This window comes from Bradyrhizobium iriomotense (assembly GCF_030160715.1).
Taxonomy (GTDB): domain Bacteria; phylum Pseudomonadota; class Alphaproteobacteria; order Rhizobiales; family Xanthobacteraceae; genus Bradyrhizobium; species Bradyrhizobium iriomotense.
The window spans coordinates 281,767-339,437 of the sequence record NZ_BSOW01000005.1; the positions used below are offsets into that span (position 1 = coordinate 281,767).

Below are 57,671 nucleotides of genomic sequence, written 5' to 3' on the forward strand. Positions count from 1 at the left end.
CGGCGAAACGCGCCCGGCGTATTGGTGTCGACCTGATCCAGCTTCACTGCGCCCACGGCTACCTTCTGCATCAATTCCTGTCGCCACTCTCCAATCAGCGTGACGACCGGTATGGCGGATCGTCGGAAAATCGCATGAGGTTTCCGCTTGAAGTATTCGAGGCCGTGCGTCAGGCGGTCCCCGACGGGCCGGTCACCGTACGCGTCTCCGGCACCGACTGGGTCGACGGCGGTTGGGACATCGAGCAGACCTGCGCCTTCGCTGCGATGCTGGAACGTGCCGGCTGCGACGCCCTTCATATTTCAAGCGGCGGTCTCCACCCCGGTCAGAAGATTCCAGTGGGACCAAGCTATCAGGTGCCCCTCGCTCGCGCTGTCAAGACGAACGTGCGGATTCCGGTCGTCGCGGTCGGACTGATCACTGGCTTTGATCAAGCCGAGGCAATTGTGGCCACCCGGGATGCCGATTTGGTCGCGCTGGCACGCACGATCCTTTATGATCCTCGGTGGCCCTGGCACGCTGCGGCCGAACTAGGCGCCCAGGTCCAGGCACCAAACCAGTATCTTCGGTCGCAGCCTCGGCGGTTCAAGGATCTCCTGGTCGCGGGCAGCCCAAAGCGATCCGAGCGCCCTGCTCTTGCCGATCGAAAGCTATCGTGAGCTTGCTCGCGCAAACCGCCAATTCGCAGCATGGAGGCGCCTGGTGTCCGTTCCCTGTTCTCATCAAAACCTCATCCGAACCGTTACGCCAAGCGCACGAGGCTGCGAGGAATGCTTGAAAACCGGAAGCTGGTGGGTGCACCTGCGCATCTGCCGTTCCTGCGGGCACGTCGGTTGTTGCGACCAGTCGCCCGGAAAACACGCCACCAAGCATTTTGAGCTGACCGAGCACCCCATCATCGAAGGTTACGATCCACCGGAGGGTTGGGGCTGGTGCTATCTCGACGCGACATTCATCGAGCTCGACCATCCGACTCCGCAGCTCGGTCCGATTCCGCGCTTCGTATCATGAGTTGAGATCGCCCCTCGCCGCGCCTTGGCGTCGTTTTACCACCTATCGCTACGCGGCCCGGACGCTGCGGCGAACATACGACGCTCGCTGCGTAGGCTCTCGTGGTCTCGAGCAAGCGAAACATCGGCGCTTCGCTTGCCGTTTCGACGGCAAGAAACGACTTGTCCAAGAGGCCGTAGAACACCTCGGACGGGCGCCTGCACGCTCTATCCGAGCAGCTTGCGATGGCGCGCTCGGCCGTGAACGAGCCACGGAGCGCAGCAAGGCGAACCAGCATGAGCTGCTCCTCATCCGAGAGAAGACCATAGCTCCAATCAAACGCGGCAGCCAGAGTGCGATGCCTCGGCAAGGCGGTGCGGCGGCCTCTCGTGAGGATGGAAAAGCAATCGTCGAGACGAGCAGCAATCTCGCGGAGCCCCAGTTCCGCGACTCGAGCGGCAGCAAACTCGAGCGCAAGCGGTATTCCGTCAAGCCTCCGACATATTTCGGCGATTTTCGGCAGATCTCGCCGGCATGGCTCGAAGCGCGTTGATGATCGAACACGATCGATGAATAAGGTCACTGCCGAAAACTTCGTGAGATCCTTCTCCTCGATCTCCTCTCCCGCCGCCGGAAACGTGAGCGATGGCAGGCTGTGGATCCATTCCCCCGTTGCGCGCAACGCTTCTCGACTGGTTACGAGCAGTTTGAGATTTGAGCAATGACTTAACAGCCTCTCCGCAAGCACCGCGACTGGCTCCACGATGTGCTCGCATGTATCCAGTATCAACAGGGTCCCATCGACTCGAAGATGCTCGCACAATGACGCCAAGGCATCGCGTTCCGTCGTAAGGTGCAGGGCTTCCGAGAGGACCTGCGCCGCTCCCGCGCCGTCAGTGACATTCGAGAAATCAACGAACCTCATCTCACCCCGGCACTTCTCGGCGTAGCGCTTCGCCGTTGCGATCGCAACGGTTGTCTTGCCGATACCGCCCGGCCCGGTGATGGTCACTAGGCGATTTTGGTCCAGTGCATCTTCAATGATCTGAATTGCATCGTCTCGTCCCACTATGGTGTTGGCGAGGATGGGAAGTTCCGGATGTCTCTGGGCTCCGGGGCCGGCCGGCACGACCAGATTTGGGTGATAGCGTACAGGCAGAACGAAACAATAGCCGCGGTTCGGTACCGTATTGATAGCGCGGCTCGCCTCTTCCCATTGCGACAGGATCTTTCTGAGGATGTTCATCTGCACGCGGACATTCGCTTCCTCGACCGTAACATTCGGCCACACCAGACGCATCAGATCGCCAAAGCTCACGACGTTCCCGGCCTGAGACACCAGCAAGGACAGCAGGTCGAGTGCCCGCCCGCCAATCGCGACGCGCTCGCTCCCACGCAGCAAAGTCCGCCTTTTGGGGCACAATCGAAGGCCCGCGAATTCGTAGTACTCCTCCGACATCGCCCCGGCCGCGCGTGAGGCAGCGCCTTCAGCCACTAAGGGATCGACGCCGCTCGCCGGCCCGGCTGCTGCTGCGGAGGCCAGAAACTTGCGCCCTTCCCGATCGATTGCGGCTGAATTCGGCTGGTCTGCGGCGAGCACTCCGAGATGCGTGTTCATCGAAGTTTCTCCTTGCTTTGCGAGCAGAGCATCAGAACACCTGGCCGTGGTGGCGGGGAGTATGACGGTGGTCTTGGCGCAGGCCAACATTGCAAGGGTCTCTATGACCCACACCTTGGTATGGTCCTTTGTTGGCGATGCCGTACCTTCGTTTAGTGCGGCCCGGCGCAACTCGTGGTATTGAATTCAATCTGCCACTGCATGGCACGCGCATGGCTCAAGCGTCTGATGGCACACCTACCGTACACGTCATCGATGACGACGATTCCGTGCGGCTGATGCTCGACAGCCTGCTACGGTCGGTCGGGCTCAACGTTCGCAGCTACAGCAATACGCAGGAATTTCTGAAGGCGAGCCGCCTAGACGGGGCTGGCTGCATTGTTCTCGACATTCGCCTTCCGGGAATCAACGGATTGGACTTCCAGGAGCAGCTCCAGGAAATTGGGGTCAGACTACCCGTGGTGCTGATGACTGGACACGGGGATATTCCAATGTCTGTGCGAGGAATGAAAGCCGGCGCGATCGACTTCCTTGCCAAGCCGTTTCGAGATCAGGACATGATCGATGCGGTCACGGCGGCAATCAACCGAGATCGAGCACGTCGAGCCGACGAGGGCTGGGCTATCGCGGCAGCCAATCGGTTCGCCACCCTTTCCACGCGCGAGCGCGAAGTGATGCTGCTGGTCACATCCGGAAAACTGAACAAGCAAATCGCGGGAGAACTCGGTCTAAGCGAAATAACGATAAAGATGCACCGGGGTGCCGTGATGCGCAAAATGGAGGCCCATTCCCTTCCGGATCTAGTTCGTATGGCGGATACGCTCAAGAATCGAGCGCACTGAGATGCGGTTCAAAAGATTCACACGTGCTGGGCAGGCGGCGACAGATGATTTCCATTGTTGATGACGACGACGCCGTGCGAGAAATGCTGGTCTCGTTGACACGATCACTTGGATACGATGCCGTAGGCTTCGCGTCGGCTGAGGAATTTCTTGCATCTGCCAACTTCGAAAACTTTTCCTGCGTGATTACGGATATACATATGCCAGGAATGAGCGGCTTTGAGCTGCAAGATCAGCTTCATCAGCGCAATGACTCAATCCCAGTCATGATGATAACGGCCCGCACCGAACCTGATCTTGAAAGGAAGGCCATCTCCGGTGGGGCGATAGGCTTGCTCCGAAAGCCTCTTGATATCGAAATGCTGGTTGCCTTTATCGAGAGGGCATTGGGAAATTAACGCCAGATCCAAGGACGAGAACTTCAAGGTTCAAGTTACGTTGTCAGCCTGCGGGATGGTGAAGTGAAAAGTGGCGCCGTGCGGAAGGTCCGCCGTTGCCCAGATCCTTCCTCCGTGGCTCTCCACGATCGAACGGCAGATCGATAGTCCCATTCCCATGCCGCCCGGCTTGGTCGAGTAGAAAGGATCAAAAAGCCGCTCAATCTGCTCAGGCATCATGCCTTTCCCCGAATCCCGCACGGATACGAGTACGCCACCAGAGTCATTCATCGAAGTGCTGATGAACAGTTCGCGCTGGACTTCGCTGTCACTTAGGGCATGCACGGCATTGATAATCAAGTTCAGCATCACCTGTTGCAGTTGGGTCCGATCGGCCCCAACCGGCGGCAAGTCTCCTGCAAACTGCGTCTGCACCGAGATGTGGTTCTTCGCCGCTTCACCCCGTGTAAGCTCGATCACTTCATCGATCGCTTCGTTGATCTCCATACGCTCCATCCGTAGTGGCGCCTTTTTGACAAGATCACGGGTCCGGTCGATAACATTGCCCACACGACGGCCATCCTTTGCGATCCTTTCAAGCAGCCGACGAACTTCCTCCAGATCCGGCGGCCGGCGGTCGAGCCATCGCAGCGATGCCTCGGCATTGCCGATCATCGCGGTGATCGGCTGATTGACCTCATGGGCGATCGAGGCGGTAAGCTGGCCCATGGTCGCGACGCGGTTCGCGTGCGCGAGTTCCATCTGCGTCTCGCGGTAGCGTCGCTCGCTGTCACGCGCTTCTGATTCCGCTTGCCTACGTTCGGTCAGGTCGAGGACAAAAGAGACGCCCTGATTCTCAACTTGTTCAAGGCGCGCCGCACCTATCAGGACCGGTACGCGGCTGCCATCCTTGCGAAAATACTCCCTCTCATACGGCTTTATCGTCCCCGTGTTCTTCAGGTCCTCGAGTGCCTCCGCAGATCGGCTGCGCCATTGCGGCGGCGTCAAGTCAATCCAATCCAGGTGGCCAGAGACGAAATCGTCTCGGTCGAAACCCAGCATACGAAGAAACGTATCATTGGCCTCGATAATACGACCTTCGAAATCCCAAATGATGATTCCTATGATGTTGGCGTCGACCAATTGCCGGATCTTCGCTTCCCGTTCCTGAAGATCGCCGTAGAGCCGGGAATTCTCGAGGGATATTGCCGCCTGTGACGCCAGCAGCTTCAATGCCGTCATGCGGGCCGGCGCAAAGGCGTTTGGAGTGAGGTTGTTTTCGAGGTAAAGCGCGCCGACGAGCTTGCCTTGGTTTATCAAGGGCAGGCCAAGAACAGACCGCGCCCGACGATCCCTGATATAGGGGTCCGCGGCAAATGGCGACTGCGTGGCCGCGTCGTCAAGAATGATGCTCTCACGGCTATGCAGGACGTAACGGAGCACCGATTCTGGCAGGACGGACTCGGTCGCAGCTTCGTCGCGCGGATACACAACCACCATATCCTGGTCGGTGATGGCTTCAGCAGCAATCCGTGGCGTGGCACCTCGCGCAAGAATGAGCAAGCCCCGCTCGGCGCCCGCCTGCTCCATCGCGGTATGCATCAGCGTGTCGATCAGCTTTTCGGGAACGATCTCGCTCGAAACGGCCTGAGACACTTTGATGATGGTAGCCAGATCGAGGTGTTCAACCGGGGCACCGATCGTGCCGGTTGCAATGATGACGTCTCTTTCATTCCTCAGATACGGATAAACCTGATCCAGCTGCCGAACCTTTCCATCGGCGCCCCAGCTCTCATAGCATTGCCGGGCCTTTCGCAGGTGCGCATCGGAATTGATGTCGAGACCGCGCGCGGCATAGAACCGCGCCGCGAGTTCGCTGGCGAGCGCTTCGTTATGAACGAAGCTGTTGGTGCGCGCCGAGCGAATGGCCAGCTCGTAGAGGCGCGCGGCATCGAGCTCTCGTCCTTCAAGGCGAGCGATCTCCGCGCTGACCAGGGCGGCGCAATTTTCAAAATTGTCCGGGCAGTTCGTCGCCCAGCTCCTGAGCTGGGCTTCATGCATCGCAAGCGCGGCTTGATGTTCAGTATAGGGATCCGGCCCCGTGGGCTGGCAGCATGCGGCACGAGCGAGCGCGGCATAAAGATGGTATTCCGCCCTTTCCAGCAGCATGATCGACAACGAAGAGGACGTCGAGACCAATCCCTCGGCTCTCTCTGCTGCGTCCATAGCCGACGTGTAGTCGCCGGCGAAGAAGCGCGCTTGCAGCTTGCGGGTCCAATACCGGCTGGCGGCGGTCGCAAGGTGTGGCGCGCCCAGATGCTGCTCGAACCGAATTTCGTCGAACTCCGCGTGGTTGAAGGAGGCTAGCTCCGGGGTCAGGCCGCGGAGACTCCGGATGAATCCTAATTGTGTGGTGATGCGATCAATGAGGAGGCCGAAACGCGCCTGGCGCGCGCCGTCCAGTCCGGCTTCGGCCTCGCGCTGGACTTCAGCGAGCGGTTCTCCGGTGGCAAGGAGATTCGTAATCAGGTTCTCGCGGCTGAATGCTGCAAAAGTGAGGTCACCGAGCTTGTTGGCTGCATCGAAAGCGCGTCGCACCAGCGGCCGGCCGGTTCGGATCGGCTGGGTCCAGGGAATGACGCGGTGCCCGAAAATGACGTAAACGCGAGCCTCGAAGCGTCGCAGCGCACGCTGCTCGACCAAATCCAGTCCGAGCTTGCCGAAGCGATACCCGGCCCGGTAATCGCCGAAATGCGGCCCCAGGATCGTACCGAGCCAGGCATACGCGAAGCACGAGCCGTCACTATTGCCATGCTCCAGGCTGATGTTCGCCATCCGGCAGATGACGAGACAGAGAAGGTTTTTGTCGGTGAACAACGCGGCCGTCACGACCGCTGTCAGGACGTCCATGGTCGCACGCCATTCGGGGTCTTCCATTATCGGCAAATCGATAAGGTCCTCGATTGAGCGAGGTCCGATCCGACGCCAGAGGCGCTCATATTCTTGCTGGATCGCCTCCTCCATCGGGTGCGCCGACCACTCGATGCCGACCCGCCGGAGATAGCCGAGACAGACCTCAATGGCGCGGCCGCTCTTGCCTACCGTCAAGAAGAGCTCCTGCCGTAGCCGGGTCACGGCGGCGAAATCGACGAGCTGACCAGCGCGACTCGATAGCATGGACAGACGCTCTTCGGCAGCCGCTAACGCGCCAGTCAGAAACTCGCACTCGGCACGGTGAAACTCGAGCGCGAAGGTGAGCCTGTTGCACCGGTCCCAGCAGTCCAGCGGCAACAGCGCGCACCCCGCAGCAAGATAGGCCAGCGCCGAGTGGTAGGCCGTCGACTGCTTCGCGCGCTGGCCCGCGATCAGATTTAGTTCAGCGACCTGCTCCCGCTCCTCGGCCGAGTTGATCAGCGCGGTGCCACGGTTCAGATGGTTCGCTATTTCGAATATCGCTTCCTCTCGCTTTTCGGGCGGCGTGTGCGCCACCAGCAACCTTCCGATTGCCAGATGCTGGGCCGCTTGCTCCTCTTTTGGAATGAGTGCGTAGGCCGCCTCCTGAACACGATCGTGCAGGAAGTTGTAATTCTCCCCCTGGCGCAACACCAGCCCGGCCTGTATCGCCGCCCACAGCGCGGCGTGGAGCTTTTCCTCGCTCCCGCCGCCGACCATGACCAGGGCGCTGATGGGCGCGCTGCTGCCCAGGCAAGCCAGATGTTGCATCGTCTCTCGGGTCTCGGCAGGCAAGCTGCGAAGCTTGCCGAGCATGAGGTCCACCACATTGTCGGTGTAACCCTTCGCATGGATTTGCTCGAGGTCCCAAGTCCAGCGCGCCGCGCCGTGGTCGACGGCAAGCAGCCCCTCCTCTGCCAGCGCAGAGAGGAACTGGCTGGTGAAGAACGGATTGCCGCCCGTCTTCTCGTGCACCAGACGAGACAAAGGGCCGGCGCGATCCGGCGTGCACTGCAACGCGTCGGCGATCAACCGGATGACATCCTCGAGCCGAAGGGGCGCCAAAACGATTTCCTGCAATCGTCCGCCGGCATCCCGAATCGCTGCCAGCCGTCGCATGAGCGGATGTGCAGGGGTGACTTCGTTGTCGCGATAGGCGCCAACCAGCAGAAGATGGCGCAGCTCGGACTGGGTCGCCAAATGCTCGACAAGATCGAGCGTTGCCGCGTCGAGCCACTGCAAGTCGTCGAGGAATAGTGCCAGCGGGTGTTCCGGCCGCGCAAACACGCCGAGCAACTGGCGGAACGCCAGCTGAAAACGTCGCTGCGCGTCCTGCGGCGGCAGCTCCGGCACCGGCATCTGCAGGCCGATAAGTGGCTCAAGCTCGGGGATAAGGGTCGCCATGACTTGGGCGTTCGCACCCAGTGCCTCCCGAAGCGCTTCGCGCCAGGGCGCCAGTTCAGTGTCGCTCTTGCCCAGCAGCGGGCGGATCAGACTCTGCAAGGCCTGCGCCAGCGTCGCGTAAGGGATGTCGCGCTTGTATTGGTCGAACTTGCCGGCAGCGAACAGCCCATGGGGCGGCACCAGCGCGCGGTGCAACTCATGCACCACCGATGATTTGCCAATGCCGGAATAGCCGGACACGAGGACCAGTTCCGGCCCCCCATCGCCCACCACTCGGTCGAAGGCGGCGAGCAGGGTTTCAATCTCATACGCCCGGCCGTACAGCCTCTCCGGGATCAGCAAGCGATCGGACACATCGTATTGTCCAAGCGCAAATGGGGCGATGCGCGCGAGCCGACCCCATTCGGCAAGGCAGCGTCGCAAATCGCGCTCTAAGCCGGCAGCCGTCTGGTACCTCTCCTCGGAGGCCTTCGCGAGCAACTTCATGATGATTTCGGAAACCGGAGCGGGAAAATTCTCCAACCGCTCACTTGGCGGCAGCGGCTTTCTGGCAATATGGCAGTGGACCCATTCCACGGGATCAGCTGCGGTGAATGGAAGCGAACCCGTGAGAATTTGATAGAGTGTGACGCCGAGTGCGTAGAGGTCGCTGCGGGAATCGATCGAGCGATTGATCCGTCCGGTCTGTTCGGGCGCCATGTAAGCGAGTGTGCCCGCGACGAGCTCGGGCGGCTCCGGCTTCTGCCGCTCGCGCGGCAGCCGCGAGGCGATGCCGAACCCCGTAAGCCGCACCCGTTGGTCCGTGCAATTCACCAAAATATTGGCCGGCTTGATGTCCTTATGGACAAAGCCTCGCTTGTGGACGTTCCCTACTGCCCCAGCGATGCCTATGGCAAGTTGCAGGAAGCTTTCGACCTCCATTGGTGCGCCGATGAAGTTCGCGAGCGGCTCCCCGCCCGGATCTTCGAGAAGCAATACAGTCTGCCCCCCTTCATGCAGAAGGTCGAACGGACATGCCGCCCACGCACGATCCAGCTCGTCCTTCCATGCATACTCGTGAGTGAAGCGATCGAGAATTCCAGGATGGGGGTGTTCCGAGGACGGCCGCACTGCTAGTACGGCAACAGGGCTGCCGTCAGAGTCCTTATGCCATCCCCGGCAGAAGACGCGCTCACCGTCCTTCCACGCGACATGGAAGCTGCTATCCGTAATTTCGGCGAAGCGAACTGCATCCATGTTAGCGCCGGTTCGGCCCTGCCGAAGACCATCGACGTCGATGATCCTGGAAATCGTTACCCTTCAAGCTGTTAAACTACTACATTGTCCAGCTGGGGGATAGTGAAGTGAAAAGCGGCGCCCTGCGGAGGGTTCGCCGCCGCCCAGATTCTTCCTCCGTGGCTCTCTATGATTGAACGGCAGATCGATAGTCCCATTCCCATGCCGCCCGGTTTGGTCGTGTAGAATGGATCGAAAAGGCGCTCGAGTTGCTCAGGACTTATACCCTTGCCCGAATCTCGCACGGACACGAGTACGCCGCCAGAGCCGTCCGTCGAGGTGCTGATCAACAATTCGCGGCGCGCTTCGTTGTCATTTAGGGCATACACGGCGTTGATAATCAAATTCAGTATCACCTGTTGCAGCTGGGTCCGGTCGGCACCAACCGGCGGCAAGTCCTCTGCAAACTGCGTCCGCACGGAGATGTGGCTCTTCGTTGCTTCAGCACGCGTGAGCTCTATCACCTCATCGATGGCTGCGTTGATCTCCACGCGCTCTGTCCGCAGCGGCGCTCTTTTGACCAGATTACGGGTTCGGTCGACAACATTGCCCACTCGCCGGCCGTCCTTAGCGATCCTTTCAAGCAGCTGACGAACCTCCGCAAGATCCGGCGGCCGGCGGGCGAGCCACCGCAGCGATGCCTCCGCGTTGCCGATCATCGCGGTAATCGGCTGATTGACCTCATGGGCAATCGATGCAGTAAGCTGGCCCATGGTCGCGACGCGATTTGCGTGCGCCAGTTCCGTTTGCGTCTCGCGGTAGCGCCGCTCGCTTTCACGCGCTTCAGATTCCGCCCGTCTGCGTTCGGTCAGGTCGAGCACGAACGCGACACCTTGGCTCCCACTTTCTTCAAAGCTCGCAGCTCCAACCAGTACGGGGACGCGGCTGCCATCCCTCCGCAAATACTCTTTCTCGTATGGCTGAGCGATGCCCGTTGTTTTTACCTCTTCGAGCATCTGTGCGTTGCGGTCACGCCATTCCGGCGCCGTCAGATCCACCCCGCGGATTTGGCCCGATGCGAGAGCAGCACGGTCGTACCCGACGATGCGGAGGAATGCGTCATTGGCCTCGATTATTCGACTTTCAAGGTCAAAGATGACGATCCCGATGATGTTGGCGTCGACCAAGCGCCGAATCTTTGCCTCGCGCTCCTGCAGATCGCTGTAAAGACGTGAATTCTCCAGCGCGATCGCTGCCTGGGACGCTACCAACTTCAGCAATGCGATGCGCGCCGGCGCGAAGACGTGGGGGGTGATATTGTTTTCGAGGTAGAGCACGCCGATCAGCTTCGCTTGAGTGATCAGGGGCAAACAGAGAATGGATCGGGCTTGGCGCTCACGGACATAGGGATCGGCATCAAACGGAGATTGAGTTATGGCATCACCCAGGATGACGCTTTCGCGGCTGCGCAGCACATACTGAAGCATCGACTCAGGCAGCATTGCAGTGGTCACCGACCGGCCGCCACGCTGGAAGATGAGCGTGTCACCGCCGCTCGTGGCTTCCGCTTCGACCTGCAGCTTGTCCCCGCGCACAACAATCAAAAGGCCACGCTCGGCGCCTGCCTGCTCGACGGCCATGCGCATCAGGCTGTCGACCAGCCTTTGCAGCACGATCTCGCCAGAGATGGCTTGCGAGACTTTAATGACGGTTGCAAGATCGAGGTGCTCGATGGGCGCGCTGATTGTGCTGGTCACACCAGGCGCCGGCTCGTTCTCCTTGAGGTGAGGATACAACTCATCCAATTGCCTCACCTTGCCGTCGGCGCCCCACACCAAAAAGCACGCACGCGCGTTGCGCAAGTGCGCGTAGCCGCCCGTTTCAAGACCGACCGCAAGGTAAAACTGCCCGGCTAGCTCGCTGGCCATAGCTTCGTTGTGGATCAAGCCGCCTTCGTGCGCCGAGCGAATCGCCTCTTCGTAGAGGCGCATTGCATCCATATCACGCTGCTCGATACGCGCTATCTCTGCAGAGACGAGCGCATATCGACTATGATAATTTTCTGGGCAATTGTCCGCCCAAAGCCGCAGCTTTTTTAGTTTCTCGTCAAGCAAGCTACGATAGTGCTCCTGTTGCAGCGCCGAGGCCGTTGGGTAGAGCCCCGTCAGGGTAAGCGCATGACAAAAATGATGGGTCGCCTCGATGGGCATCGCCATCGCGGCGCCGAGCACCGACTCTGCCTCTACGGCGGCTTCCATTGCATCCTCGTACTGTCCATAGAGAACGGCGAGGATCTGCTTCATGATATGATAGAAGACGATGCCGCAGCCAAAGGCCGCCCTGGCGATGGTGGCGAAGCAAGTTGCTTCATCGAAGGTGCCGTCCTCGAAGCTCAAGGGAGTTTTCGTCCTACCCTGCAGGCTTGCGATAAACTGCTGCTCTATCCGGATCGTCTCGAAAACGGCATCGTTATGGCTCTGCTTTGCAAACGCCGCGTATCTACCCGCTGATGTCAGCACATCTTCGAGGGCGTCTCCTTTTTCGATCAGCTGCCACACTGTTTCGAAAGCGAGGAAACCGGCATAGACGAGGTCACCCACTTCAAGACAGGCCTCGAAGGCCTGCTCCAGAATCGGCAGGCCCGTGGCGAAGTGTCTCCGCCAGAAATTGACGTGATCACCGTGGAGGTGAAGCAACGTGCCCCGCAGCCGCAGGTTGTTAAACCGCTCGTTCAGTCGTAGCGACATTTCCGAGAATTGATAAGCCGAGCCGATGTCGCCTTTTAGTGACACGAGCCAGAGGGCAAAGACGCCGTAAACATAGCTCGATTGTTCCGTGTTCCCGTCTCTTATGGAACGATTGACCCCCTCTAGAGCGACTAACGGAAACAGCGGTGGCCGAGCGATGTAGGCGCAGGGTGTTGCGTCAACAAGGAGCTCGATGATTGTCCGCCTGACAGGGTCAATCGCAACGGCTGCATCGAGAAGCGCACCAATTGGGCGCCCCGCTAGATTGACGGGAAGGTTGCCGAACTGAGCTTCAATAGCTGCCGTGATGTCCTGATCGGTATCGGGAAAAGTCACGCCAAAGGAGCTCAGTGCGTTTAGCGCAACAGCGAGTCCTTGGTCATATTTACCTGCCACCTGGTAGAGCTTGATGCGCAAGCTGTGAACCTTCGCTCGATCCAGGTTTGATGACGCCCTACCTAGAATTATGTCGAAGAGCGCGTCCGCAGCTTCAAAGTTGCCGGCCAGATATTCACATTCCGAAAGCAGCAGATATAGCTCGAATGTTTGCTCGTAGCGGCTAGTCCACGCGTTCGGAGATGAAAGCTTTGTTGCCTGCATAAGATAATTGCGGGCGGACGCATAAGCGGTCGAACTCTTTGCGCGCTTTCCTGCTAACACGTTCAGCGCGGCGACCTGCTCGCGCTCGTCATGGGCCTTGATGAGGGCGACACCGCGATTGAGATGATTCAGTATGTCGAAAATCGCGTCTTCAAGTTGGTTGGGGGCGGTCCTGGCCGCGAGCACTCGGCCAATCCGAAGATGAGTTGCAGCGCGCTCGGACTCGGGGATAAGCCCATAGGCAGCTTCATGCACGCGGTCGTGGATGAATTTGTAGGCGCCCTCCACTTTGAAGATGAGGCCCGCCAAGACCGCCTCCCGGAGTGTCGCGTGAATATTCTCTTCGGGTTCTCCGTGGACCAGGATTATGGTCGCGATCTCCGCGAGGTTACCGAGACAAGCAAGTTGCCCCAACGCGCTTCGCGTCGTGTCCGGCAAGCGACGGAGCTTGCCTGCCATGAGCTCGAGGACGTTGTCTGAGAAGCCCTTTGCACGAATGCGTGAGACGTCCCAGGCCCATCTCGCGCTAGTGTGGTCAAATTGGAGAAGCCCTTCCTCTCCGAGCACCAAGAAGAATTGGATTGCAAAGAATGGATTGCCTTCTGTCTTCTGGTGGATCAGATTTGCAAGCGGCTGCGCGCTGACCTGGCCGCAATGTAGCGACTCCGCGACCATTTGCTCGATAGCTTCCTGCTTGAGCGGTGCGAGCAACGTCTCCCGCACCCTTCCGCCAGCGGCGCGGATTGTTTCCAAAATTCGTTTGAGCGGATGGGATGCGCCGACCTCGTTGTGACGATAAGCGCCCACCAGCAACAGGTGACCAATCTCGGGATGCGTGGCGAGATGTTCCAGCATCTCCAGTGTTCCCGTGTCCAGCCATTGTAAATCGTCTAGGAACAGCGCCAGGGGATGCTCTGGTCGAGCGAATACGCCGACGAAGCGGCGGAATACGCGTTGAAATCTATTATAATCCTCCTGCGGCGGGAGTTCAGGAACGGCAGGCTGCTCCCCGATAATCAGCGCAAGCTCCGGGATCAGCTTGATCATGAGCTGGCCATTGAAGCCTAGCGCATCGAGTAGTAACGCTCGCCAGAGAGATATTTCCTCGTCATTCTTGCTGAGGAGCTGTCGTACGAGTGACTGGAACGCTTGAGCCAGAGTTGCGTAAGGGATATCGCGTTTATATTGATCGAACTTACCACTGGCGAAAAGGCCGCGCGGTGGCACTAGAGCCTTATGCAATTCGTTTACGACTGAGGATTTGCCGATTCCGGCGCAGCCGGAGATGAGCACGATTTCAGTCATTCCGTCAGTAACGACCCGATCAAAGGCCGCGAAAAGACTATCGACCTCCACTTCTCGACCATAAAGCTTTTCCGGAATCAGCAACCTGTCCGACGTGTCGTGGATGGCAAGCGCAAACGAATGGATTCGGCCATGAGCGTCCCATTCGGAGAGACAACGCAGCAAATCAGCCTCGACGCCTGCTGCAGTCTGGTAGCGACTTTCGGCATTCTTAGCGAGGAGCTTCAAAACGATTGCCGCGACAGGGGCTGGGATCGCGTTGACTCGCTCGTTGGGCGGCATCGGATGCCGGGCGATGTGACAATGAACCCATTCCATCGGATCGATGGCAGAGAATGGAAGCGATCCCGTGAGCATCTGGTAGAAGGTCACACCGAGAGAATAGAGATCGCTGCGGGTATCGATCGATCGATTCATTCGTCCGGTCTGTTCGGGCGACATGTAGGGCAGAGTTCCGGCAATCACCTCGGGCGGACTAGGACTTTGATGCTCGCGCGGCAGGCGTGAAGCAATGCCGAACCCAGTGAGCTTGACCTCTCCGGTCGTGCCATTCACGAAGATGTTGGTCGGCTTCAGGTCCTTGTGGATGAGGCCGCGCCGATGGACGTTGCCTACTGCCACCGCGATACCCATGGCGAGGGGTAGGAAGCTTTCGACCTCCATTGGTACGCCGATCAAGTTCGCGAGCGGCTCTCCCCCCGGGTCCTCGAGAAGCAATACAGTCCGACCGCCTTCATGAAGCAGATCTAACGGACGTACCGCCCACGCAGGATCCAGTTCGTCCTTCCACGCGTATTCGTGAGCAAGGCGATCAATGATGGCAGGACGGGGATGCTCCGAGGACGGCCGCACAGCTAGTGCGGCAACGAGGTTGCCGTCAGACGTCCTATGCCATCCTCGGCAGAAGACGCGCTCGCCATCCTCCCACGCAACGTGGAACCTGCCATTCGAGCGAACTGCATCCATATCAGCGCCGGTTCGGCACAAGCGAGAACCATCGACGTTGATGATCCCGGGAAATGTCGCCCTATTGATGCGGCAAGCGCGATTTCAACGCAAGGCGTTTCTCTTTGCGCACAAGGGCTTTAGTGGCTCGTGGTTTCAACGCCTGTCGACAATTAACGAAGCTTAGCAGCCAATTTTGTCGTCATAATCCGAGGTGCCTCTGATCATGCGCGCGGCCCCCAAGATTTGCCTATAAAACCGACCCGCCGGACTCCCTCTCCTTCATCGTCACGCAATGTCACGTATGGACTTCAGGTGCCATTGAATTATGATTCCGGCGTTAAATTTCGTTAAGAGGCGTTAAGTGCCGCCAGTGCCCGCAACATCTTCTGTTGAAGGCTTCGCTTTCGGCCCTTTCCGGCTGTTTCCCGCGCGTCATTTGCTTCTGAAGGGTTCCAAACCGCTTCGACTTGGCGGTCGCGCGCTGGACACACTAACCGCACTGGTTGAACAGGCCGGCAAGCTCGTCTCCAAGGATGACCTCGAGGCTCGCGTCTGGCCGAACGCACGCGTGTCGGAGAGTGCTCTCCGTGTGCACATCGCTGTGCTCCGTCGAGTTCTCGGCGAAGACGGCGACAACGACCGGTTCATCAAGACCGTGCCTGGTCGCGGCTATTGTTTTGTGGCGTCTACGTCGAAAGTCTCGAACGACCAGATCGCAATTCCAGACGAGCGAAAAGGCAATATGCCCACGACGCGCGTGCGCATGCTTGGCCGTGCCGATACCGTCACGACACTCGCACGTACGTTGCCGAAGGAACGTTTCATAACAATCGTTGGTCCGGGCGGAATTGGCAAGACAACCGTCGCGCTCGCAGTCGCTGAAGCGTTGGATTTCTCCTATGACGATGGGGAATATTTTGTCGATCTAGCGCCGATCTCGGATCATACGCTTGTTCTCAACACCTTGGCGTCGATACTTGGCGTGACACTTCGGTCTGGAGACCCCCTGGAAAGTCTGACGCGCTTTCTGACAAACAAGCGGCTGCTGCTGTTGCTCGATAGTTGCGAGCATGTCGTCACGGCTGTAGCTGAGATCGCCGAGACGATTTGCAACCGAACGTCGGGAGTGCACATTCTCGCTACGAGTCGCGAACGACTCCGCGTTCAGGGCGAGCAAGTTCACCGGTTATCGCCGCTCGATGTACCTCCCGCCGGCAAATCATTGACTGCCGCGGACGCGCTGCTCTTCTCTTCCGTGCAGCTGTTCATCGATTGTGTAACGGCGACCTTGGAAGATTTTCAATTGCGCGACATTGACGCGCCTCGCATTGCGGATATTTGCCGTCATCTTGACGGAATTCCTCTCGCGATTGAGATCGCCGCGGGACGTGTCGACGCATTTGGCGTCGCTGGCCTCGCGACCCAGATTAGCAATCGCTTTCAGCTTCTAACGCAGGGCCGACGCACCGCGCTCGCTCGGCACCAAACGCTTAGTCGGGCGCTCGACTGGAGCTATGAGCTACTGTCTGAGGCCGAGCGAGCGGTCCTGCGCCGTTTGTCGATCTTTGTTGGACGCTTTACATTCGACGCGGCGGCCGCCGTTGGACCACCCGGCGATGGCGAAGCGGATTTTGCCGAGTTGCTTGCAAATCTGGTCTCAAAGTCACTGGTCACCGCCGATATCGGTCGATCGAAGGTTCGCTATCGCCTCTTTGACACGACTCGCGCTTACGCGTTCGAGAAGCTGCTTGAGAGTGGCGAGCATTCCACGCAGGCACGCCGCCATGCGACTCATTTATGTGAGGTCATGAAGCATGCGGAGAACGATTGGAATGCGTTGAGCACCTCGGACTGGCTGGCAGAATATGGTGACCACATTGATGACATCCGATCGGCGCTCGAATGGGCACTCGCCGAGAGCAGCGCTTCCGAATTGGCCGTTGATCTGACAGTCGCTGCCGTGCCGTTGTGGCTTCAGCTGTCGTTGATGGACGAATGCAAACGTCGGGTTGAACAGGCACTCGATACGCTACGGTCGCACAGCGCAGACCAGCTTGAGCGCAAGATGCATCTTTATGCGGCGCTTGGATCAACTCTCATTTACACGGACCTCGGCCCCCGCGCGCGTGACGCTTGGACCAGCACTTACGACATCGCCGAAGGGCTAGCTAATATCGACTATAAGCTTCGTGCATTGTGGGGCCTTTGGGTCGATCGTATCAATAGCGGAGAGTATAACGAGTCCCTGAGCCTCGCGAAACGCTTCAGCAGTGCAGCCGAGCCCTCTATCGACCCCCTCGATGGACTGGTCGGTGACCGAATGTTGGGGACCACCTTGCACCTGATGGGCGAACAAGCGGAAGCTCGCCTCTATACTGAACGCATGCTGAGTGGTTATGGACCGATCACGCGCGCGCCACACATGGTGCGCTTTCAATTCGATCAGCGATCGACTTCAACCTGCTTCCAGGCGCGGATACTCTGGCTTCTGGGCTTCCCCGATCAGGCTACGCGGCTGGCGGATCGAGCAAGTAGCGACTGTCTAGCGACGGGCCATTTGCTATCCATCTGCACCGTGTTGGGGCAAGGGGGATGTCTGGTCGCATTGCTGAACGGAGACCTTGATAAGGCCGACGAATTCTGTTCAGCGTTAATCGACAGATCCAAACACGCTCCCGGCCTTTGGTACGATTGGGCACTTTATTTTCGGGGAGTCATTTTGGCGCGCCGTGGCGACCACGTAGAAGGCCTTCGAAGATTGCGGCCTCTGCTCTCGGTGGCGCCGGAAATCCTATCAATGCCCCGCTATCTGCCGCTGCTTGCGGAGGCCGCCACCTGTCTCGCCGCCTGCGGCGAGTTGCCAGAAGCGCTGGCGACCATCAACCGCGCATTAGAGCGTTCCACACGGCAGCAGGAGCATTGGTACACGCCCGAGCTCTTGAGGATCAAAGCCGAGCTAACACTTAGCGAAGGCTTTGCCGACGCCGCCGCAGAGCTGCTGGACAACTCCTCGGAGTGGGCGCGTCGACAGGGCGCAAACTCTTGGGAGTTGCGGGCGGCAATTAGCTTGCTCCGGCTACGTGGCAACCAAAATGAAGCCGCGCGCAACAACTTGGCTTCGATCCTGGCTCGCTTCACCGAGGGTTTTCTGTCGGGAGATCTAAGGATGGCCAGAAACCTACTCGGCGCATCGGGGTAGTGCCAGCAAGAGCGCAGCGAGACCTTCGCCGAGCACACGCCGATAATCGAACCTTGGTCGCGTGACCCGGTTTGCTAACGGGCTTACTCTGTACGCGCCAAGCCTTGTACCGCGGGCAGCACGTAGCTTCACAACCTCGATTCGGAGGTGGGAATTTGATGTGCTATCGGTCATCGGTCCCCCCTCTTGTTTCACCATCGCTTCTTCTCCAAACGCGGACCCGCCTTCGGCTCGCTGCTTTTTGACGGCGATTTACCAGCTTTTACACCTGGGCTGACGAAATGCTGGCTAGATTGTGCCGGGCGCGGCCTTGGTCGACGTTGGGACGGCTGAAACGCGACGGCCGCTCACCTAGCCAGGCAGATCGGATTGACGGGATGCTCGGTGCCACGACGCAGCAGAGTGCGATTACGCATCAGGTTTCAACTCTGAGCGAGCCGTTCGCAGGCGAGAGTTTGCAGTTGCACGACCTGGCACCAACTTCCGATCACATGAAGGACGAAAGTCAACAACCGCATGACGATCCGCTCGGGTTGCGGCTGAGGGAGGCCCTTGAGCGCGAAGCGGCGACAGCAGAGATATTGAGAGTGATCGCGGGGTCGCCTGCCGGCTTCGGTCCCATCTTTGCTGCGATCGCAGAGAGATCCAATAAGCTCGTCAATGGACTGTCTACGGCGGTCCTTCAAAAGATCGATGACCGGTTGCATCTCGCCGCGTTCACTCGGCGGAGCGAGGTGGCCGATACAGCTTTGATCAATCTGTTTCCCTTGAGGCTTTCGGACGTCAACTGGTATGCGACGACAATCCGGGAGATCCGGCCTGTTCAAATCGAAGATTGCGAGGTGGGGTTCGCCGAGCACCCGGGTCTATTGGATCTTTCGCGAAAGCGAGGTTTCCGAAGCGTCGTTCTGATTCCGCTCTTTGGCCACTCCGGGAGCATCGGCATTATCAGCGTGACCCGTGCAGAGACTGGTACATTCAGGGAAGAACACATTCGATTATTGCGAACGTTTGCCGACCAGGCGGTCATCGCAATCGAGAACGCACGGTTGTTCAACGAAGTACAGGCCAGGACCACCGAACTTGCGCAATCGCTGGAGGAACTGCGCGTGGCCCAGGATCGCCTTGTGCAGACCGAAAAGCTTGCTTCTCTCGGCCAGCTCACTGCAGGCATCGCCCACGAAATCAAGAACCCGCTCAACTTCGTCAACAATTTCTCGGCATTGTCGGTTGAGCTGACCGACGAGCTCAATGACCTCTTGAAGCCGACACCCCTCGCCGAGGAGCTCCGTTCAAAGGTCGACGAGTTGACCGGTCTTCTCAAAGACAACCTCGAGAAGGTCGTCCAGCATGGCAAGCGAGCCGATTGCATCGTCAAGAGCATGCTGCTGCACTCGCGCGAACGCTCCGGCGAGCGCCGCCCGGCTGACATCAATGCGCTGCTCGAGGAAAGCCTCAACCTCGCCTATCACGGCGCGCGCGCGGAGGATTCGGCCTTCGACGTCGCGCTCCGGCGCGAGTTGGACCCGGATGCTGGAACGAAGGATGTCTATCCGCAGGAGATAACGCGCGCGCTGCTCAACCTTATTTTAAACGGCTTCTACGCCGCGACCAAGCGCAAGGAGACGGCCGGCGCGGGGTTCGAGCCGACCCTGTGCGCCAGCACCAGGAGCGTACGCGGTGGGGTCGAAATCAAAATTCGTGACAATGGCGCGGGCATCCCCGAGGAGTTGAAGGAGAAGATCTTCAATCCCTTCTTCACGACCAAACCGGCCGGCGAAGGAACAGGCCTCGGCCTTTCGATCTGCCACGACATCATCGTGAAACAGCACGGCGGCCGCATCGACGTCGTGACCGAACCGGGCGTGTTTACCGAATTCACCATCACGCTGCCACGCATCGGGGCCGCCCAGATCCGTAAGGAAAGCAAAAATTGACCGTCTATATTCTGGTCGTAGACGATGAACCCGACGTCGAAGCCCTGTTCCGCCAACGGTTCCGGCGCGATCTGCGTTCCGAGCGTTTTCTGATGGAGTTCGCGACGTCAGCGGCGGCGGCGCTGAGGCGTGCCGCGGAGATCCGGGACGCCTCGCTTATCCTCATCCTGTCGGACATCAATATGCCCGGGATGAGCGGGCTGGAGCTGCTGCCGGTCATGCGCGCGGCGCACCCCGATGTGCCGGTTATCATGATCACCGCCTATAGCGATGCAGAAACGCACAGAAAAGCGATCGAACGCGGCGCAGAGGGCTTGTTGACGAAGCCGATCGACTTTGCGCTGCTGCGCGAGGCAATCGACATGAGGCTCGAGCACGCGTCAACTCTCCCGACCTTGCACCCGACGGACGGCCCGAGCCGCAGTTGCGGAAACAAGAGTCGTTGCGACAGCTGAAAGGCGAAGATCGCAGCTATCGGGGAGCCTTGATGCCTGATACTCTTGGGATTGTCCGGGGTTCATCTGCAAAACGCCGGCTAATATGAAAATCTGATCCCCCGGGGGTGCGACGCTGCGCGAAATCGCCACGATTTGGCGGTTGCGAGGCGAAAATCCGAAGGGGAACGCCATGAAACGTCGTGAATTTCTGAAAGCGGTAGGCGTCGGCCTTGCTGCCTCGAACGCCGTTGCTGCACCAGCCGTTGCGCAGTCGATGCCCGAGCTGAAATGGCGCTGTACCGCGAGCTGGCCGAAGGCACTCGACATTCTCTTCAGCGCATCGGAGACGATCTCGAAATATGTCGCGGAAGCCACCGACAACAAGTTTCAGATTCAGACTTTTGCCGGCGGCGAGATCGTTCCCGCCCTGCAGGCGCTCGACGCGGTGAGCAGCGCCACGGTCGACATGTGTCACACCGCCGCCGCCTACTACGTCGGCAAGGACCCGACTTACGCGCTTTATTGCACCATTCCGTTCGGTTTGACCTCGCGCCAGCAGAACGCCTGGTTCCAGGATCACGGCGGCCAGGACATGCTCAATGAGTTCGGCAGGAAATCCAACGTTTATGCCATAGCCGGCGGCAATACCGGCACCCAGATGGGTGGCTGGTTTCGCAAGGAGATCAACACCGTCGCCGACCTCAACGGCCTGAAGATGCGGATTGGCGGATGGGCCGGCAAGACACTTGCCAAGCTCGGCGCCATTCCGCAGCAGATCGCGGGTGGCGATATCTATCCAGCGCTGGAAAAAGGCGCGATCGACGCGGCCGAATGGGTCGGTCCCTATGATGACGAGAGGCTCGGCTTCTACAAGATCGCCAAGTACTATTACTATCCCGGCTGGTGGGAGGGCGGCACGGCGCAGCACTTCTTCATCAATTGGGACAAGTGGGATGCCCTGCCGAAGGCTTATCGATCGCTGCTCACGATCGCCTGCGGTTACGCCAATCTCGATGTTCAGGCGCGATATGACGCGCGCAATCCCCACGCGCTCAAGCGCCTGGTGGCGAACGGAACACTCCTGCGCCCCTTCAGCCAGTCGATCATGGAAGCCTGTTTGAAGGCATCGAACGAGATCAATGCCGAGACCACCGCGTCCAACCCCGACTTCAAGAAGATCTACGATTCGCAGATGGACTTCCGAAACGACGAGAATCTCTGGTGGCAGCTCGCCGAATACGCGTATGAAACATTCATGATCCGCACGCGTCCGAAGGGCTGAACGATCTTCAGCATCGTTGGTGGCGTACCCGCTGCAAGCTCAATCCGGGATTTGCAGCACTTTCGCGGCCTTTTGGTAGATGCCGGTAAGATCGTCGAGCATATGAAGCGCCTCGGTGAACTGCCTGAAATTGTAGTCCGGACGTAACCCGATGATGCGTTGACGTGCTGCGCGGGCCTCCTCGATGCGGCCAGCGGCCGCAAGCGTCAGCGCTGCTACGGCATGTGCATGAAAATGATCGCCGGCATGCCGTCCAACAAGCGCCGCACAATCGGCAGCCTCCTCGACCTTGCCAAGCCGCAGCAATGCAAACGTTCGCACCCGGTATGTCCCGAACATCATCGGATCAAGCGGACTGAGTTGCGCCGCGATGTCGGCCGCGTCGATCGCGCACCCGGGATCACCGGTCTGGCATTGCACAAAGGCCAGAGAGTAATGAGCGAACGCGTAATTTGGGCTCAAGCGAATGGATTGATTGAGCTCGCCAATGGCGCCGTCGTGCGCGTACGCAAGCCATAGCGCGCGGCCGATCGCACAATGTGCCGCCGGATCGCTGGGATCCGCCTGCAATGCCTTTTCGGCAGTCTCGATTGCCGCCCCAACCTCGCGTTTGGACTCGCGCACGTGTAGATGGAACGCGTTCTGAAAATGCGTGAACGACATTCCCGCATAGCTTCGCGAGAAGGTCGGGTCGAGAGCGATCGCCCTGGTGAAAAACTGCTGCGCCTCTCGATTGCTCTCGCTCGTAAAGCGATACATGCGGGAGAGCCCCAGATGGTACGCCTGCCACGCGTCGAGCGACGCAGGCGGCATGAGCAGCGCCCGGTTGCGTTCGATGACGTGAATTTCCGCATCAAGACCCGTGACGATCCGCGTCGTCAGCAGCGGGGGCGCCGCGAAGGAATCGACGGCGTTGCAACTGAATTCGTCAGCCCAGAAGATGCGATCGCTCCTGGGGTCGATGAGCTCGACCGAGACAACATATTTCTTGCCGTCGCGCCGCAGATGGCCGGACGCAACATATTGCGCGCTCACGATGCCGGCGGCCGTCGTGGGCGTCTGGCTGCGCAGCGAAAAAGCCGTCCCTCTGGCAATGACGCGGATACTTCGCAGCTTGGCAAAACCAAAGATGATGTCGCTTGTGACGCTGTCGGCGTCCGCAGCGTTTTCCGGCGCCGCTGTGAACGGCATCAACAGCAGCGTCGGCCCATGCGTGGCCACCGCTTGCCGATCCGTCGGCGGCTCGAAACGCGCGACGCCGACCGAACTGACGCTGGCCGGCCTCGAAGCCGAGCGTTGTGCCGCCGCCAGAGCGGCCTTGAGCGATGCCGGATCGATGCCGCCGGTCTGGAAGCGCCTCACCGCTGCGTCGATCTGGTGCTCGGCTTCGGCATAAAGCCCGCGCCGGAGCAGCGTGCGAACGAGCTCGATGTGAACCGCTTCGTCGAACGGCGCGACTTCGATGCACTCGCGCAACGCTAGGATGCGGTCATCGCTCTCCGGCGGCAGGACGGAGCTCAGCCGTTCGAGGAGCTGCTGGCGCAACTGACCGAAGCGGTGCCGTTGGCTTGCGAGCCAATTCTCGAACGAGGGGGCCCTTTCGATCGAGAGACCTTCGAGAAAGTCGCCGCGAAACCAAGCCAGTAGCGAGCGAAGATCGTTCGGCGAGGGACTGCTCAGCGTCTTCTGCGCGCTACGCGCAACGACGAGGGCATCCACGTCGAGCGACGCCGTATCGAGGCTGACTTGCCTGCGGTCGGCGATAAGCCGCTTCATCGCCCGTTCGTCGACCAAAGGCCTCAGCTTGGAAAGGCACCAGCGCAATTCGCCTCTAGGGTCGTCGGCGACGTCCCAAAACAGCTCGCATAGTCTTTCGCGGGTGACCGGCCGCGGCGCCATCGCGAGATAGGCAAGGAGCGCCCGGACCTTACGCGAAGGCGGCTCGGACAACTCCGTCCCATTCCGGACGACCTGCAATGGTCCCAGCAAAAGCACATGGTCCGCCGGGGTGGCCATTTCCATGACTTCTCCAACGGTTGCTCCAACGACGGCCGCCTAAGTTCAGGGTCTTAAGGTTTGCCGGGCCCTTGGGAAAGTAACAGTTGATCGAGTTGCCATGAGTGGAAATTTTGTAAGCAAAATCAATATCTTGATCCATGGCGACTGGATGGGAAGGTTGGGTTGCAGGTGACGCCGAGGGGCGCACGGCCGGGAGAACTCGGATGACAACAAAGGATGTGAGCATTGTGCTGGCTCACGGCGCGTGGGCAGATGGATCGAGCTGGGGGCGCGTCGTCACCGGGCTCGCGGCCCGCGGCGTGAAGGCGTCTGCGGCGCCGCTGCCGCTAACGTCGCTTGCCGGCGACGTTGCCGCGCTCAATCGCAGCATCGAGCGCATGCCCGGACCGGTCATCCTGGTGGGACATGCCTATGCGGGTGCCGTCATTGCCCTGGCGCGGCCCGAGCAAGTGAAGGCGCTGGTCTATGTTGCCGCACTGGCGCCGGACGAGGGCGAGAAGGTGGCGGACGTGTTCTATCGCGCCGAACCGCATCCGCTGGCGCCGAAGCTTGCACCTGACGCCAACAATTTGATTTGGCTGCCCGACGATGCCTTTGCCAAGGCTTTCGCGCCGAATGCTTCGGCGGAAGATCGGTCGGTGCTCGCCGCGGTGCAGCGGCCCATCGCGCTGGCGTGCATCACGGTTCCAGCAGGGCGTCCGTTATGGAAGGACGTTCCGACATGGTTTCTGCTCGCGGAACAGGATCATATGATCATCCCGGCGACGCAGCGTTTCATGGCCGAGCGCATGAAAGCGAAGATCAGGTCGCATGCCGTCGACCACACGCCGATCGTCACCGCCCCCGGACCTGTCATCGATATCATCCATGACGCGGTCCAATCGGTCGCCCGCAACTGATCCGTTGTCGCTCCGCGCGCGACGAAGCATCAGTCGCAGAGGCCGAATTGCAGACAGCCAATTGCAGACAGGAGAATCCGATGGCGCCTATCAGATACCGCAAGGCCAATGTCGACGGGTTCAACGTGTTTTACCGTGAGGCCGGCAGGAGCGACGCGCCGGTGTTACTGCTGCTTCATGGCTTTCCGTCCGCGGGCCACATGTTTCGCGAGCTCATTCCGATGCTTTCGGATCGGTTACGCCTGATCGCGCCGGACCTGCCCGGCTTCGGCCAGTCCGACATGCCGCCACGCGACAAGTTTTCGTACACCTTCGTCAAATTGGCTCACGTAATCGAACGCTTCACGGAAGTGATAGGTCTGTCGAGGTTTGCGATCTACGTCTTCGACTACGGTGCCCCCACCGGCTTTCGCTTGGCCGTTCGCCATCCCGAGCGCATCAGCGCGATCATCTCGCAGAACGGCAATGCCTACGAGGAGGGGTTGAGCGACGGCTGGACCCCGATCCGCGCCTACTGGCAGGACCGATCGGAGAAGAACCGTGCCGCTCTCAGGGCCTTTCTTTCGCCGGAGACCACGGTCTGGCAATACACCCATGGCGTTGCCGACACATCGCGTGTCTCTCCGGATGGCTATTCGCTCGACAATTTCTATCTGGCACGTCCCGGCGCTCATGACGTGCAACTCGATCTCTTTGGCGATTACAAGAGCAATGTCGCCATGTATCCGGAATTCCAGGCCTACTTCCGCCAGCACAAGCCGCCATTTTTGGCAGTCTGGGGCAAGAACGATCCATTCTTCCTGCCGCCGGGCGCAGAGGCATTCAAACGCGACATGCCCCTCGCCGATGTACGCTTCTTAGATACAGGTCACTTCGCCTTGGAGACGCACTGCGAGGACATCGCGAAAGTCATCGGCGATTTCCTGGACGCGACCAGATCGAAGGCGGCGTAGTGACGTCAACGCAAGGCCTGCATCAGCGGAGAAGTACATGGCTCACCTAGAGCAGTTGGATGCCCTCATCCTTGGCAGCGGAACCGGCGGCAAGCTTCTGGCTTGGCACTTGGCCCGATCAGGGTACAAAACCGCCGTGGTCGAGCGGCGATGGATCGGCGGCTCCTGTCCCAACATTGCTTGCATGCCGACCAAGAATGAGATCTCGAGCGCAAAAGTCGCGCATGTTGAGCGTCAGGCAGGCGAATACGGCACCTTGGCCGATTCCGTCAAAGTCGAGATGGCGACGGTTCGTCGGCGCAAGCGCGCGATGGTCGAACGCCAGGTTGCGAAGCATCTGCAGATTTACCAGGCGAGCGGCGCCGAGCTGATCATGGGCAGCGGACGTTTCGTTGCGACGAAAACCCTTGAAGTGAATTTGAACGACGGAGGCACGCGTGAGGTGGCGGCCGACAAGGTTTTCCTTAACGTAGGAACGCATGCGGCAATTCCACACGTTCCTGGCCTGCAAGCGGCCCAGCCACTCACGCATGTGGAAATTCTGGAGCTCGACTATTTGCCGCGACACCTGATCGTGATCGGCGGGGGCTATTCGGGTCTGGAACTAGCACAAGCTTACCGTCGCTTTGGCAGCGATGTAACGATTATCGAATCCGGTCCTCAACTCCTGGCTCGCGAGGATATCGATGTCTCGCAGGAGATATGGCGCATTCTGAGCAGCGAAGGTATTCGAGTTCTTGTCGCAGCCGAGCTGCTTCGGGTAAGCGGGCGATCCGGAGATAAAGCTTCTGTCGTGGTGCGCACCCTCTCGGGAGAGCAGCAAATCGATGGCAGCGATATCCTGGTGGCGGCAGGACGCATTCCCAATACAGCCGGAATTGGCCTGGATAAGGCGGGCGTCGAACTCGACGCGCGCGGTTTCATTCGCGTCAACGATCGGCTGGAAACGAGTGCGCCGGATGTATGGGCGGTGGGGGAATGTGCGGGCAGCCCGCAATTCACTCACATATCCGAAAGCGACTTTCGAATCGTACGCGACAACCTGGCGGGAGCAAATCGCCGCACGCGCGGCCGGCTGGTTCCGTATTGCATGTTCACCGATCCACCTCTTGCCCATATAGGGGTGAGCGAAGGGGAAGCGGAACGCCAGGGCATCATTACACGCGTCGCAAAGCTGCCAATGGACTCTGTACTCGGAGCGCAGGCGACCGATCAGACACAGGGCTTCATGAAGGCACTTGTCGGCGACGGCGACGACCGCATCCTCGGTTTTACGATGATTGGCGCTGCTGCGGGCGAAGTGATGGCGGCGGTGCAAATGGCAATGTTGGCGGACCTTCCGTATTCGAGCCTGGCTGGCGCAGCTCTTGCGCACCCAACAATGGCTGAAGGGCTTGGTGCATTATTTTCGGTCGTCCCCCCTCGCGAGGTGCAACAGGCCAGCTCGAAGGCAGCAGCTTAGTGATGTCCAATCAGCATCATCGCTACGATCCGCGGCGGTTCGATGAGAACGGTGGGCTGATGAGGATCGGGAAAAATCAGGTCCGTAGCCGCTGTTGAGGAACGACATGATGAATCAGGAGCGCCAGCTTGTTCGTTATGCTTCGATGACCATTCCGTTCCGGAGCGATCTGGACCGTCATCTAATTCGTGCTGCGATGGTCTTTACGTTCTTCGCCTTCAGCATCCAGAAATGGACCCAGTACACCTCTGAGATGCTGGTGCCCCTGATCGGCCATAGCCCCGTCGTCTTCTGGCTGCTCCCAGCCTTCGGCGTTCGGGGCGCGGGCTACTTCCTCGGGACGACCGAAATGATCCTCGGCTGTCTCATCTTCCTTGGTTATTGGAGCCCGCGGCTTGGCATCCTGGGCGCGATTGGGTCGATCGTCACCTTCATCGGCACCACGAGCATCATTCCGTTTCTGCCCGGCGGCTGGGCCCAAGAGGCGGGCGGATTTCCGATCATGACCCTGCCGATCGGATTCCTCATGAAGGACGTTCTGTTTCTCGCTGCGTCGTTCTATCTGCTCAAGCAAGATGTGACACGTGCGGCGCAGGAGAATGAGTGGTCATCCGGTCACGCAGAGCCGCACGCCGGCGCGCAAATCCGCATCGACGCCGGTGAGGTAAAGTCGATCTAACCAGGCCACCGCAATATTGGATTCTGACCATGTCCGATCTTCCGCTGATCGTCTTTGACGTCAATGAAACACTACTCGACCTTCGCACCATGGAGCCGACCTTCGAGCGCATCTTCGGCGACGCGCGGGACATGCGGCTTTGGGTTGCCAACTTCATCATGTATTCGGCGGCGCTCACTGTCGCCGGCTGTTATGTACCGTTCACCGTCAGTGGCCATGCTCTCCTCCTGCGTGCCCTAAACTCGCTTGAGAACACCGACTTCGCCGGCCTCGAGCGGCAGCCCTTCCCCATCGTCGCGGCCGCCACCGGGAGGAGGCGCTACCCTACTGGCCGCATCGCCAATCTCCTCTAATCAGCAATGGACGAAGCGCCCGGACATGTCTTCACGTTCCAAAAGAAATATTAGTTGCGCTTTTCGGTCAATATCTTTCTTTTATTCCAAAAACGGGACATATTGTTGCGCCTGGTACAGGCTAGAGCCTGACCGCCGCCGACCATTCGAAGGCAAATCGCCATGACGGGCGAACATGCAAAGGGGCTGAAGCCCGGAGACTACGTCTGTTGGAACGACGATGAAGCTCCTCAACTGGGCGTCATCGCGAGCGTGAGCTAATTTGGGGTCGCCATTCGATGGGCAGACGGAACGGAGTCGACGCCCCTTTTCAATGACATGAAACGAATGAGCCACGTCGACCTGAACCATCGCGCCATGAGTAAGTGCGCGAATGACCATGTGGCCGCTGGCTTTACTGGATTCGACCGTCCTGGCGGGCCCCCTAGAGCACAGAGATCGCGATGAGACGCGCCACGGACAACGTCTAATCTCGCGAAAGCAGGCGGAGACTGGCAAATGGAAATCTGCCGACCACAACCTTCGCCTGTACATCGGCGCCCTATTGATCTAGGATCGAAGATCAAGGTTTTAGCCAAAAACGTTACTGACCAAATCATTAGTCGCTGCCGGCCACTTGGCCCCAGAATTTTGCGAGGGCAAGATGTCCTTAGTTGAAGCCTCAGTCGCGCACGCCTCCCTCATGGAGGACTCACCGATCCGAATATTCCTTAGTTATGCCCACGAGGATGACGAGATCGTAACGGTGTTTCAGCGCGCCTTCGATTTTCTGGAACGCGAGGTTGATGGCAATCTGCGCGTCTTCCGTGACCGTTCATCGATTCCTCCAGGCGGGTATATAAGCGAGCAGATCAAAGAAGACCTCAGGCTTTCTGACTATCTGGTCGTTTTCTTCACGGGCACCACTAGAAAAAACGTATCCTGGAACGGCGTCGAGGTCGGCTTTTTTCAGGCGCTCATGGATGACGAGCGCAAGCGCACAGGAAAGACGGGGCGTCGCATTGTCCCCATTTACTTTGATGAATTGCCCCCGACATTAACAGACGTAAAGGGCATCTCCCTCCGGCTTAGTTCTAACGACCTCAGTCGTCCCAAAGACGAGTACGTCGCGAGCCTTGTCACGAAGCAGGAAGATGAGGATGACCCTCTTTCTGAATTTTTGCGAGACGTGGCCAGGGGCGCCGAAGGCCGCTCAAGACAGCGAGCGATGAATGAGAAGGACGCGGAGAAGAAGCAAAAGCATCGGGACGAGACGATCGATAAGACAATCGTTCCGCTAATCCTATCGGCGATGTACGATAGTCTTGGCGCGCGCATCGCCAAGCGATCAATCGAACAAAAGCTCATCGAATTTCAGATCGAAGGCGGGTCTCTCACTAAGCCGGGCATCCCGCCCGAAGCTCGCCTCGTTGAGCACGGCAAGGCATTCTCGCTCTTCAAACTCCCAAATCGCGAGAACGAGATCGAATGGCAGCAATTTGCGACCGAGTTAACTAACGCTGCCAAGGAAGACGCGCCTGCCATCATGAGGGCGATGGAACGCGTTTTTGATTCTGCAATCGATAATGTCAAGGCGATCGACAACGACCAACTCGTAAGAGCGCCAGGTGACGGCGAACTATACCGAGTTCTGGTAACCACACATTTCGACTACTACAACGGTCGCAAGATCGTGCACATGTACTTCATCGAAAAGCTCAAGCGCAAGGAGTACGGATCTGAGGAGACAACCATCGCACTCGCGTACTTGAACGTGGCGGCCCGGTATCGCTCGATTTTCCTTGAGCCGAAGAGCGAACTTTCCGTGAGGGCGTTTAAGAACGAGAGCGAGAACGATAAATTGCGAGACATGGTCATACAGACCCAGCGCGAAATCGTCTTGATTGAGGATGAGGCCGAGCAGCTAAAGCTAGATAGTTTTGCAGCGAAAAGTGTCCTATGGGGCGCGCAAGCAGATCCCGAGGCCGCAAAGAAGGCAAAGCTGCAATGGCAGCAGGTTCGCTCAGAATTGTTCGCGTCAGCAAACAGGGTGCTTGCCGCCAATCCTGAAGACGCTACGTTTGCTGCGGCGATAGGGGATTGGATGACCGTTCTGGATAGGTTTACGACCGTCGCCGGCAAGATCAACGTAGATGTTGGCAGTCTCGCCTTGGCCAGATTGACAGAGTTCTTTGCCCTCTAGGACGTGTATCCGGGAGTGTCCGTCTTCGATGGGTGAAGTGGACATGCGGCGACGATCCTGGAATGTCACCTCTTGAATCCATAGCGAATGATACTGGCAAGAAACTGGATCGACCGCGGTGGCAGTGACTACTAGATTTTCTCGATCGCTACCTTGGCAGAAGTTAATTTAGGGCAAGGCCGTGACCCGTGACCAGCAGGACCAATATCTTTGGAGGGAGCTATGACTACTGGCGTCATGATAGGGTATGGCCTTGCGGTAGTAGTGTTCATTGCACTTCTGGTCGCTGCCTTCAAGATAGAGGATGGCGAAAAAGGGAAAGCGTGGTTTAACATTGTTTTTGTTCTTGGCGGCGGTCTCTCGGGCTGGACCGCGGGACTTCTTGCTATTCCATTCCCTGATTTACCCCAGAAACTTACGGATTTGGGGGCACTTTCCACAGCGCTGGTGGGAGGAGTTATCGGAACTAAGTTAATCGACGCACTTACAAAGAAAATCGAGAGCGGACTCGATAGGGCGTTCATTGGCACATCCGCTCTGTTTCTAACCGCATTCCTGCTTGGTGGGCTATCGACGGTCATCTGGCGTTTGAGCAAAATTTCATAGTTCGAATGCTAAAGTGTTAGCGGGATTGATTCTGAGAAACAGCCGACCTCCGGTGTTGGTTCATATCGGATTCTACGCCGATGTTCGATTTCGAGGGCAAAGTGACATTGCCTTGCCTTACATGGTTAGGGCCGGTTTATGAGTACACGCCCTTAACACGTGTGGACTGCCTCACATAGCGAATGCCCATCTGAGCATTACCACGCTGGGACTGTTGACTGCCGTTCCCATGTGATATCATGGCATGGCGCGGGTGCTGGCGCATCGAATCCAGGTTCCAACTACGCGAGGCTGGGATGATCACGACGCTTCGCATCCAAGTGTTGTTTCATTGGGAGTCGGAAGAGGCGCGACTGATCGCGGGCCAACTCTATCGGACATTTTCAGCCCGCCCGATGGGCGACGGACCGCGCATTCCCGTGCGATACGGCCCGCGGCAAGTAGACGGAGGTCCGCCTCCGACGATTGACCTCGCTGCAGAGCGTGAGATCATCGTGATACTAGTCGACGAGAGAATGGCCCGTCGCGCACGCGACAGCGATCGGGTTGTCGCCGACAAATGGGCGCAGTTGGTCACCAACCTTCTTGGGCAGCATTCGCCGCCAGGCGCAAGCCCCCACCGAGTTTTGCCGGTAGCACTCGATAGTGGCGCACTGCAGCTCGCGCCGACCTTGGACTACATAAGTTTCGTGCGGCTCGACGTACGTCAGGGGGACGAAAGAGAACGACACCTTGTTCTGCATATCGCAGTTCGTGCCTTGCGGGCTCTGCAGGATCTGCCTCAAGCTGGCGGAAGACCTGCCGATGAGCTACCCGATATACCAATCCGGCTATTCATAAGTCACTCCAAAAGGGATTTGCCAGCGGATCCAGCGGCGATAGCTGAGGGACCCGTCAAGGCGATACTAGCTACGTTGGCCCAATTGCCCGTCCAGGGCTGGTTCGATAGCGCAGACATTCCGCCAGGCGGCCGCTTTCCAGATGAGATCCAGAAGGGCGTTCTTAGTTCGAGTGCGCTGGTCGCTGTCCTGACCGACAATTGGTCAAGTCGAGAATGGTGCCGTCGCGAGTTGCTCGAGGCCAAGCTTGCCGCTCGACCGCTGGTGCTCGTGGATGCGATCGAGGCACGGGTCATTCGGTTGTTTCCCTATCTCGGCAACGCGGTGACTCTGCGGTGGCGTGCCGCGATTGCAGCTGCCGAAAGCATGGATGCAGCTTGGATTGAACGGAAGAAAAAATGGGAGGCGGAAGACGCCGCATTCGTGATCGAAGCGGCGTTGCTGGAAGCGCTCCGCTATCAGCATGAACACCGCCGTCTACTCCGCTCGATTGCCAAAAATGAAGTAGCGCTTGGTACGCCACCTGAAGCGCTTACCTTTGCCCATCTACCCACGAGTACGACACGAGTATGGTATCCCGACCCGCCACTCGGCCGCGAGGAATTGGACCGCTTGCAGCCGACCGGCGCAGCCAAAATAGATCTAACGACACCGCTCAGTGAACTGGCCCGCTGGAAGCGCCCAGCAGGCATTCAAACAGTTGCCGTCTCACTGTCCACCGCGCCGGATACGGACCTCTATGGTGGGAGCCCCGAACACTTGGCGACGTTTGCCGACGACTTGGTGCTGTATTTGCTGATTGCCGGCCTTCGCGTCGCATACGGTGGCGTGCTAGGCCTCGACGCCTTGCAACAGGGAGCGATCGCGGGCGACGATATCAACTATGTGGAACGGCTGCTGGCGATGGTTCGCAGTCATTCGCTTCTGCTCAGCGGCGTCGCTGGCAAGCCGCCCGTTCCAATAGAGAATTGGGTCGCCTGGCCGATCCATTGCAGGTTTGGCGATGCCGAATTGCGTAACTACGGCCAGGAAGCCACGCTCAAGGACCTGCCGGCGCCACCAGGCCTCGACGTCACGGCACAAGAGCTGAACGCGAACTCAAATGGTTTCGTGCCGCCCGACACACCGGCTCGGCGCTACGCTTGGGCACGATCATTGACCTACATGCGAGCCTGCATGCAGGGAGGGACTTCCGCTCGGATTGCAATGGGCGGCCGGCTCAAGGGCTATCAAGGCCTTTGGCCAGGTGTTTTGGAAGAAGGCATCATCGCTCTTCGAGCTGGTGAGCCTCTCTACTTGCTCGGCCTTTTTGGGGGCGCTGCACGGCTGCTGATCGACGCGCTGCGCGGAGAACCGCGCGAAGAGCTCACCAGCGCTTGGCTGTCTGCTCTCCCCGGCTCGGATGAGCTACGCCACGAATACGGACGTCGCGGCCACAAGGTTCAAACGCCCGAGGATCTGGCGATCGAATTGAAGGAAAGGGGGACAGTTGGCCTCTCGGCCGTCCTCAACAATGGTCTTTCCGAGGACGAGAATTCCGAGCTCGTCAGCTCGGACGATCCACAACGGATTGTCGCGCTCATTCTCAGCGGCTTGCGCAACAAGCTTGCCCCGTAAAAGGGGCCCTTAAGCCCATGGGATGTCGAGGCGGACAATTCTGACCAGTATCCATCGGTTGAACCATTGCCCCTTGTCCTCGTTGAACCCGCTTAGGTAGTGTCGCGCCAAAGACACTCGATCAAAGAACGCGGGAATCGGCTATCTTTGGCATTGTGACGGGCCAGCCGTCGAGCCTATTTTCAGCACCAGGGGGATTTTGTGACGCCAGACCAACTCGCCGCACACGATTTGCTTTCTGAATTGCGTACCCGCATTTCCACCCAGCGCCTACCCTACCAGCATGGACTAGAGGCTAGTGCTCTCAAAAGCTTGCGGGATATATTCGACCATGCCCGGAAAGCGATGAAAGATCATCCCGGGTGTTCGAAGTTCGCGCAAGTCGCGACAAGCATGCTGAACGTCGATCTTCGGCCATTCACCGCCAAATGGCATCGCGCACAAGCCGCGGGGCTGTTGGACTCGCGGGATGGAGCCAACGAGTTTAGGTACGAGCTCGATCGGATCCGAGAACGCTTGGTGATTTTCGCGGAAGAATTGCAGGTCATGGCATATGGCGCGATGACGCCCGACGCCGAAACGCCGCCCGCTGTCTCCCGCAAAGAGATCGAACAATGCTTTGAACCTCTGAAATTCGGCGTAGAAGCAAACTCCGCCATCGCACAGTTGATCTTTGACGATGAAGCCAAGGAGATCGCAGCACGCCGGAACGCTCGTGCACTGCCACCGAACACAGGCGTGGATGCCGTCGGCCTCGCTCTTTCCGGCGGCGGCATTCGCTCGGCAACATTCTGCCTGGGTGTGATTCAAGTGCTCGCCCAGCGAGGATTAATGAAGCATGTCGACTATCTTTCGACCGTGTCCGGCGGAGGTTACACCGGCGCGTTTATGAGTTCCTTGATAGGGAGCGGCCAGGACTTCGACCAACTCGCTAATCCGTACGGTCCGGACACCAATCCCGTGCGGCACGTGAGGCAAAACGCGAAGTATCTGAGCATTGTTGACCTGAAGAGCCGATGGACGATGGTCGTCGGTACAATTGCCGGCCTCATCTTAAATTGGTCGGCTCCTCTCGCGTTACTCTCCGGCCTCGCGATATTAGCCTCTCTCCTGTCCCTCCAGTTCGCATTTTGGGCCAACGCAAGCCTGGCGTTCGGTGGCCTCACTATTGTTGCCATCGCAATTTACGGCCTGTCGCTCAAGTTTGGCTTGGCCAAATGGCCGAGGATGGCGATTGCCCTGATCAGCGCAATCGCACTGTGTCTTGTTGCGGTAACGGTTTCCGAACTGGCATTTGCGAAATTCGAATCGATGCCCTACGCAATACCAGTCGCGCTTGCCACCACTTTTTCTATTGTGGCCGCGCCAGTCGCGATCCGCTTTCTGCCTGTCTTCCGCGCTGAAGCCTATCGACGCGGGCTCTTCACGGCCACACTGTATGCTGCGGCTATTATCGTTCCGGTTCTTGCGCTCTTATGTTTTTACGCCCTGCGGCACCTGGCCTGTCAGGATATGGACACGAATGTGCCATGGTGGAATCTGCTGCACTATACTAATGGGTTTCTCGTGCTTTGCGCCGTCACTGCAGCCGCCGGCTTGTTTTCGTTCTTTATCCTCGACGTGAATCTCACGGGGCCGCACAAGCTTTACCGGGACCAGCTCGCGCAGACTTTCATCTGGCCTCCCGGAACGACAGAGCTGGCGCTGTCGGACATCAATCCCAACCAGCGCGCCCCCTACCACTTAATCAATGCAACCGTAAACTTACCCTCAAGCCAAGAACTCGTGCTTCGTGACAGAAAGGGAGACTTCTTCTTGTTTTCGAAGCATTGGGTGGGATCCACGGCGGTCAAATACAAGCGATCGCCGTGTTGGCATGCGACGGGTAGCCCAATGGACCTTGCCACGGCGATGGCCATTTCCGGTGCAGCCGCTTCGCCGCAGATGGGCCTGGGATCCATGCCCTCGCTTTCAGCGCTCATGACCCTTCTGAACATCCGCCTTGGCTTCTGGATCGCAAATCCCCGAAAGCCGTCCCCAGTAACGCCGCCGGGATTTTCCTGCATTCTTAAGGAAATGACCGGGTGGATGATGTCTGAGAAGCAGGCTTGGCTAAATGTTTCCGATGGCGGCCACATCGAAAACATGGGGCTGTACGAGCTTTTGCGTCGCCGCTGCAAGTTCATTGTGTGCGTCGACGGTGAGGCTGATCCCGAGAGCACGTTTCACGGCCAGCTGACCCTCGTAAGGCACGCGCAGATCGACCTGGGCATTCGCATCGAACCTCACCTCGATGAAATGCGGCCTGATCCCAAATCCAGGTACAGCAAGACACACGCACAGCTCTTCCGGATAAGATACCCCGAGCGCAGCAAGGATATGCCTGCTGGCATGGGCTTGTTGCTTTACCTGAAGCTCTCCCTGACGGGAGATGAAGCCGAGCTACTGAAGCGTTATCGTTTGGTTCATCCAGACTTTCCACATCAATCGACAATCGATCAGTTCTACGATGAGGAACAGTTCGAAGCTTACCGACAACTCGGCGTTCATGTGGCAGAAGGCACGTTCGCGCCAGCGCTGGTGCCTCCCAGACCTACACCCCCCGACGTCAGGGAGTGGTTTGAACACCTAGCAGCCAACATGCTGGAACCATCGAGACGCTAATCACGACATCGAGATCGGCAACTTGGCCGATCTTTCAGCCGCGCTTGCTCATCAAAGAGCTTAGTCGCCCTGCAGCACGCGGGACAACCTACGAAATGCGACGTCACACCCTACCTCGTCGGTCGATCGAAATGCACCCCTCTTGGACACTTACGTAATCGCGGCTTATTAGACCTGGTCATCAACATGCCCATTCCCTTGAGAACTCTTCGGCAAGCGGCTCTTGCACCGGCGCCAGTGAGAAAGTCCCTACGCGAAGCCAGAGCGCAGAAAGAGCGCACGGCCTTCTTCTGTCACAGCACTAAGGACAACGATCTTGCGCGGGGTCTTGTGAAGCTCTTGCAAGATTCCGAATGGCAAGTGTACGTCGACTATGAAGATACGGCTCTCCCGGAGAGACCAGACCGCGAGACAGCTCGAAGGCTCCGGGATGCAATTCGTGCTTCAAATTACTTCTTATTCCTTGCGACCCCGAATTCAGTCAGATCGCGATGGTGTCCGTGGGAGATTGGTTCGCAGACGGCTGCAAGAACGAAAGCGAAATCTGGGTCGCGCAAACTATCGAGAACGGAACGGTATACGGCAACGAATATTTGGACCTATATCGAAACTTGGATATTTCCGACGCCGGGCATCTTGCGGTCTGGGAGCCACACAAGAGTGAGGGACGCTTGGTCAAGGGCCTATAGTGCGCTCGACTGACATACATCATCTGGTAAAGAAAGGTGGACCGGCGCTTCTGGTGTTGCTACCTCCCCCAGCCTTGCTTTCCATCGACAGTTGCCTTCGCTCCGTGTAACATCCTTGGCGTTTCGCCAGGAGGAGCGGATGGCGCAGATCTCTTCCCTTCCCGACTGGATGGCCGACGTCGATCTGGACGGGCACGAGATCACTGGCGATATACCAATACTTCGCGACGCCGCGCGATGCCTGAAATATTCTCGGGCTCGCGCGCACGATTATGACAACATTGCGTTTGTTTTCGGATCTGCCCATCGCCAGGGCGGGCCGGTGCCCTTTGCCACCGTCCCCAGCGCGAAAGTAGCGCATGCTATTGCACTAGAACGCAACCAAGATGACGTCTCGGCTACTCCCGACCAGCATCGCCTGCTAGCGCACCGTGCGCTCGATCTTCCTGACGGACGTTTTCGATATGAATTCTTGGCAAGTGACGACCTTCTGCGCGTCTACATTCCCGACGATCCGGCCGGAACAGATTGGATCTACTCGTTGTCCGCCCCACCGGAATCGATAGCGAGAGATTTCACAGCACGCGATGCTGGTCTGAACCTAAGCTCAAGTATCTCCGCCAACCTACCTAAGGTCGCTTGGTTGAGACTGCCTGAAATTCTTGAAGGCGCCGGGTTTGTTCGGGGAGGTCCAACGATCTTTGAGCGCAGCGCGACAGTGCTTAACGACGCATTCTATGTCTTCGTCTCCCACCGCTGGCGAACCACGGATCACCCGGATCCAGACGGTTTGCAGGCGCGCCTCTTATGCTGCCAGCTATTCGCTACTCTCGTCGAGGCGATCCGGATCGCGAAGCTACGCGGGCTCAAAGAGCCTAGACGCTTTTCCACACTCCTCGGGCGTCCGATAGGACCTCACGGATCAGAGTTAGCCGAACGCATGATCGTGAACTTACTTCGACCGAATGCGACGACAGCGCTGCTAGATCAATTGGTAACGGAGTGCGCCGATCTTTCAGATTTCGTACGGCTAGGCGGAACGGCGGCAGCGAAGTCAGAAGCGGCACTCTCCGAAATCACTCATTTGCTATCGACGCGTCCAACGCTGATGAGTTTGGTTGAACGCATCTATGTTTGGTACGACTTTAGCTGCATTCCCCAGGCGGCCTTAGAGCGGCCGGATGTCATCGATTCCGCTCTTGAGAGTCTTGTGGGTCTCCAGCTTCTCGGATGCACCGTCGTGATGCTTGACGATCCTTTCGACTACCTCACCCGCGCATGGTGTACTCTGGAAATAGGGAACGCCGACTTATTTGGCGGTAATTATCATCTGCTGACTGGCTCCCACCGCGCGACCGCCTCAAGGGGCTCGAATGAACATCATTTCATAATGTTGATGGAGGATCGGGTGCATTTGATATGGCGCGGCCTCCTCGACACTATAGTTTTTCGAAGTCAGAGCACGGAGGAGTGCATGCGGCGCCTCGGTCTCGAGGTCACAAAGCCGACTGACCTCGTCAAAATCTTTGATCGGCTTTGCCTTCTTCCTGCCCCTAGCAAGATACACGTGGATCGCTCTGAGCTACTCACCGGGACGATACCGTATCCTGCGCTTATCGGGGTTACATCGCTATTCGAGGTCTGGGGCAGGTCGATTGACATGCAAAACTGGATAGCAGACGCCGAAGCGTACGACCTTGATTTCACCGGAGCGACGACCATTCGATCTTGGGACAACGCTTCGCGACCTTCCTGGCGGGATTATCCATCTTTCGAGTCGTCTGATCGTTCTCCGAACTGCCATTTAGCGATCATCGCGAGCTGCGAAGGTGAGGCAATACTTTGGGCGGCCGAAGTTGCGCGACGAAAGACTGAAATCGAGGCAGCGACCGGGAAGCGTGTTACCTCCGTTTCTTGGGTTGCCACTGATATCGTGCCAGTGGGGACACTCGCAGAAGCGCGTCTTTCGTTCGCACCCATATTCGCTGACGTTTGGATTGTGCTGTCCTTGTCCACTCGATTCGAACAATGCGGCACGACGAATCGTATCGTACGCGCTGCGATCGCTGGTGGTCACGAGATGTACGTACTTATGATCGATCAGCAGAAGGAAAATCTGAAACGAATTCCGGCGAAAGCCGTAAAGCCCCCTAAGGGACAAGCCACCGATTTGCCCATCTTTGCTGGCGGCGTGTTCAGCGCGGATCTACCCGGCGTCATCGAAAGTGTGACGGGCTACGGATCGTGATCAAGCTTTTTCAAATGGCTTACGCACTTATTGGGTAGGAACATGCGCGATCCAACGCAGCTTCGCACCGCACTATTCGGCGCGGTTCTCACCAAAAACATGGATCAACTAGAGCGCCTCTCGGCAGCATACTTTCGGGACATCATAACAAACTTCTCCGCTTGGCAGAACGTGCCCGTAGAGCTGCGCGACAGCGAGATCGCAATGCAGAACTGGGGTCGTTGCCTTCTAACCGTCGCCGAAACTCTCGAGGGGCAGGGCCATCCGGAAGCGATGCAGATGCTAATCGGCGATAGCAGCGATGAAGAGGTATGGAGGACTCTCGAACTAGGTCTGTCGCAAGCAGAGGCGTTTCATACGACTGGGCAATTTCGCGAAGAGCTTTCGGTTCTTTCAGAACTGGTGGCGTCGTTTTCGCGCGCACCTGGTTCCTGGAACGAGCGGATTCGCGCAAAGCTATTTGCCTCTATTGCTACAGCACATCTCGAGCTCGGCGAATTGGACGATGCCTACAGATCGACGCGACGCGCACTAGACGAATGCGTTAATTCCGGCGACAGCGAAGGAATTGAGGTCTATCGGAAGAACCTTGAATTTATCGACAGCAAACGTCTTATCGCTAGCCATGACCCGGAGTTCATGAGGCGCCTTATCGACGCGCAACGACTGAGCGATTCCGGACAATTTGACATTAGCAACGATCGGCTGCAGGAGCTCCTTCATCAAGCTACCGGCAATCCCGACCACACCCGTTTCCTCGGCAAGATATGGGGATTGATGGGCTTCAATCTGTTCAAGTCTCACGATACGCTCGGCGCCCGTGCGTTTACGGCGAAGGCGCTGGACGCTTGTCGCTCATCAAAGGATGCGCATGGCATAACAGTCTACGAATTTAACCTTGCCTTTATCGACAAGAACATCGGAGCCCGGCCGAATTCGACCTCGAGTTGATGGGTAAGCTCGACATCTGCAGGGAGACAGCAACTTGCTGCAGTCACCTCCAACCCGCCCGATTGTCATTGGGCTTCCATTACCGATAGGGGCGCCTCTGAGAACAGCGTGGTACAAACGGGTCGTCAGGCATCAACTCATGCCACTCGTCCCTACCAAGATTACGGTTTGCTTTTGAGCACGCGAGCCCGATCCATTGGGCCAGATCGAGCGTCCAGGTTTTGACAGACCCGTCGCCGCTAGAGGTGATTATACGACGACGCTCTTCATCGACATACAATGCGCTCACCTCGCTCGAACCGGCGCTCAGTGCGCCGGAGAAGCGGGTATCTCGCCCGGACCAGGTTAGGACGCGGCCGTCGTGATCCCCGACCACGAGTAAATCAGCGCCGAGGGACATAGCCGACACGCTACCTGCGGCTTGCCTTGCTTGCAGAACTTGCTGGTCCGCGGGATTTCTGGCCTCGGTAAGCACGACCGTTCGATCAGTACCTCCGCCGCCTGAGCCGAATGATACAATTGTGTTGCCGTCTCGCGAGTAGGCGAGGCCAGCGACTTCCGACGTGTGTGCGCGGTGTGGCTTGCCCACCGCAGTCCAGACTTCGTTCGTCCGGCTATACTGACTGAGCATGCCGTCCTTCATTCCGATTGCGATCCGATCACCATCTCGGTTCAGAGCGATCGAACGTGCCGCCGCCGGAGGGCGGATTTGCGCACTCGCAACCTCCGATCCGCCGATTTGAAAGACAGTGACAAGCGCTCCATCCTCCTGGACAGCGGCCACGGTTCGGCCATCGCCGCTGATCTCGAGTTCATCAGGCGGTGCAGCGCCACTGGGCCGAAGCACCGTCGTGGCGGTGTCGGCGCCTGCCACACTCGTCGTCAGGATAGCTCCGCCAGAAGTGGTCCAAGCGATCTGCGAGCCGCGATCATCTAGCGCAACCGACGGGATCGCCCAGATAATCTCCTCGAACCCGGCGGCATCTGTTTCTGCACGCTTAAAGGCCTTGCCGGAACGGTCAGAACGTTGACTAATTGAGACGAGATCCAGCAACGTTATCCAGGCATCTCCCTCCAAACGACGAAGTTGCGCATGGTTCTGGTCCAGCGAGACGGCTATCACAACCCCGCTCCAATTGACGCGGATCGCACTTGGAGCGGGGTTCAGTTGTGGCATCTCCTCATATGGTCCCTCCCGGCCAACCAGATCCCAAATCGCTGCGGTGCCGTTTGAGGACGCCGAGAGCAGTTGCTTGCCGCCCTTGCCGAACGAGATTGCAGTGACGGAATCGGAATGTCCGCGCAAGGGGGCATCGTCCGTTGCGTGCTGCGTAACTGCTTCAAATAGCCTTATGACTCCGGCGGAATCTCCGATTGCGATCTTTCCAGTCATCGGCTCGATAGCTGCCGCAGTAGCCAACGGCACCGTATCGCCACCTGATGGCTTCATCAGACGTCCATCTGACATGTTGAAGTAGAGTAAGCGTCCATACCGACTAAGGACTACGAGCGAGCCATCATGTAGATATCCTAGTGCAAGAATGCCGCCCTCGACGTGCGGATAGCGATCGACGACGGAAAATGTGTCCGTGTCTACGGTAACAACGATCCCTGCGCTCGTGCCAAACGCAAGGCGTCGGCGGGTCGGGTCAAACGAGATAGCTTCGATCCTTATCCCATCGCCCTCGCCTATTTCGTGCAACAACGTCCCATAACGGGCGTCGAAGATCGCAAGACGACCAGCCCCTGTTCCCGCGGCCACCAATCGCTTCGACGGGCCGTAGGCAAGAACGCGAACCCGTCTTTCCCGCACGGTTGGTACCTTGGGGTCTGCCTTGAGCACCAGGCTGATGCTTCCGTCGCGAAGTCGATCGACCCGTCCGTCTTCGCGGCCCAACCAAGTCCCCTCCTCGCTCGTCGCGACGGAAGTGACGGTCTCACGAGAATTTGCCTCAACTGTCTCCGCCGAGTTCCTTCCTGGCGAGAGAACGCGCAATCCGGCGTCCGTTGCCAGGACATAATCACCCGACGAGCTGAGAGCCGCGGACTCGATGTAGCTGCCAGCATTAATGATACGCTTGAGGAAGCGGAATTCCTGGAGTTGCTCGATCAGCGCACCACGGGCCTCCGGGGTGTCGGCAACCAGCAGCGCGCGAGCTCCGATCGATAATGCTCGGTCTGCACCCGCCGCGTCCTTTGAGATTATCGCCAGTTGCCGTGAAACCGACGCCTGGCGTCGCTGTTCGGCAACGAGATAGTTCGTGATCGCGATGGTTGCGGCGGCCAACAAGACCGCTGCGGTCCCGACCGCCGCCACTGCCAACCGGCGCCAATAGGCACTCTGCCCTTCGCGAGAGGAGCCGAGAAATTCGCTCACGCCCGCAACGTTCATGGCGTCGGGATTTTCCCGAACCATCGCCTCAGCTTCTGCAAGCTGCGCCCCAGAATACAGGATGCTCGAGTCCGATCGTCCAGATCGTTGCCAACGCTCGGCGTCTCGCCGGACTTGATAGGGCGTCAATCTCGCTGGACCGCGGTATCCTAGCGTCTTGCGTCCCGTCAGCGCCGCTTCCAGCTTCTCAAGGCTTTCCTTATCGTCAACGCCCTTCGTAAAGTCGGCCCAGTTTATCTCCTGAAAGAGCCTCCCCGAACCGAGCTTGGCAGACTCGATCAGTGATAGACCAGGAAGAGCCACCGGGATAATTCTGAATGATGGGTCGCGACGGTAGCGCGCCAGCGCAAGCTCCGCCTCCCAGAGATGGGTCGGCCCCCAGCCGTTACCACCAAGGAAAATCGCGCAGACCGTGCACCGCTCCATCGCCTTCTCGATCCAGGGAATGAAGGCTTCGCCGGTCGGAATCGCAAAGACATCGAGAAAGAAGCTCGTTCCGAACTCAAGCTCCAGTGCGTCAGCAAGCCGTCGGATGAAAGCCTTGTCGGCGTTGTTGTGACACAGAAATACCAAATCACCGGGATCGCTGGATCCCTGCCGCTTGGCGCGGATCTGGAGTGATTCCTGAGTCATGACGACGAGTAGTTGCCCCCTCTAAGCGAAGATAGGCAATCTCAACCACCCTAGAGATTTCCGCAAGGTGACCTGGACAACGCCAGTGTCCGCAAACCAATCAACGTCCCGCCGCGACAGCCGCCAGGTCAATCCAGGCGCCAATATTCCTTGGTCCCGAACCACCAATGTAGTCGTAAACCGGCGAGTCCGCCGACGCAGCCGGGGGACAGATCTGCCAGCCATTTCGGACGGCTCACCGGGATGGTATACTCACCGCACACTTGAGGAGGCCGAAGACATTGAGAGATCCTCACTTACCTCTCGCTATGCGTCCTTTGCGAGTAAAGTGACCAAACTCCTTCTCTTTCGCGCGAGACGAACTAGCAATTCCGATTGTTCTGATTGTGCTAGCCAATCTTGAAAGCGTTGAACGCCGTGTTGCGTTCTAGTCTCGTCCTGACAATTTGCGATCAAGACTAGCTGAATTGCCTGGACAGAATCCGCGACATAGATGCCGAACGGCCCGTTGACTACGGTTGCGTTCGGAAATCCCAGCATTCGCTTTGCTTGAGCCTCGGTAACACTCTTATGGCAAGCGACCAGATGTACTGGCCCTCCGTCAGCGTTCGCAAGCTGCTTGGTCCAATCGTGATCTGCCAGATGTGGCTGTCCGACCATCTCACGGGCGGCGGCGACGGACATCGCGTCCGGCACTGCGCCGAGGCGAACGAGTACGCGCGATCCACCGATAGTCGTTACGCAGCTGTCCTCTCGGCTTGCTGAACGACTCGGCCCAAGACTTCCTCTCACGGCCGCTATCATGCTTGCCCTACGCTGCAGATAGCTTTGACGATTCCAATCGAGCGCTGGTCCCAAATAGCCTTTGCCTCGACTGGCCTCGATCACGCCCCTTTGCACCATCTTGACCGTGGCTCTTACAATAGTCTCCCGAATTTCGCCTTCTATAGCACCAGGCCCCTTGACCATTCGACCGAAACGGTACTGCTCCTCCACAAATTTCTGAAACTGCTTGTCTGCTGGGCGCGACGGGACGTTTGAAGAGCTAGGCTCAAAGATGTTCACGATGAACACCTTTCCCGGCGCTTGCGAGTACGCAAGATTGAGTTCGGCTTGACAGATTCCCACACTACCACCTTGCGGACCCGTCGCCCCAGCATGGCCGTTGTAGAGCGCGACGAAGATGTCGCACTCGCGCGCCTGCCTCAGACACTCATCCCAAGCGTCGAGTTCGAGGTCCTCTGTAGCTTTCTCATGTATCCATACTTCGTAGGGTCGTTCGCCAAACACGGACGTCGCCTCTACGTCCTTCTTCAGCTTTAGACGCAGCTCGCTCAGGCTCAATCCGCCCTTGGAAGCGAGCGGAAATCGATCATTGCAACGACTGGATATCATAACTTTTATCTTCGAAGACTTGGCCATTACGTGGTCACCACAAGCGCAATCGCGAACGCCACGCTATCTCGTCTGGAGGGCCCAGCGTTCGCAATTTCGCGCCCATGCCAGCATTCTCTATGCTTTGCGACTAGCCCACATTGGCCTGCCTCACGATGTCGCCGGCCTTGTCGAGTGTGGTCCGAATTACCGAGCCGGGTTCTCTATCCCGCCGGTCGCCAGGCCTCGTTGTTCTGTGATCAATCGCCCAACGCAATTGGTCGAAGCCCTCCCTCAGTGCATCAGGAGGCATATAATCCACCGAAACGTCGAGCATCTTGTCGACGAGCGGTTTGAGTTCTGGCCATATCGGACCGTTTGGGCCGGGAAATTGGTCGCATACCTGCAGAGTGGCGTATGCCATAATGTATCCCTTGGCGAAATTTACTTCTTGCGATTTTCTCATCAGACTACTGATGGTCGCTATCGCCTCGGACAGTAAGTGCGCCCGGATTTTCTCCGACGGTCCATCCCAGGACTTACGAAGATAAAAAAATAGCGCAATCGACATATCGAACCTGTCTATGTCCGAGAAAACACCTCGGTCGATCCATTCAAGAACACGCTTTTCAAGACTGCTGGCATGAGGACAACGCCGCAAGACCTCGAAGACACAATCGATATTGCAATTGTAGGGACCACGGTCCGGCACAAGAATGTAGTTCACGACCTCATCATAGTCGCCCGTGTACCTATCTCGGTTCTGCAGCAGGAATGAATGAAATCGGGTATCACACTTGATGTATTCGCGGTAGAGGCGGATGACCTCTGACAGCCGCCCTGAGCCTCGTGTGGAGATCAAGTAGGTCCCAAGGCTTTGGATTTCATCGCGGCTCAGTTCGCAACCTTTGACCACGCGCTCAAACTCTTCGAACCCGATTCCATGGTTCGCAACAATTGTGGCGATTCCGCTTGCACAGCCGAACGTCGTGCCGAAGCTTGGCCGACCCTTTCTCCCCTCCACAAAGGCCAACGTTTCGAATGCGGTAGCAATGTCGATCGGCGGGATCTCACTTTCGAGGCAGGCTCTCAACAATTTGTCACTAAGCGCTCCATCTTGCCGCACCTGATCATAAAGTGTTCTCATCGGCGCAAATGAATGCTCAATCATCGCGTAGAGGTACAAGTAGTCTCTCGGCGGCGTTAGTGCATGAGATGGACGAAGCTGGTTCAGCAGAGCTATAAGACTCGATCGACTAGATTCGAGATCTTGCAGATCAAGATGAACGCGATCGGCTAGCTGTGGATGCGGAGGTCCTGGATCGATCCTGATGGGAATGATCTTCTTCGTCTTATTTTGTAGCTCAAACTCGAGAGCGCACTCTATCTCTCTTTGAACCCACTTCGATCGCGACGAACTTTCAGAAACCAGTACGATCAGGTAGTCGTGACTCTTTATACCGGCGACAATTGGTGAGGTAAGAGCATCTCCAGCTGACAATTCGCCCTCATCCAACCAAACCCTCGTTCGATATCCCTCGAGATGTTCTTTCAGCCGACGCGCAACCGGCTTGTCAGGCTCGCTGTGGCTTATGAACACGCTGCTGTAGTAGCTTTGTGGCATTTCAACTTTCGTTGTCGGGCGACGAAAACGAAGCCCGCTGATAGCCTCCACTAACCGCCACATTTTAGGGTACTCCGCCATCGGCCAGAGCGATGGCCTTTTGTGCAATGCCCACAATCTAGCCGCGAAACTACCGACGGCACGCGCTGTCAGTGTAGACTGGAACCGATAGAATCACCAAGGATCGAATTTCGGGCAGGGGCGGAAAGTAGCGTGAGCTTGATTAGCAAATGGCGGCGGACGGTCATCTTGCCGGCCATGCCCGAGCGACGAATTCCTGCGGGTAAAAATGCGGTCACGCAGACTGCCTCTTCGCGGATCACCGTTTCAGCGCTGTTCTTCGATTCCCAGCACAACGGCCACGACCTAATCAGGCTCGACGTGACCCCGCCGTTTAACGAGATGCTGATCCGCCTGCCGAAGGCGCACCGAGTCGATGATCCCCTGCCGGTCCTGACCGCGCTCGACCCCAGTCAATACTGCGATGCCGCGACGCCGCTTGAGCTAAAATGGGATCGCCTCGGTGTCCTGGAAAAATGGGCAGACACCCCCGAGAAGGTTCTGGCATCCTGGCGAAACGAATTCAGATTCGCGGTTGAAGACCTGGAAGCGGATGTGCCGGGACTTCGCCTGCCGCAGAATCGGCGCACTCCATGCGATGTAGAGCTCGAGGCCGTCTCGTCTTCCATAAAGCCGCGCCTACGCCTTCTCCTCCCCTAGAGGGATAGCCGTCAATCAACCTTGCCAAGCTAGAATGAAGCGATGATGCTAGGTATTGAGAGGAGATAAAAGATACTTTCGCGAATTTGTTGGGCCGCGGCATGCCTATAAAACCGAAGTTCGACTTGTTCATAAGCTACGTGCGCAGCGATGCGCGCGTTAAGCTGGGTCGTCGTACCTTCGATATTGTTGAGCTTCTTAAACGTGAACTTGAGAGCCACGTTCGTCCTAAGGGCTTTCCCGGCCCCTCTAATTTCGTTGTCTGCACCGACATCGATGACTTTGAGCTTGGTGGCACCTTCGATCAGGTGATGAGAGATCGCATCCTGCATTCCACGGGGTTCTTGCTTGTATGCAGCCCTCAGGTGCAGGCGAGCAAATATGTTTTGCGCGAAATCGAGTTATTTCGGCTGCTTAAGCCAGCGCAACCACCTTTGGCCGCAATTCGGGGGGCAACTCCGTCGTCCATATTGCCCGAGTTCTTCTCTGATCAGATCGTCGCAGCTGATCTCACCTGCCCCGCCGATGCGACGCTTCGCGAAGTTCGCGCAACTTTGCGGCGCGAAAGTCACAAGATTGTCGCTCAGATCTGGGGAATACCCACTCGGCAAGTTTACGATCGGTTCGAGGAACGCCGCCGTTTCATTCGTCGCAGAATCGCCGCCGCCGCAGTCGGCGCGCTTGGCTCGCTTGTTGGGATCGTGCTTTGGCTCGGCGGAGAAGCAGGTTATCACAGAGTTAAAGAGCTAACGCCTCCCGCGAAGCTAGTATCTCCGGCGGGAGTTGGCTTCACAGCGTCTATCCCTGTTGTCATTCGCGACCGAGCGGCCTACATTTGGAAAAATCCGGCGATCGCCCCCGAAAAGCTTGATCTTTCCATTTATGCCTTGCGAGCGCTTCAGCATTCGCCCAGCAGCATGCTGGTTGCGGACGTCAATCAATTTGCCATCGTCGATATATCGACTGGCAACTCCTCTTTTCAGCGCGCCTTTGGCGGCGAGTTCGCCGGCATTGCTACCTGGAAGGGCTGGTCAGCAGTCTCAAACAAGGACGGCGCCGTCCTGATTGTGTCCCCTGAGGGCACAGTCTCCGAGGGTCCCCGTCCTTCATCGCAGACGGGTCGACGATTTCCAACATTTCGAGAGACCGGCCCGTTTCGCTACGGCGAGCACTTAGCTCTAAATGAACACTATCTCGCCAGCGCTACATTGACTGGCCAACTCGGCATACTTGATCGGAAGACCGGCCATTTCGTCGTAGCCGATATACCGCAATTCCCACTCGTCGAACCCATAGAGCGCAAGGAAGATCCGGTGCTCTATGAAACGGAGAATACGCGGCCGATTTCGACTGTCGCTTTCCTTCCAGATGGCGACCTGATGTTCGCCGAGGGCGGAGGTCTTCGTCGCATCGATCCCAGCAGCGGCAAGATCACTTTCCTCTCGCATTGCCCGATCGAACTGGCACGTCAAATTATCCCCCTGCCAAGATCCCACCGGCTGATTGTTCTTACGACATCCACCTTGGAAGAGCTTGAGATGGACAAGGATGATCGTAGCAAGGTGCACTGCTTAAGACGCTCAACACTGGCGCCAAAATCGGCTCCACGCGCCGCGCTGTCCAACGACGGACAGACCTTATTGGTCGCCTATTTCGATGCAGCTCCGGACGTCTGGCAACCAACTTACAGCCTATTCGGTCTACAAGTTAGACTGCCTTCCTGGCTCTGGTAGAGCCGTTACCTTCACGCCATTTCATCCCGCATTCAAGAGATCTGAGCTAGATGACGCCCAGCCCGCTCGTTTACCAGAACTCGATTGAAGCAGTAGACGGCGCTGATACCTTGTAATGGGGTGATGGACGATGACCGCGAAGTCCTTGCACAACGATAGCCCAATTTCGGAACCATCCGAGGACCGCTTCGGGATCGAACCGTTCGCGAAGACGCTCGCCACGGGCATTCTCCAAATGACGGCGCCGGAAGGAACGGTCATCGCGCTGAATGGTCCGTGGGGCTCAGGGAAGAGCAGCACCGTGAACCTTGTCCGTCATCACTTAGCGGGCGCGATCGAAGCCGAGGAAATAGCTGTCGTTGATTTCGCCTGTTGGTGGTTCAGAGGCGAAGAGGATCTCGCGCTTGCCTTCTTCAGGGAGTTATACGCCGGTCTCGGACCTTCTCTGGGAAATCGCTTCAGGAAGGCACTGCCGAAGCTCGGCGCCCGTCTGCTCAAGACAGCCGATATCGTGGGCCCGGTGGTTGATTTGGCCGGCGCAGCCGGAGCCGGCACGGTCGCGTCGGGAGCTATGAAATGGGCGTCGGGTCTGATCAAGCTCGACGATAGCGTCGAAAAGCTGTACGCAGAAATCTCCAAAACCTTGAGCGATCAGAAGCGGCGTTTCCTCATCGTCATCGATGACATCGACCGTCTCGCGCCCGACGAGGCCTTACTCATATTCAGGCTGGTGAAATCGGTCGGTCGACTTCCGAATGTCATCTATCTCTTGGTCTTTGATCGCCCCCTCGCAGAAGCGATCGTGAAGCAGAGGTATCCATCCGAAGGGCCCCAGTATCTCGAGAAGATCATCCAAGCCAGCTTCGATATTCCCGAGCCACGCATCGAAGATCTGCGTGACCAGATGCTCGCGAACATTGGGAGGATATGCGGAGCTCCAAGCGAATCCGACCTCCTGCAATTTATGAACGTTTTCTACGATGTCGTCGCACCGGAGATCCGGACCCCGCGCGACGTGAACAGGTTGGCCAATAGCCTTTCCGTCACCTGGCCTGCGATCGGTCCTGAAGTCGATCGTGCCGACTTCATAGGCATCGAAACACTGCGGCTTTTACAGCCGACGGTCTATCGCGCCATTCGCTCTAACAAGGCCCGACTTACCGGAGTCGCTGACCGCGGGCTCGGCCGATATTCGCCGGATCAGAAGGCCGACTACGACAAAATCCTGCTCGGCGGCATCGAGCAGAAGGAGACGGAACGACTTAGGCGCGCCCTGAAGCGCCTCTTTCCAAGGTTGGATTCCGTATGGGGCAATCTCTCATACGGCTCGGACTGGGTCGCGGGTTGGGAGCGCCAACGCCGAGTGTGCGCGCCGTCGCGATTCGATGCTTATTTTAGATTCTCCATTGGCGACGAGGCACTGAAGAAAGAAGAGATCGACGCACTCATTGAACAGGCTTCCGATCGCTCATTCATCCAGAGCAGGCTGAGAGAGGCGGTCGGCCTTCTGCGACGCGACGGCCGGACGAAAGCTTCCCTTATCCTCGACGAGCTCAATCTTCATGCGGGCTCGATCGCGAAGGAAGACGTTGGGTCACTACTTATGGCGATATTCGAGGTCGCCGACGAACTGGATACGCCTCGAGATGCAGCAGAGGCCTTTTCCATCGGCGACAATTTTCTCAGGGTCCATTGGTTGCTGCGCCGACTAATTCTCGATCGTTTCCATTTGCAAGAGAGGTCCGCCATCCTAGTCACGGCTTGTAAGACAGCTCCTGTTGGATGGTTAGCTGATCTCGCCGACTCCGCGTCCGCCGCACACCATCCCCAGGATGGAAAGTCATCAGAAACCCAAACTCTAATTACTACCGAGGAGGACTGCGCGAAGCTGCAGGCCATGGCGCTCAGAGGCATCCGCAGTGCGGCCAAATCCGGGGCTTTGGCGTCACACCACAGGCTCCGCCAACTGCTCCATAAATGGCATGAGGTGGCAAAGGACGATGGCCAGGAAGTGAAGCGCTGGACGAAGGCGCAACTGGCTCGGGATGACAACGTCGTATTGTTCGCGCAGGCGTTCACGTCTCACGGCTGGAGCCATGGTTCCGGCAATCGGGTTGCGCAACGGTTCACGACCGCCGCCGTGGACGGGATTGAGCGGATTTTCAACGTAGGGCTCTTCCGCGGAAGGATTCAGTCGCTTCTCGCGGACAGCACGATACGTGAGGGAGATCGCTCGATCCTATCGGAGTTCGACGCTGCATGGGCCAGGCGAGATAAGGGCGAGCGCCACTGAATGGCAGGCTGGAGCAACGTCGCGCCGGGGTTGAAGGGGATTACCAGCCGCGCGACGAGGCCGGCTCGATCCTACAAGGATTCAACTACGAGACCGGACTGAGCCACACGCTACGGAATTTGCTACGAGGCATCAAGGATTCGAATGACCCGCGCCTATCAGTTCAACATATTGATTTTATTGGGGTTACTGGTAGCGGGGGAACGCTACCGCCTTTCCCCACACCATCCGGACCTGCGATATCTCATCCAATCCTACGCATGAGGCGGTCTGCGAGGCCGCATTGCGCGAAACTCTTATGGTCTTAAGCGCTGGCCGCTTTGGGCGGCTCAACGGACATCCGCCAAAGGTAATTATTTAGGGCGGCTTGTGACCCGTCGCGGAAAATGGTGCCACTCCGTCGGTGCGGTATCCTGAGCCCCAGAGTTAATGGGCAACCTTTTTTGGTCCGAGCCGGGAGCACGGTCAGACAATGATCAGTCGGACTAACGGAACACGATCACGTAACAGTGCTTTCCGATCGGGAACAGTTCCCCAAGACTCGCATAGATTTCTCCCTCGTATCAAGTCTCTTCGTGGCCTCGCTACGGTGTCTGTCGTAGGTTACCATCGTCGATCTTCGGCATGACAGTGTTCTCCCGCCGAATCGCCGTCGCGCAACGTGCAGGCAGTAACGCCCGGCTCGCCGCAATCGCGCGGAAGTCTCAATCTGACGAAAATCGACCAAACCCGCCGCCCGGGCTCCGGTTTTGAGGATCTGTCAAAACCACCGCTGAACAGGACCGCATGGCGACTGGCAGCAATGCCGGCCAGCCGTCGAGCTTTTGCCGTATTCAGGAGTTGCCCGCCATTCGCTCCAGCTTCTGCAAACACCTCGTGGTGCGGACCTCGACCGGCATGTCCTCGTCGGGAAAATTCGTGTTCCAGTCGGTGACGCCGACCTCGCCGACATACATATCGCCCCTTGAATCCAGCGCGATGCCATGCGGGGCCAGAAACTTGCCGCTCGAAAGACCGGGTCCATCCTCGCCCCCGAGTCGCGCAATGCGCTTGCCTTTGGCGTCCACAATCGACAGCCGCGGGCCAAGATTGGGCACCTTGCGGTTAACAGGCATGGCGGGACCGAGTTCGCCAACCACGAACGTCGGATTTCTCGTCCCGCCGCAACAGCACAGCGCACAGGGCCGGTGCAGATTGTTCCACTGCGTCTCGTATTTTCCGTTACCGTCGAACACCTGCACGCGATGGTTCTCGCGGTCGGCGACATAGACCCAGCCGTCGGTATCGGTGACGATGTTGTGCACGATGTTGAACTGGCCAGGGTCTGTACCCGGTGCGCCCCAGCTCTTCATCAGCTTGCCGTCCGGCGTGAATTTGTGGATCCGGGCGTTGCCATAGCCGTCGGAGACGTAGATCTCGCCCTTCGGCGACAGCGCCGTATGGGTGCAGCGATGGAAGGGATTGCCGCTCATGAACGGCGCGGGCTTTTCGGGGACGCCGATCGTCAGCAGCACCATGCCGTCGGTCGTGCACTTGCGCACGGTGTGGTCGCCGTCATCGGTGCAGTAGAGATTGTCGTCGGCATCGATGTGCAGGCCGTGGGCGCGGGAGAAAAGCCCCTCACCCCAGCTGCGCAGGAAATTGCCCTCGCGGTCCAGCACCATCATCGGATGGGCGCCGCGGTTGAAGACGTAGATGCGGTCCTTGCTGTCAACCGCGACGGAGGCGACATCGGTGAGCTGCCAGCCATCCGGCAGCTTTGCCCAATTGTCGACGACGCGGTAGCGGTGCTCGCCCGAGCCGAGAATAGCTGCCACCTGATCTCCCATCATTGCAAGTGTGCGACGCGGGGCGGCTTAGCCGAACGTGCAGCCCTTGGATTCCAGCACCTTGCCGATGCCCGAGAGTTCGAGGATGTTCCCACCGGCCTTGAGCGCCTTCATCACACCGGCTTCCTTGTCCTCGCGCGCCGCCGACTTGACGCAGACGTCGGCGATGTTTTCCTTCGGCACGATCACGACGCCGTCGTCATCAGCACTCACGATGTCGCCAGGACGAACGGCGATGCCGCCAATGACGATCGGCTGGTTGATGATGCCGAGCGTCTCCTTGACGGTGCCTTTCATGCACAGGCCGTAGGAGAAGACGTTGAAGCCGGTGTCGCGCACCGCAAGGCCATCGCGAACGCCGGCATCCGTGACCAGGCCGACGATGCCCTTGGCGACGCAAGCCGTCGCCAGCACCTCGCCGAAGCCGCCCTGCTCGGGATGATCGCCTGCGCTCACCACGAGCACGTCGCCCGGCTTGGCCAGCGAAATCGCCGTGATCAGCATCATGTTGTCGCCGGGATGGCAGCTCACCGTCAGCGCCGGCCCGCAGGCGCGCATCCCGGAATAGATCGGCTTGATGCGGGAAGTCATCGCACCCGATCGCCCCTGCGCTTCGTGTAGTGTGGACGGAGGAAACTGCTTGATGCGCTCGACAAGATCGGCAGTGGGTCGATCGAATGTCCTGATCACATGCACCATGGTAACCTCCTTGCGGCCGCGATCTCCGTAACACCTCCATAACCAACCGCTTTGAGGCGGCAAATTCATATTTCAGGATTGCCGCATCGCGTTTCGTTATGGGTCGCGCGCATCGTCACGACGCTTCGCCTGCCGTCGGGTCGCATCCGGTCCCAATCGAAAATGAACGTTCTTGCTAGGTCGTCGAGGCAAGCGGCTTCTGGGAGAGCGCTCCAGGCGAGGTACCCCACCTTTCGCCGATGATCTCCAACAGAACCTTGTAGACCGCGAAAGCGGCGTCGGACAAAGCCGCATTGTCCGAGATGCAGAGCGACATCTGAAGCGAGGCCGCCGGCGCATCGATCCTGCGAATGCAGAGCTCGGTCTGGTTCGGCAGCTCGTTCGCGATGGAGAGAGGCAGCACGGTCGCGCCCATTCCTGCCGCGATCGCGGAGGAGAGGGTCGATTGCGAATGGATCTCGGCGACAATGCGCGGACGGAGCCCGACCTCGGCGCACACCCGCTCGACCGACTGCCGCAGGAAGGATTCACGATACGGAAGAATGAGGTCCAACTGCGCGACCTCCGCCGCGGAAACGCTGTCCGACTGCGGCTGCTCCGCAAGCATGCTGCGCGGCGCGACGAGAAAGAAGGGCTCCTGCATCAACGGCTTGTAATCGAGACCGGTTACCGGACGATCGCCGTAAAGGACCGCCATGTCCAGGCCGCCCTTCAGCATCATTTCGCTGAGCACGATCCCGAAGCTGTCGTAGATGTGCAGCACAATTCCGGGAAAGCGCTCGCGGACCTGCGCCAGCAGCGGCGTCGCAAGCGATGTCGCCGAGCTAAGCGGAGCCAGACCGATCGTGACGTTGCCCGTCAACTCCGGCTTCTTGTCCAGAATGGTGCGCCTCGCCTCTTCGATCTGCCGCTGGATCGACTTGGCATAGCGATAGAGAATTCGTCCGGCCTCGGTGGGCTTCACCCCGCGGGCGCTACGATCGAGCAGCTTGCACTTGAAATCCGACTCCAGGCTCGCAATGTGCTGGCTCAGGGCCGGCTGTGCGACATTCAGCACCTTTGCCGCGCTCGTCATGCTGCCGAGATCCACGACCTTGATGAAGGCCTCCAAACGTTTCGTATCCAATACGGCGCCTCCGGATATCAGACAGGGAGTAGTGCAACAGCGATAGGCTGAAGCTATGGGATCAGAAGGAATTGTTCTTACCACCTGGAACCTGAGGGGCCTATAGGTAGTGCTGCACTTGTCCGCCGCTCGCGTTGCAGCCGACGCCACCAGCGGTTGGACGGTAGCAGAGGAGCCCTCGCGGATGGGATTTTCGGACTATCGAACGGCCCTGGTAACGGGCGCATCCTCGGGGATCGGGGCTGCGACGGTTCGCCGTCTGAGCGCGGAGGGGCTCGAAGTTCACGCCGTGGCACGCGACTCCGCTCGCTTGAGCGCCTTGTCCGCGGAGACCGGATGCCGCCCCTGCGCCGTTGACATCAGCGACCTCGACGCGCTCGCGGCACTGGCGAAGTCGGCCGAGTTCGACGTCCTGGTCAACAATGCCGGCCAGTCCCGGCGCGGCAATATCCTCGACACGACGCCGGAGGATGTCGACGCACTGATCGACGTCAATCTGCGCGCGGTGCTGCATCTGACGCGGCTCGTCGTGCCGGGCATAGCGCGCCGCGACCGCGGCCACGTCGTCAACATCTCCTCGATCGCGGGCCACTACGCGTTTGGCGGCGGAAACACCGTTTATCATGCCACGAAAGCGGGCATTCACTCGCTATCGCAGCAATTGCGCGTTGATCTCTACGGAACCAGGGTTCGCGTCACCGAGATATCGCCGGCCCGGGTCGAGACGGAAGTGTTCGGGCGCTTGCTGGGCGATCTGGCCGAAGCCAAGCGCCGCTTCTTCGACGACTATGATTCACTTCAGCCCGAGGACATCGCCAATTCGATCGCATTCGCGGTTGGATCGCCGCCGCGCATGAACGTCGCCTTCATGGAAGTCCTGCCGACCCAGCAGGTCGTCGGCGGCCTCAATTTCGCGCAGAAAGGCCGGCCGCCGGCAGAGTGAGACATGAACGCCTCGAACTCGACAGGCCGTCAACGCGGAGCGTGACTGTGGACCACTCCAAAATCGAACAGCTCGTGAATCTCGTTGCCCGCTCCTCAATCGCGGAGCTGGACTTGACGCAGGACGGGACCCGCATCCGCATCCTCAAGCGCGCGTCTGCGGAAGCGCCCCCGGCCCCGGCGGCTCCTGCAAACGGGATCAGCATCGAGGCTCCCGTCTTCAGTCGCCAGGAAAGCTCTGTTCCCGAAGCGCCCGCCTCGGCCACCACCGACATCATCGTGCCGGCGCCGATGCACGGCGTGTTCTACCGGGCTGCGGCACCGGACGAGCCGCCGCTGGTCGAGATCGGCGCGCGGATCGAGGCCGGGCAGAAGATCTGCATCATCGAGGCGATGAAAACCTTCATCGACATCTCGGCGGAGGCACCCGGTGTCGTGCTCGCGATCCTCGCGGAGAACGGTGACGAGATCGCTGCGGGGCAGGCCCTGTTCCGGATCGGCCCTGCGGGTTCATCCTGATGTTCGACAAGGTCCTGATTGCCAATCGCGGCGAGATCGCGCTCCGCATCCAGCGCGCCTGTCGGACGATGGGTCTCAAGACCGTCGTCATTCACTCGGAGGCGGACCGTGACGCGCGCTATGTCGCACTCGCCGATGAGGCACTCTGCATCGGGCCGGCGCCGGCAAGCAGCACCTATCTCAACGTTGCGGCGATCCTGCTCGCGGCCGAAGTCAGCGGCGCCCAGGCGATCCACCCGGGTTATGGGTTCCTGTCGGAGAGTGCGGAATTCGCCGATCGGATCGCGCGCGCCGGCCTCACCTTCATCGGCCCCCCCGCGGACTGTATCCGGACCATGGGCGACAAGGTCGCGGCCAAGCGCGCGATGCGGCTCGCGGGCGTGCCTTGCGTGCCCGGGCCGGACAGCGCCCTGCCGGATGATCCGGCCGAGGTGCGCGCGATCGTGCGAGATATCGGATATCCCGTGATCATCAAGGCCGCCGGTGGCGGCGGCGGGCGCGGCATGCGGATCGTGCGCAGCGAAGGCGCGCTGGACGAGGCGCTCGCGCTAACGCGGGCGGAAGCGAGCAAGGCCTTCAAGAACGCCGCGGTCTACATCGAGAAATTCCTCGAGAAACCCCGCCATATCGAGATTCAGGTGCTGTGCGACCAGCACGACAATCATCTCTGGCTCGGCGACCGCGACTGCTCGCTCCAGCGCAGGAACCAGAAGGTGGTCGAGGAAGCCCCCGCACCTGGAATCGACCGTGCGCTGATCGAGCGGGTGGGCGCAAGCTGTGTCGAAGCCTGCCGGCGGATCGGCTATCGCGGCGCCGGCACGTTCGAGTTTCTCTATGAGGACGGGCAGTTCTTCTTCATCGAGATGAACACGCGCGTCCAAGTGGAGCATCCCGTGACCGAGATGACGACGGGGATCGACATCGTCAAGGCGCAGATCCGCATCGCGCAAGGCGAGTCGCTCGGGATGGTGCAAGGCGACATCGCCCGTGTCGGCCATGCTGTCGAATTCCGCATCAATGCCGAGGACCCTGCCACCTTCGCGCCCTCGCCAGGCACGGTGACGCACTGGGACGTTCCCGGCGGGATCGGCATCCGCGTCGATTCGCATATTACCGCCGGCGCCACCGTTCCCCGTCACTATGACTCGCTAATCGGCAAGCTCATCGCCCATGGCGGCACCCGTGAGGAAGCTCTGGCGCGTGCCCGGGTTGCCTTGTCCGAGCTGCGCGCCGAAGGCATCCGAACCAACGTGCCGTTGCACCAGGCGATCCTGTCCGATCCGGCGTTCTGCCGCGGCGGCTACGACATCCATCATCTCGAGCACTGGATGAACGCGCGGGTGGCCGCGCAATGACGGCGCCCGACCGGCCGCGGATCAGCCTGCTCGGGACATCGGCGCTCCTGTTCGAGGCGCCCGGGGCGTTCGACCTGCCGCATCAACGACGGATCTGGGCGCTGGCGGCTACCGCATCAAAATGGCCAGGGATCCGCGAGGCAATTCCCGGCATCACCAACATGATGCTGACCTTCGAGACCCCTCCCCGCGAGGTCGACACCCTGATCGCCGCGCTCAACGACGGCTGGGACGCGGCGGAAGGTCTCGCGATCGGGGGCCGCGAGATCAGGCTGCCTGTCACCTATGGCGGCGCGATCGGATCGCAGCTGCAATCCGTCGCCGAACATTGCGGCCTGTCGATCGACGATGTCGTGGCGATCCACGCCGCGCCGCTCTACACGGTGTTCGCACTCGGCAGCCACCCCGGCTATTGCTA

Annotated in this window: 36 protein-coding genes and 1 pseudogene (2 of these 37 only partly in view); 27 read left to right on the top strand and 10 right to left on the bottom strand. The window is 58.7% G+C overall.

Features of this window, described 5'->3' with window-relative positions:
* Together QQL28_RS09930 and QQL28_RS09935 are read left to right on the top strand one after the other, a co-directional pair.
* On the top strand, positions 1–659 hold the 3' portion of the coding sequence (locus QQL28_RS09930) for an NADH:flavin oxidoreductase/NADH oxidase (RefSeq protein WP_284264180.1). 496 nt of this gene lie to the left of the window's left edge; the window shows 659 of its 1,155 coding nt (coding positions 497–1,155); the start codon falls outside the window, past its left edge; the stop codon is at positions 657–659.
* A 43-nt stretch (positions 660–702) separates the two neighbouring features.
* Positions 703–1,011, top strand: coding sequence for a UBP-type zinc finger domain-containing protein (locus QQL28_RS09935; RefSeq protein ID WP_284264366.1), 309 nt, complete (start codon positions 703–705; stop codon positions 1,009–1,011).
* On the opposite strand, the gene QQL28_RS09940 is transcribed toward QQL28_RS09935, so the two are convergent.
* On the bottom strand, positions 953–2,608 hold the full coding sequence (locus QQL28_RS09940; protein WP_284264182.1) for an ATP-binding protein: 1,656 nt from the start codon (positions 2,606–2,608) through the stop codon (positions 953–955). The genes QQL28_RS09935 and QQL28_RS09940 overlap by 59 nt on opposite strands.
* Positions 2,609–2,820: 212 nt before the next feature.
* Between QQL28_RS09940 and QQL28_RS09945 the strand changes: the two genes are divergently transcribed.
* The gene (locus QQL28_RS09945; RefSeq protein WP_284264367.1) at positions 2,821–3,450 is read left to right on the top strand and encodes a response regulator transcription factor; all 630 of its coding nucleotides are present in this window, start codon (positions 2,821–2,823) and stop codon (positions 3,448–3,450) included.
* A gap of 44 nt (positions 3,451–3,494) precedes the next feature.
* Positions 3,495–3,848, top strand: a complete 354-nt coding sequence (locus QQL28_RS09950) for a response regulator transcription factor (protein WP_284264184.1) — start codon at positions 3,495–3,497, stop codon at positions 3,846–3,848.
* A gap of 30 nt (positions 3,849–3,878) precedes the next feature.
* Here the strand turns inward: QQL28_RS09950 and QQL28_RS09955 are convergent, their stop codons facing one another.
* A complete protein-coding gene (locus tag QQL28_RS09955) occupies positions 3,879–9,419 on the bottom strand; it encodes a trifunctional serine/threonine-protein kinase/ATP-binding protein/sensor histidine kinase (protein WP_284264187.1) in 5,541 nt (1,846 codons plus the stop codon).
* 71 nt (positions 9,420–9,490) lie between these two features.
* The gene (locus QQL28_RS09960) at positions 9,491–15,016 is read right to left on the bottom strand and encodes a trifunctional serine/threonine-protein kinase/ATP-binding protein/sensor histidine kinase (protein ID WP_284264189.1); all 5,526 of its coding nucleotides are present in this window, start codon (positions 15,014–15,016) and stop codon (positions 9,491–9,493) included.
* Between the two features lie 343 nt (positions 15,017–15,359).
* Between QQL28_RS09960 and QQL28_RS09965 the strand changes: the two genes are divergently transcribed.
* The 4 genes and pseudogenes from QQL28_RS09965 (at position 15,360) to QQL28_RS09980 (ending at position 21,853) form a co-directional block, all read left to right on the top strand.
* Positions 15,360–18,197: an ATP-binding protein gene (locus QQL28_RS09965; RefSeq protein WP_284264191.1), complete on the top strand. Its 2,838-nt coding sequence runs from the start codon at positions 15,360–15,362 to the stop codon at positions 18,195–18,197.
* 377 nt (positions 18,198–18,574) lie between these two features.
* The gene (locus QQL28_RS09970; RefSeq protein ID WP_284264193.1) at positions 18,575–20,134 is read left to right on the top strand and encodes a sensor histidine kinase; all 1,560 of its coding nucleotides are present in this window, start codon (positions 18,575–18,577) and stop codon (positions 20,132–20,134) included.
* Positions 20,131–20,517: pseudogene (locus tag QQL28_RS09975) on the top strand (response regulator); the annotation flags it as partial. The gene QQL28_RS09970 and the pseudogene QQL28_RS09975, both read left to right, overlap by 4 nt.
* A 244-nt stretch (positions 20,518–20,761) precedes the next feature.
* Positions 20,762–21,853 carry a TRAP transporter substrate-binding protein gene (locus tag QQL28_RS09980; RefSeq protein WP_284264195.1) on the top strand — a complete coding sequence of 364 codons (1,092 nt, stop codon included), beginning with the start codon at positions 20,762–20,764 and terminating at the stop codon, positions 21,851–21,853.
* A 39-nt stretch (positions 21,854–21,892) separates the two neighbouring features.
* Here the strand turns inward: QQL28_RS09980 and QQL28_RS09985 are convergent, their stop codons facing one another.
* On the bottom strand, positions 21,893–23,875 hold the full coding sequence (locus QQL28_RS09985) for a tetratricopeptide repeat protein (protein ID WP_284264197.1): 1,983 nt from the start codon (positions 23,873–23,875) through the stop codon (positions 21,893–21,895).
* Positions 23,876–24,075: 200 nt separating this feature from the next.
* Here QQL28_RS09985 and QQL28_RS09990 point away from each other — a divergent pair, with 200 nt between their 5' ends.
* The 12 genes from QQL28_RS09990 to QQL28_RS10040 all read left to right on the top strand — a co-directional run bounded on the left by QQL28_RS09990 (position 24,076) and on the right by QQL28_RS10040 (position 40,014).
* Complete coding sequence (locus QQL28_RS09990) at positions 24,076–24,771, top strand: alpha/beta fold hydrolase (RefSeq protein ID WP_284264199.1); 696 nt, start codon at positions 24,076–24,078, stop codon at positions 24,769–24,771.
* Between the two features lie 80 nt (positions 24,772–24,851).
* Positions 24,852–25,724 (top strand): alpha/beta fold hydrolase, encoded by an 873-nt coding sequence (locus tag QQL28_RS09995; protein ID WP_284264201.1) that lies wholly within the window; start codon positions 24,852–24,854, stop codon positions 25,722–25,724.
* Between the two features lie 37 nt (positions 25,725–25,761).
* Positions 25,762–27,186 carry an FAD-dependent oxidoreductase gene (locus QQL28_RS10000; protein WP_284264203.1) on the top strand — a complete coding sequence of 475 codons (1,425 nt, stop codon included), beginning with the start codon at positions 25,762–25,764 and terminating at the stop codon, positions 27,184–27,186.
* Positions 27,187–27,292: 106 nt separating this feature from the next.
* Positions 27,293–27,865, top strand: coding sequence for a YkgB family protein (locus tag QQL28_RS10005; protein WP_284264205.1), 573 nt, complete (start codon positions 27,293–27,295; stop codon positions 27,863–27,865).
* A 29-nt stretch (positions 27,866–27,894) separates the two neighbouring features.
* Positions 27,895–28,218, top strand: a complete 324-nt coding sequence (locus tag QQL28_RS10010; protein WP_284264207.1) for an HAD family hydrolase — start codon at positions 27,895–27,897, stop codon at positions 28,216–28,218.
* 643 nt (positions 28,219–28,861) lie between these two features.
* Complete coding sequence (locus tag QQL28_RS10015; protein WP_284264209.1) at positions 28,862–30,400, top strand: toll/interleukin-1 receptor domain-containing protein; 1,539 nt, start codon at positions 28,862–28,864, stop codon at positions 30,398–30,400.
* Between the two features lie 222 nt (positions 30,401–30,622).
* Positions 30,623–31,006 (top strand): hypothetical protein, encoded by a 384-nt coding sequence (locus QQL28_RS10020; protein WP_284264211.1) that lies wholly within the window; start codon positions 30,623–30,625, stop codon positions 31,004–31,006.
* Between the two features lie 296 nt (positions 31,007–31,302).
* Entirely contained in the window at positions 31,303–33,462 is a 2,160-nt protein-coding gene (locus tag QQL28_RS10025) for a TIR domain-containing protein (protein ID WP_284264213.1), read from the top strand.
* A gap of 201 nt (positions 33,463–33,663) precedes the next feature.
* The gene (locus QQL28_RS10030; protein WP_284264215.1) at positions 33,664–36,126 is read left to right on the top strand and encodes a patatin-like phospholipase family protein; all 2,463 of its coding nucleotides are present in this window, start codon (positions 33,664–33,666) and stop codon (positions 36,124–36,126) included.
* A gap of 186 nt (positions 36,127–36,312) precedes the next feature.
* On the top strand, positions 36,313–36,828 hold the full coding sequence (locus QQL28_RS46105) for a toll/interleukin-1 receptor domain-containing protein (protein WP_431309586.1): 516 nt from the start codon (positions 36,313–36,315) through the stop codon (positions 36,826–36,828).
* A gap of 126 nt (positions 36,829–36,954) precedes the next feature.
* Complete coding sequence (locus QQL28_RS10035; RefSeq protein WP_284264217.1) at positions 36,955–39,063, top strand: hypothetical protein; 2,109 nt, start codon at positions 36,955–36,957, stop codon at positions 39,061–39,063.
* A gap of 42 nt (positions 39,064–39,105) precedes the next feature.
* Positions 39,106–40,014, top strand: a complete 909-nt coding sequence (locus QQL28_RS10040) for a hypothetical protein (RefSeq protein ID WP_284264219.1) — start codon at positions 39,106–39,108, stop codon at positions 40,012–40,014.
* Positions 40,015–40,093: 79 nt separating this feature from the next.
* On the opposite strand, the gene QQL28_RS10045 is transcribed toward QQL28_RS10040, so the two are convergent.
* From QQL28_RS10045 to QQL28_RS10055, 3 genes are all read right to left on the bottom strand, one after another.
* On the bottom strand, positions 40,094–43,039 hold the full coding sequence (locus QQL28_RS10045; protein WP_284264221.1) for a toll/interleukin-1 receptor domain-containing protein: 2,946 nt from the start codon (positions 43,037–43,039) through the stop codon (positions 40,094–40,096).
* 306 nt (positions 43,040–43,345) lie between these two features.
* Entirely contained in the window at positions 43,346–44,461 is a 1,116-nt protein-coding gene (locus QQL28_RS10050) for a hypothetical protein (protein WP_284264223.1), read from the bottom strand.
* Positions 44,462–44,564: 103 nt separating this feature from the next.
* Complete coding sequence (locus tag QQL28_RS10055; protein WP_284264225.1) at positions 44,565–46,100, bottom strand: toll/interleukin-1 receptor domain-containing protein; 1,536 nt, start codon at positions 46,098–46,100, stop codon at positions 44,565–44,567.
* A 150-nt stretch (positions 46,101–46,250) separates the two neighbouring features.
* On the opposite strand from QQL28_RS10055, the gene QQL28_RS10060 reads away from it, so the two are divergent.
* From QQL28_RS10060 to QQL28_RS10070, 3 genes are all read left to right on the top strand, one after another.
* Positions 46,251–46,757 carry a hypothetical protein gene (locus QQL28_RS10060; protein ID WP_284264226.1) on the top strand — a complete coding sequence of 169 codons (507 nt, stop codon included), beginning with the start codon at positions 46,251–46,253 and terminating at the stop codon, positions 46,755–46,757.
* Positions 46,758–46,882: 125 nt separating this feature from the next.
* Positions 46,883–48,490 carry a toll/interleukin-1 receptor domain-containing protein gene (locus QQL28_RS10065; protein WP_284264228.1) on the top strand — a complete coding sequence of 536 codons (1,608 nt, stop codon included), beginning with the start codon at positions 46,883–46,885 and terminating at the stop codon, positions 48,488–48,490.
* A gap of 130 nt (positions 48,491–48,620) precedes the next feature.
* A complete protein-coding gene (locus QQL28_RS10070; protein WP_284264230.1) occupies positions 48,621–50,783 on the top strand; it encodes a KAP family P-loop NTPase fold protein in 2,163 nt (720 codons plus the stop codon).
* Between the two features lie 833 nt (positions 50,784–51,616).
* Here the strand turns inward: QQL28_RS10070 and QQL28_RS10075 are convergent.
* The 3 genes from QQL28_RS10075 to nac all read right to left on the bottom strand — a co-directional run bounded on the left by QQL28_RS10075 (position 51,617) and on the right by nac (position 54,437).
* A complete protein-coding gene (locus QQL28_RS10075) occupies positions 51,617–52,600 on the bottom strand; it encodes a peptidyl-alpha-hydroxyglycine alpha-amidating lyase family protein (RefSeq protein WP_284264232.1) in 984 nt (327 codons plus the stop codon).
* A 39-nt stretch (positions 52,601–52,639) separates the two neighbouring features.
* The gene (locus tag QQL28_RS10080; RefSeq protein ID WP_284264234.1) at positions 52,640–53,311 is read right to left on the bottom strand and encodes a 4-carboxy-4-hydroxy-2-oxoadipate aldolase/oxaloacetate decarboxylase; all 672 of its coding nucleotides are present in this window, start codon (positions 53,309–53,311) and stop codon (positions 52,640–52,642) included.
* 175 nt (positions 53,312–53,486) lie between these two features.
* Positions 53,487–54,437 (bottom strand): nitrogen assimilation transcriptional regulator NAC, encoded by a 951-nt coding sequence (nac, locus tag QQL28_RS10085; RefSeq protein ID WP_284264237.1) that lies wholly within the window; start codon positions 54,435–54,437, stop codon positions 53,487–53,489.
* A gap of 184 nt (positions 54,438–54,621) precedes the next feature.
* Here nac and QQL28_RS10090 point away from each other — a divergent pair, with 184 nt between their 5' ends.
* The 4 genes from QQL28_RS10090 to pxpB form a co-directional block, all read left to right on the top strand.
* Entirely contained in the window at positions 54,622–55,380 is a 759-nt protein-coding gene (locus QQL28_RS10090; protein WP_284264239.1) for an SDR family oxidoreductase, read from the top strand.
* 74 nt (positions 55,381–55,454) lie between these two features.
* Complete coding sequence (locus QQL28_RS10095; RefSeq protein WP_284264241.1) at positions 55,455–55,898, top strand: acetyl-CoA carboxylase biotin carboxyl carrier protein; 444 nt, start codon at positions 55,455–55,457, stop codon at positions 55,896–55,898.
* Positions 55,898–57,253, top strand: a complete 1,356-nt coding sequence (gene accC, locus QQL28_RS10100; protein WP_284264243.1) for an acetyl-CoA carboxylase biotin carboxylase subunit — start codon at positions 55,898–55,900, stop codon at positions 57,251–57,253. Before QQL28_RS10095 ends, accC begins: the two co-directional genes overlap by 1 nt.
* Positions 57,250–57,671: the 5' portion of a 5-oxoprolinase subunit PxpB gene (pxpB, locus tag QQL28_RS10105; protein WP_284264245.1), read on the top strand. 241 nt of this gene lie beyond the right edge of the window; the window shows 422 of its 663 coding nt (coding positions 1–422); it begins with the start codon at positions 57,250–57,252; the stop codon falls past the right edge of the window. Before accC ends, pxpB begins: the two co-directional genes overlap by 4 nt.

Coding starts and splice junctions, on each gene's coding strand:
- QQL28_RS09940 (WP_284264182.1), bottom strand. CDS start 2,608: ATGAACACGCATCTCGGAGTGCTCGCCGCAGACCAGCCGAATTCAGCC.
- QQL28_RS09945 (WP_284264367.1), top strand. CDS start 2,821: ATGGCTCAAGCGTCTGATGGCACACCTACCGTACACGTCATCGATGAC.
- QQL28_RS09950 (WP_284264184.1), top strand. CDS start 3,495: ATGATTTCCATTGTTGATGACGACGACGCCGTGCGAGAAATGCTGGTC.
- QQL28_RS09955 (WP_284264187.1), bottom strand. CDS start 9,419: ATGGATGCAGTTCGCTTCGCCGAAATTACGGATAGCAGCTTCCATGTC.
- QQL28_RS09960 (WP_284264189.1), bottom strand. CDS start 15,016: ATGGATGCAGTTCGCTCGAATGGCAGGTTCCACGTTGCGTGGGAGGAT.
- QQL28_RS09970 (WP_284264193.1), top strand. CDS start 18,575: ATGCTCGGTGCCACGACGCAGCAGAGTGCGATTACGCATCAGGTTTCA.
- QQL28_RS09980 (WP_284264195.1), top strand. CDS start 20,762: ATGAAACGTCGTGAATTTCTGAAAGCGGTAGGCGTCGGCCTTGCTGCC.
- QQL28_RS09985 (WP_284264197.1), bottom strand. CDS start 23,875: ATGGAAATGGCCACCCCGGCGGACCATGTGCTTTTGCTGGGACCATTG.
- QQL28_RS09990 (WP_284264199.1), top strand. CDS start 24,076: ATGACAACAAAGGATGTGAGCATTGTGCTGGCTCACGGCGCGTGGGCA.
- QQL28_RS09995 (WP_284264201.1), top strand. CDS start 24,852: ATGGCGCCTATCAGATACCGCAAGGCCAATGTCGACGGGTTCAACGTG.
- QQL28_RS10000 (WP_284264203.1), top strand. CDS start 25,762: ATGGCTCACCTAGAGCAGTTGGATGCCCTCATCCTTGGCAGCGGAACC.
- QQL28_RS10005 (WP_284264205.1), top strand. CDS start 27,293: ATGATGAATCAGGAGCGCCAGCTTGTTCGTTATGCTTCGATGACCATT.
- QQL28_RS10010 (WP_284264207.1), top strand. CDS start 27,895: ATGTCCGATCTTCCGCTGATCGTCTTTGACGTCAATGAAACACTACTC.
- QQL28_RS10015 (WP_284264209.1), top strand. CDS start 28,862: ATGTCCTTAGTTGAAGCCTCAGTCGCGCACGCCTCCCTCATGGAGGAC.
- QQL28_RS10020 (WP_284264211.1), top strand. CDS start 30,623: ATGACTACTGGCGTCATGATAGGGTATGGCCTTGCGGTAGTAGTGTTC.
- QQL28_RS10025 (WP_284264213.1), top strand. CDS start 31,303: ATGATCACGACGCTTCGCATCCAAGTGTTGTTTCATTGGGAGTCGGAA.
- QQL28_RS46105 (WP_431309586.1), top strand. CDS start 36,313: ATGCCCATTCCCTTGAGAACTCTTCGGCAAGCGGCTCTTGCACCGGCG.
- QQL28_RS10035 (WP_284264217.1), top strand. CDS start 36,955: ATGGCGCAGATCTCTTCCCTTCCCGACTGGATGGCCGACGTCGATCTG.
- QQL28_RS10040 (WP_284264219.1), top strand. CDS start 39,106: ATGCGCGATCCAACGCAGCTTCGCACCGCACTATTCGGCGCGGTTCTC.
- QQL28_RS10045 (WP_284264221.1), bottom strand. CDS start 43,039: ATGACTCAGGAATCACTCCAGATCCGCGCCAAGCGGCAGGGATCCAGC.
- QQL28_RS10050 (WP_284264223.1), bottom strand. CDS start 44,461: ATGGCCAAGTCTTCGAAGATAAAAGTTATGATATCCAGTCGTTGCAAT.
- QQL28_RS10055 (WP_284264225.1), bottom strand. CDS start 46,100: ATGTGGCGGTTAGTGGAGGCTATCAGCGGGCTTCGTTTTCGTCGCCCG.
- QQL28_RS10070 (WP_284264230.1), top strand. CDS start 48,621: ATGACCGCGAAGTCCTTGCACAACGATAGCCCAATTTCGGAACCATCC.
- QQL28_RS10080 (WP_284264234.1), bottom strand. CDS start 53,311: ATGGTGCATGTGATCAGGACATTCGATCGACCCACTGCCGATCTTGTC.
- QQL28_RS10090 (WP_284264239.1), top strand. CDS start 54,622: ATGGGATTTTCGGACTATCGAACGGCCCTGGTAACGGGCGCATCCTCG.
- accC (WP_284264243.1), top strand. CDS start 55,898: ATGTTCGACAAGGTCCTGATTGCCAATCGCGGCGAGATCGCGCTCCGC.